The 56,095-nt window shown below is 57.6% G+C and carries 56 protein-coding genes, 1 tRNA gene and 1 pseudogene (2 of these 58 running past the window's edge); 24 read left to right on the top strand and 34 right to left on the bottom strand.

Translation table 11 applies throughout. The features are described 5' to 3' along the window. Positions 1-127: the 3' end of an aminopeptidase N gene (pepN, locus tag AB1E37_RS16310; protein WP_002898220.1), read on the top strand. It extends 2,489 nt beyond the left edge of the window; 127 of the gene's 2,616 nt are visible here — the last part of the coding sequence; its start codon lies off the left edge, out of view; the stop codon is at positions 125-127. A gap of 204 nt (positions 128-331) precedes the next feature. Here the strand turns inward: pepN and ssuB are convergent, their stop codons facing one another. The 5 genes and pseudogenes from ssuB to ssuE all read right to left on the bottom strand — a co-directional run bounded on the left by ssuB (position 332) and on the right by ssuE (position 4,576). Beyond that, positions 332-1,105, bottom strand: coding sequence for an aliphatic sulfonates ABC transporter ATP-binding protein (gene ssuB / locus AB1E37_RS16305; protein WP_004150838.1), 774 nt, complete (start codon positions 1,103-1,105; stop codon positions 332-334). Beyond that, positions 1,102-1,893 (bottom strand): aliphatic sulfonate ABC transporter permease SsuC, encoded by a 792-nt coding sequence (gene ssuC / locus AB1E37_RS16300; RefSeq protein WP_032447459.1) that lies wholly within the window; start codon positions 1,891-1,893, stop codon positions 1,102-1,104. Before ssuC ends, ssuB begins: the two co-directional genes overlap by 4 nt. Before the next feature lie 10 nt (positions 1,894-1,903). Beyond that, positions 1,904-3,049 carry an FMNH2-dependent alkanesulfonate monooxygenase gene (ssuD, locus tag AB1E37_RS16295; protein WP_002898293.1) on the bottom strand — a complete coding sequence of 382 codons (1,146 nt, stop codon included), beginning with the start codon at positions 3,047-3,049 and terminating at the stop codon, positions 1,904-1,906. Further along, positions 3,009-4,008: pseudogene (locus tag AB1E37_RS16290) on the bottom strand (sulfonate ABC transporter substrate-binding protein). The gene ssuD and the pseudogene AB1E37_RS16290 overlap by 41 nt, the downstream one beginning before the upstream one ends. Beyond that, the gene (ssuE, locus tag AB1E37_RS16285) at positions 4,001-4,576 is read right to left on the bottom strand and encodes an NADPH-dependent FMN reductase (RefSeq protein ID WP_002898296.1); all 576 of its coding nucleotides are present in this window, start codon (positions 4,574-4,576) and stop codon (positions 4,001-4,003) included. Before ssuE ends, AB1E37_RS16290 begins: the two are co-directional and overlap by 8 nt. Before the next feature lie 249 nt (positions 4,577-4,825). Between ssuE and pyrD the strand changes: the two genes are divergently transcribed. Beyond that, positions 4,826-5,836, top strand: a complete 1,011-nt coding sequence (gene pyrD, locus AB1E37_RS16280) for a quinone-dependent dihydroorotate dehydrogenase (protein ID WP_002898303.1) — start codon at positions 4,826-4,828, stop codon at positions 5,834-5,836. 169 nt (positions 5,837-6,005) lie between these two features. Further along, positions 6,006-6,548, top strand: a complete 543-nt coding sequence (zapC, locus tag AB1E37_RS16275) for a cell division protein ZapC (protein WP_002898308.1) — start codon at positions 6,006-6,008, stop codon at positions 6,546-6,548. On the opposite strand, the gene AB1E37_RS16270 is transcribed toward zapC, so the two are convergent. Continuing rightward, the gene (locus tag AB1E37_RS16270; protein WP_002898310.1) at positions 6,545-7,654 is read right to left on the bottom strand and encodes a YcbX family protein; all 1,110 of its coding nucleotides are present in this window, start codon (positions 7,652-7,654) and stop codon (positions 6,545-6,547) included. The genes zapC and AB1E37_RS16270 overlap by 4 nt on opposite strands. Before the next feature lie 99 nt (positions 7,655-7,753). On the opposite strand from AB1E37_RS16270, the gene rlmKL reads away from it, so the two are divergent. The 6 genes from rlmKL (at position 7,754) to rmf (ending at position 15,673) form a co-directional block, all read left to right on the top strand. Then, positions 7,754-9,859 carry a bifunctional 23S rRNA (guanine(2069)-N(7))-methyltransferase RlmK/23S rRNA (guanine(2445)-N(2))-methyltransferase RlmL gene (gene rlmKL, locus AB1E37_RS16265; protein WP_032447461.1) on the top strand — a complete coding sequence of 702 codons (2,106 nt, stop codon included), beginning with the start codon at positions 7,754-7,756 and terminating at the stop codon, positions 9,857-9,859. Between the two features lie 12 nt (positions 9,860-9,871). Continuing rightward, positions 9,872-11,779: an ABC transporter ATP-binding protein gene (locus AB1E37_RS16260; RefSeq protein ID WP_004147848.1), complete on the top strand. Its 1,908-nt coding sequence runs from the start codon at positions 9,872-9,874 to the stop codon at positions 11,777-11,779. A 14-nt stretch (positions 11,780-11,793) separates the two neighbouring features. Beyond that, a complete protein-coding gene (gene pqiA, locus AB1E37_RS16255) occupies positions 11,794-13,062 on the top strand; it encodes a membrane integrity-associated transporter subunit PqiA (RefSeq protein ID WP_004147849.1) in 1,269 nt (422 codons plus the stop codon). Next, positions 13,052-14,689 carry an intermembrane transport protein PqiB gene (gene pqiB, locus AB1E37_RS16250; protein ID WP_002898390.1) on the top strand — a complete coding sequence of 546 codons (1,638 nt, stop codon included), beginning with the start codon at positions 13,052-13,054 and terminating at the stop codon, positions 14,687-14,689. Before pqiA ends, pqiB begins: the two co-directional genes overlap by 11 nt. Continuing rightward, positions 14,689-15,252 (top strand): membrane integrity-associated transporter subunit PqiC, encoded by a 564-nt coding sequence (pqiC, locus tag AB1E37_RS16245; RefSeq protein ID WP_002898392.1) that lies wholly within the window; start codon positions 14,689-14,691, stop codon positions 15,250-15,252. Before pqiB ends, pqiC begins: the two co-directional genes overlap by 1 nt. A 253-nt stretch (positions 15,253-15,505) precedes the next feature. Continuing rightward, positions 15,506-15,673, top strand: coding sequence for a ribosome modulation factor (rmf, locus tag AB1E37_RS16240; protein WP_002898396.1), 168 nt, complete (start codon positions 15,506-15,508; stop codon positions 15,671-15,673). Between the two features lie 68 nt (positions 15,674-15,741). Here rmf and fabA read toward each other — a convergent pair whose 3' ends face one another. After that, entirely contained in the window at positions 15,742-16,260 is a 519-nt protein-coding gene (fabA, locus tag AB1E37_RS16235) for a bifunctional 3-hydroxydecanoyl-ACP dehydratase/trans-2-decenoyl-ACP isomerase (protein ID WP_002898398.1), read from the bottom strand. A gap of 69 nt (positions 16,261-16,329) precedes the next feature. Then, positions 16,330-18,087, bottom strand: coding sequence for a Lon protease family protein (locus AB1E37_RS16230; protein ID WP_032414743.1), 1,758 nt, complete (start codon positions 18,085-18,087; stop codon positions 16,330-16,332). A gap of 185 nt (positions 18,088-18,272) precedes the next feature. Here AB1E37_RS16230 and matP point away from each other — a divergent pair, with 185 nt between their 5' ends. Next, positions 18,273-18,725: a macrodomain Ter protein MatP gene (matP, locus tag AB1E37_RS16225; protein WP_002898404.1), complete on the top strand. Its 453-nt coding sequence runs from the start codon at positions 18,273-18,275 to the stop codon at positions 18,723-18,725. Positions 18,726-18,856: 131 nt separating this feature from the next. On the opposite strand, the gene ompA is transcribed toward matP, so the two are convergent. Continuing rightward, positions 18,857-19,927, bottom strand: a complete 1,071-nt coding sequence (gene ompA / locus AB1E37_RS16220) for a porin OmpA (protein ID WP_002898408.1) — start codon at positions 19,925-19,927, stop codon at positions 18,857-18,859. Positions 19,928-20,279: 352 nt separating this feature from the next. After that, positions 20,280-20,789, bottom strand: coding sequence for an SOS-induced cell division inhibitor SulA (gene sulA / locus AB1E37_RS16215; RefSeq protein ID WP_002898418.1), 510 nt, complete (start codon positions 20,787-20,789; stop codon positions 20,280-20,282). 348 nt (positions 20,790-21,137) lie between these two features. On the opposite strand from sulA, the gene AB1E37_RS16210 reads away from it, so the two are divergent. After that, complete coding sequence (locus AB1E37_RS16210) at positions 21,138-21,734, top strand: TfoX/Sxy family DNA transformation protein (RefSeq protein ID WP_004150836.1); 597 nt, start codon at positions 21,138-21,140, stop codon at positions 21,732-21,734. 13 nt (positions 21,735-21,747) lie between these two features. On the opposite strand, the gene yccS is transcribed toward AB1E37_RS16210, so the two are convergent. Both yccS and AB1E37_RS16200 read right to left on the bottom strand, forming a co-directional pair. Next, positions 21,748-23,883, bottom strand: a complete 2,136-nt coding sequence (gene yccS, locus AB1E37_RS16205) for a YccS family putative transporter (RefSeq protein ID WP_002898422.1) — start codon at positions 23,881-23,883, stop codon at positions 21,748-21,750. A 17-nt stretch (positions 23,884-23,900) separates the two neighbouring features. After that, entirely contained in the window at positions 23,901-24,347 is a 447-nt protein-coding gene (locus AB1E37_RS16200) for a YccF domain-containing protein (RefSeq protein ID WP_002898425.1), read from the bottom strand. 124 nt (positions 24,348-24,471) lie between these two features. Here AB1E37_RS16200 and helD point away from each other — a divergent pair, with 124 nt between their 5' ends. Beyond that, positions 24,472-26,526 (top strand): DNA helicase IV, encoded by a 2,055-nt coding sequence (helD, locus tag AB1E37_RS16195; protein WP_032103554.1) that lies wholly within the window; start codon positions 24,472-24,474, stop codon positions 26,524-26,526. 11 nt (positions 26,527-26,537) lie between these two features. On the opposite strand, the gene mgsA is transcribed toward helD, so the two are convergent. Continuing rightward, positions 26,538-26,996 carry a methylglyoxal synthase gene (gene mgsA, locus AB1E37_RS16190; RefSeq protein ID WP_004224034.1) on the bottom strand — a complete coding sequence of 153 codons (459 nt, stop codon included), beginning with the start codon at positions 26,994-26,996 and terminating at the stop codon, positions 26,538-26,540. 154 nt (positions 26,997-27,150) lie between these two features. Between mgsA and AB1E37_RS16185 the strand changes: the two genes are divergently transcribed. Continuing rightward, positions 27,151-27,564 carry a CoA-binding protein gene (locus AB1E37_RS16185; RefSeq protein ID WP_004144085.1) on the top strand — a complete coding sequence of 138 codons (414 nt, stop codon included), beginning with the start codon at positions 27,151-27,153 and terminating at the stop codon, positions 27,562-27,564. 29 nt (positions 27,565-27,593) lie between these two features. Here the strand turns inward: AB1E37_RS16185 and hspQ are convergent, their stop codons facing one another. Together hspQ and rlmI are read right to left on the bottom strand one after the other, a co-directional pair. After that, positions 27,594-27,911 (bottom strand): heat shock protein HspQ, encoded by a 318-nt coding sequence (gene hspQ, locus AB1E37_RS16180; protein ID WP_002898441.1) that lies wholly within the window; start codon positions 27,909-27,911, stop codon positions 27,594-27,596. Positions 27,912-27,970: 59 nt separating this feature from the next. Beyond that, positions 27,971-29,173 carry a 23S rRNA (cytosine(1962)-C(5))-methyltransferase RlmI gene (rlmI, locus tag AB1E37_RS16175; RefSeq protein WP_004176645.1) on the bottom strand — a complete coding sequence of 401 codons (1,203 nt, stop codon included), beginning with the start codon at positions 29,171-29,173 and terminating at the stop codon, positions 27,971-27,973. A gap of 190 nt (positions 29,174-29,363) precedes the next feature. Between rlmI and AB1E37_RS16170 the strand changes: the two genes are divergently transcribed. The 3 genes from AB1E37_RS16170 to yccX are packed head-to-tail and all read left to right on the top strand — an operon-like array spanning position 29,364 to position 31,054. Beyond that, a complete protein-coding gene (locus AB1E37_RS16170) occupies positions 29,364-29,918 on the top strand; it encodes a YbhB/YbcL family Raf kinase inhibitor-like protein (protein WP_020804579.1) in 555 nt (184 codons plus the stop codon). A 17-nt stretch (positions 29,919-29,935) separates the two neighbouring features. Next, positions 29,936-30,724 (top strand): AraC family transcriptional regulator, encoded by a 789-nt coding sequence (locus tag AB1E37_RS16165; protein WP_004183586.1) that lies wholly within the window; start codon positions 29,936-29,938, stop codon positions 30,722-30,724. Between the two features lie 48 nt (positions 30,725-30,772). Next, a complete protein-coding gene (yccX, locus tag AB1E37_RS16160; RefSeq protein WP_004150835.1) occupies positions 30,773-31,054 on the top strand; it encodes an acylphosphatase in 282 nt (93 codons plus the stop codon). On the opposite strand, the gene tusE is transcribed toward yccX, so the two are convergent. Continuing rightward, positions 31,051-31,380, bottom strand: a complete 330-nt coding sequence (gene tusE, locus AB1E37_RS16155) for a sulfurtransferase TusE (protein WP_002898457.1) — start codon at positions 31,378-31,380, stop codon at positions 31,051-31,053. The genes yccX and tusE overlap by 4 nt on opposite strands. Positions 31,381-31,468: 88 nt before the next feature. Continuing rightward, a complete protein-coding gene (gene yccA / locus AB1E37_RS16150) occupies positions 31,469-32,128 on the bottom strand; it encodes an FtsH protease modulator YccA (protein ID WP_002898458.1) in 660 nt (219 codons plus the stop codon). 269 nt (positions 32,129-32,397) lie between these two features. Here yccA and AB1E37_RS16145 point away from each other — a divergent pair, with 269 nt between their 5' ends. Together AB1E37_RS16145 and AB1E37_RS16140 are read left to right on the top strand one after the other, a co-directional pair. Then, the gene (locus tag AB1E37_RS16145; protein ID WP_032414751.1) at positions 32,398-34,050 is read left to right on the top strand and encodes an ABC transporter substrate-binding protein; all 1,653 of its coding nucleotides are present in this window, start codon (positions 32,398-32,400) and stop codon (positions 34,048-34,050) included. Between the two features lie 119 nt (positions 34,051-34,169). Next, positions 34,170-34,257 (top strand) — tRNA-Ser (locus tag AB1E37_RS16140). Between the two features lie 149 nt (positions 34,258-34,406). Here the strand turns inward: AB1E37_RS16140 and AB1E37_RS16135 are convergent. Next, on the bottom strand, positions 34,407-35,027 hold the full coding sequence (locus AB1E37_RS16135) for a cyclic diguanylate phosphodiesterase (RefSeq protein WP_002898466.1): 621 nt from the start codon (positions 35,025-35,027) through the stop codon (positions 34,407-34,409). Beyond that, positions 35,006-35,293: a hypothetical protein gene (locus tag AB1E37_RS16130; protein ID WP_004191035.1), complete on the bottom strand. Its 288-nt coding sequence runs from the start codon at positions 35,291-35,293 to the stop codon at positions 35,006-35,008. Before AB1E37_RS16130 ends, AB1E37_RS16135 begins: the two co-directional genes overlap by 22 nt. Positions 35,294-35,357: 64 nt before the next feature. Between AB1E37_RS16130 and AB1E37_RS16125 the strand changes: the two genes are divergently transcribed. Then, a complete protein-coding gene (locus AB1E37_RS16125) occupies positions 35,358-35,546 on the top strand; it encodes a hypothetical protein (protein WP_020804576.1) in 189 nt (62 codons plus the stop codon). A 169-nt stretch (positions 35,547-35,715) separates the two neighbouring features. On the opposite strand, the gene AB1E37_RS16120 is transcribed toward AB1E37_RS16125, so the two are convergent. The 5 genes from AB1E37_RS16120 to AB1E37_RS16100 all read right to left on the bottom strand — a co-directional run bounded on the left by AB1E37_RS16120 (position 35,716) and on the right by AB1E37_RS16100 (position 42,515). Then, positions 35,716-36,681 carry a PDR/VanB family oxidoreductase gene (locus AB1E37_RS16120; protein WP_021312901.1) on the bottom strand — a complete coding sequence of 322 codons (966 nt, stop codon included), beginning with the start codon at positions 36,679-36,681 and terminating at the stop codon, positions 35,716-35,718. Positions 36,682-36,738: 57 nt separating this feature from the next. Then, positions 36,739-38,187 (bottom strand): NAD-dependent succinate-semialdehyde dehydrogenase, encoded by a 1,449-nt coding sequence (locus AB1E37_RS16115; protein WP_032447463.1) that lies wholly within the window; start codon positions 38,185-38,187, stop codon positions 36,739-36,741. An 18-nt stretch (positions 38,188-38,205) separates the two neighbouring features. Continuing rightward, positions 38,206-39,330: a carnitine monooxygenase, oxygenase subunit YeaW gene (yeaW, locus tag AB1E37_RS16110; RefSeq protein ID WP_002898571.1), complete on the bottom strand. Its 1,125-nt coding sequence runs from the start codon at positions 39,328-39,330 to the stop codon at positions 38,206-38,208. Positions 39,331-39,366: 36 nt separating this feature from the next. Next, positions 39,367-40,974 (bottom strand): BCCT family transporter, encoded by a 1,608-nt coding sequence (locus tag AB1E37_RS16105; protein ID WP_004183615.1) that lies wholly within the window; start codon positions 40,972-40,974, stop codon positions 39,367-39,369. Positions 40,975-41,429: 455 nt separating this feature from the next. Further along, positions 41,430-42,515 (bottom strand): tartrate dehydrogenase, encoded by a 1,086-nt coding sequence (locus AB1E37_RS16100; protein ID WP_004179272.1) that lies wholly within the window; start codon positions 42,513-42,515, stop codon positions 41,430-41,432. A gap of 82 nt (positions 42,516-42,597) precedes the next feature. Between AB1E37_RS16100 and AB1E37_RS16095 the strand changes: the two genes are divergently transcribed. Further along, positions 42,598-43,560 (top strand): LysR substrate-binding domain-containing protein, encoded by a 963-nt coding sequence (locus tag AB1E37_RS16095; protein WP_072200186.1) that lies wholly within the window; start codon positions 42,598-42,600, stop codon positions 43,558-43,560. On the opposite strand, the gene AB1E37_RS16090 is transcribed toward AB1E37_RS16095, so the two are convergent. From AB1E37_RS16090 to puuD, 4 genes are all read right to left on the bottom strand, one after another. Then, positions 43,557-44,837, bottom strand: coding sequence for an FAD-binding oxidoreductase (locus tag AB1E37_RS16090; RefSeq protein ID WP_023316653.1), 1,281 nt, complete (start codon positions 44,835-44,837; stop codon positions 43,557-43,559). The two genes, AB1E37_RS16095 and AB1E37_RS16090, sit on opposite strands and share 4 nt — an antisense overlap. Before the next feature lie 2 nt (positions 44,838-44,839). Continuing rightward, positions 44,840-46,327, bottom strand: coding sequence for an aldehyde dehydrogenase PuuC (gene puuC, locus AB1E37_RS16085; protein ID WP_004214498.1), 1,488 nt, complete (start codon positions 46,325-46,327; stop codon positions 44,840-44,842). 320 nt (positions 46,328-46,647) lie between these two features. Then, positions 46,648-47,205, bottom strand: a complete 558-nt coding sequence (puuR, locus tag AB1E37_RS16080) for an HTH-type transcriptional regulator PuuR (protein WP_002898590.1) — start codon at positions 47,203-47,205, stop codon at positions 46,648-46,650. 25 nt (positions 47,206-47,230) lie between these two features. Next, positions 47,231-47,983, bottom strand: coding sequence for a gamma-glutamyl-gamma-aminobutyrate hydrolase (gene puuD / locus AB1E37_RS16075; protein ID WP_020802183.1), 753 nt, complete (start codon positions 47,981-47,983; stop codon positions 47,231-47,233). Positions 47,984-48,208: 225 nt separating this feature from the next. Here puuD and AB1E37_RS16070 point away from each other — a divergent pair, with 225 nt between their 5' ends. Together AB1E37_RS16070 and AB1E37_RS16065 are read left to right on the top strand one after the other, a co-directional pair. Further along, positions 48,209-49,630 (top strand): glutamine synthetase family protein, encoded by a 1,422-nt coding sequence (locus tag AB1E37_RS16070; protein ID WP_029884000.1) that lies wholly within the window; start codon positions 48,209-48,211, stop codon positions 49,628-49,630. Between the two features lie 353 nt (positions 49,631-49,983). Beyond that, complete coding sequence (locus AB1E37_RS16065) at positions 49,984-51,375, top strand: APC family permease (protein ID WP_004141463.1); 1,392 nt, start codon at positions 49,984-49,986, stop codon at positions 51,373-51,375. Between the two features lie 118 nt (positions 51,376-51,493). Here AB1E37_RS16065 and AB1E37_RS16060 read toward each other — a convergent pair whose 3' ends face one another. Further along, positions 51,494-51,616 carry a small membrane protein gene (locus tag AB1E37_RS16060; protein WP_002898600.1) on the bottom strand — a complete coding sequence of 41 codons (123 nt, stop codon included), beginning with the start codon at positions 51,614-51,616 and terminating at the stop codon, positions 51,494-51,496. A gap of 256 nt (positions 51,617-51,872) precedes the next feature. On the opposite strand from AB1E37_RS16060, the gene AB1E37_RS16055 reads away from it, so the two are divergent. Continuing rightward, entirely contained in the window at positions 51,873-52,094 is a 222-nt protein-coding gene (locus AB1E37_RS16055; protein ID WP_002898602.1) for a hypothetical protein, read from the top strand. A 20-nt stretch (positions 52,095-52,114) separates the two neighbouring features. Here the strand turns inward: AB1E37_RS16055 and AB1E37_RS16050 are convergent, their stop codons facing one another. Further along, positions 52,115-52,903, bottom strand: a complete 789-nt coding sequence (locus AB1E37_RS16050; protein ID WP_004214503.1) for an SDR family oxidoreductase — start codon at positions 52,901-52,903, stop codon at positions 52,115-52,117. 115 nt (positions 52,904-53,018) lie between these two features. Beyond that, entirely contained in the window at positions 53,019-53,468 is a 450-nt protein-coding gene (locus AB1E37_RS16045) for a helix-turn-helix domain-containing protein (RefSeq protein WP_004141456.1), read from the bottom strand. Positions 53,469-53,620: 152 nt separating this feature from the next. Between AB1E37_RS16045 and agp the strand changes: the two genes are divergently transcribed. Then, on the top strand, positions 53,621-54,868 hold the full coding sequence (gene agp / locus AB1E37_RS16040; RefSeq protein WP_032447464.1) for a bifunctional glucose-1-phosphatase/inositol phosphatase: 1,248 nt from the start codon (positions 53,621-53,623) through the stop codon (positions 54,866-54,868). A gap of 68 nt (positions 54,869-54,936) precedes the next feature. Here the strand turns inward: agp and AB1E37_RS16035 are convergent, their stop codons facing one another. The 3 genes from AB1E37_RS16035 to AB1E37_RS16025 form a co-directional block, all read right to left on the bottom strand. Then, complete coding sequence (locus tag AB1E37_RS16035; RefSeq protein WP_002898701.1) at positions 54,937-55,164, bottom strand: YccJ family protein; 228 nt, start codon at positions 55,162-55,164, stop codon at positions 54,937-54,939. A 20-nt stretch (positions 55,165-55,184) separates the two neighbouring features. Beyond that, a complete protein-coding gene (wrbA, locus tag AB1E37_RS16030) occupies positions 55,185-55,781 on the bottom strand; it encodes an NAD(P)H:quinone oxidoreductase (RefSeq protein WP_002898704.1) in 597 nt (198 codons plus the stop codon). 217 nt (positions 55,782-55,998) lie between these two features. Then, positions 55,999-56,095: the 3' portion of a hypothetical protein gene (locus AB1E37_RS16025; RefSeq protein ID WP_020323707.1), read on the bottom strand. 35 nt of this gene lie beyond the right edge of the window; only the last 97 of its 132 coding nucleotides appear in the window; its start codon lies beyond the right edge, outside the window; it ends in the stop codon at positions 55,999-56,001.

The raw sequence follows: 56,095 nt of genomic DNA, 5'->3' as shown, positions 1-56,095 counted from the left end.
GTTGATTCGTCTGAAGCGTTATGATGAGAAGCGACAGGCGCTGATGCGCGCCGCGCTGGAGCAGCTGAAGGGGCTGGAGAATCTCTCTGGCGACCTGTTCGAGAAAATCAGTAAGGCGCTGGCGTAACGGTGCCATAACCCCGGATTGCGGCGCGCCTTGCGCCCTGTCCGGGTTACCCGTTAGCGTGGTGATGTTGTCGGGCGGCGCGATGCTTACCCGACCTGGAATACACGGCTGATTTGGCGTTGGTAGCCCGGCTGTGCAACGCGCGAGCCGGGGACATGTCGGATGACGATATGCCCCCGTTCAGACAGCAGACAGTTACGCCGGTCAGCCATGACTAAACAAACGCGGCGCACGCTCGCTGTCGCCGCGTTTCATCACCCGATCCAGTACTTCAGCCTCCAGCTCGGCCAGCTTCGCCGAACCGGTGCGCCGCGGTCGCGGGATATCCACGCTTAAATCGAGGCCAATCTTCTTCTCTTCAATTAACAGCACCCGATCGGCCATGGCCACCGCTTCACTGACGTCGTGCGTGACCAGCAGGACCGTAAAGCCATGCTCCTGCCACAGGGAGACGATCAGCTCCTGCATCTCCAGACGGGTGAGGGCATCCAGCGCCCCCAGCGGTTCGTCCAGCAGCAGCAGGCGCGGGCGATGGATCAGCGCGCGGGCCAGCGCAACGCGCTGCTTCTGCCCACCCGACAGCGCGGCCGGCCACTCCTGTGCGCGGCTTTCAAGTCCGACGCTGGCCAACGCCTGCAGGGCGGCGTCGCGCCAGGCGCCTTTTAGCCCCAGCCCCACGTTATCAATCACTGTTTTCCACGGCAGCAGGCGCGCATCCTGAAACATCATCCGGGTGTCGTCCTGGATCGCCGCCAGGGGCGTCGCGCCCGCCAGCAGCTCGCCGGCGTTTGGTTTTTCCAGACCTGCCAGCAGGCGCAGCAGGGTACTTTTGCCGCCGCCGCTGCGGCCCACCACCGCCACAAACTGGCCGCTGGGAATATGCAGATCCAGCTCGTTAAGAATGGTGTTGTCGCCATAGCGTTTCGTCACCCCGTTCAGCAGCAGCGGGATACCTGGGTTGAGACGGGCAGTGTTCATGCGTTAGCCTCCTGAAGATGATACGCCGGATTCCAGCACAGCCAGAGCCGTTCCAGCAGCTGGGCGCAGACGTCGGCCAGTTTGCCAAGGATGGCGTAAAGAATGATCGCCACTACCACCACGTCGGTTTGCAGAAATTCACGCGCGTTCATCGCCAGATAACCGATGCCGGCATTCGCCGAGATAGTTTCGGCGACAATAAGCGTCAGCCACATCAGACCAAGGGCAAAACGCACGCCGACCATAACTGAGGGCAGGGCGCCGGGTAATATCACGTGACGGAACAGGGCGAAGCCGGATAAGCCATAGCTGCGCGCCATCTCAACCAGCCCACGGTCAATATTGCGGATCCCGTGCCAGGTGTTGATATAGATCGGGAACAGGGTGCCCAGCGAGACAAGGAAGATCTTGGCGGTCTCATCGATGCCGAACCACAAGATCACCAGCGGGATCAGCGCCAGATGCGGGACATTGCGCAGCATCTGGATCGAGGTATCCAGCAGACGCTCGCCCCAGCGAGACAGGCCGCTGATCAGGCCGAGTATTAGCCCGATCGAGCCGCCGATGGCGAAGCCGACCAGCGCCCGCCATGAGCTGATGGCCAGATGCTGCCACAGCTCACCGCTGGCCGAGAGGGTCCAGAACGCTTTCAATACCCCCTCCGGCGAGGGCAGCACCCGCGTCGACAGCCAGCCGACGGACGAGGCCAGCTGCCAGGCAATGACCGTCCCTACCGGCAGCAGCCAGGGGGCGAGGCGTAACAACAGGGGATGGGTTGATTTTGCCATCACGGTCTCCTCAGCTTTGCGCTACTTTACGCGGAATAAACTCGTTGGCGACCGCTTCCCCCTGCAGGCGCAGGTTTTGCGGCTGCGGGATGGACGGCACCGCGACGTCAAGCAAGGGGAACAGCAGCTCTCCGACCCGGTACGCCTCTTCCAGATGCGGATAGCCGGAAAAGATAAAGCTATCGATACCCAGCGCGGCGTATTCATTGATCCTTTCGGCAACGGTGGCGGCATCGCCCACCAGCGCGGTCCCGGCGCCGCCGCGCGCTAAACCCACGCCAGCCCACAGGTTGGGGCTGATTTCCAGCTTATCGCGTCGCCCGTTGTGCAGGGCCGCCATCCTTTGCTGGCCGACGGAGTCGGTTCTGGCGAAAGCCGCCTGGGCGCGGGCGATCGTCTCGTCGTCAAGATGGGAGATAAGGCTGTCCGCCGCCTGCCACGCTTCCTCGTTGGTTTCCCTGACGATCACGTGCAGACGGATGCCAAAACGCACCTGGCGACCATGCCGGGCGGCTTTCTCTCGCACCTGAGCTATTTTCTCTGCCACCTGGGCCGGCGGTTCTCCCCAGGTAAGATAAAGATCGACCTGCTCAGCGGCCAGCTCCTGCGCCACCTCAGACGAGCCGCCGAAATAGAGCGGTGGACGCGGCTGCTGCAGTGGCGGAAACAGCAGTTTGGCGTCGCGAACGCGCTGATGCTTGCCGTTAAAGGTGACGGTTTCCCCCTCCATCAGCTTGCGCCAGATGTGGGTAAATTCAGCCGAGGCCTCATAGCGCTCGGTGTGGTCGAGGAAGACGCCGTCGCCTGCCAGTTCGGCAGGATCGCTGCCGGTGACCAGATTGAACAGCGCCCGGCCGTTTGACAGCCGGTCCAGGGTCGCCGCCTGACGCGCGGCCACCGTCGGCGATACCACGCTTGGCCTGAGGGCGACAAGGAACTTCAGCCGCTGCGTCACCGGGATCATTGAGGCCGCGACCAGCCACGCATCCTCACAAGAGCGTCCGGTCGGGATCAGCACGCCGGTGAAGCCCAGCCGATCCGCCGTCTGCGCGATTTGCTGCAGATAGCCATAATCGACCGGACGGGCACCCTCTTCGGTACCCAGATAACGACCATCACCATGGGTCGGTAAAAACCAGAACATATTCAGACTCATGATTTCGCTCCTTGTGTGGCGGTGGGCTGCCAGATGCGGGCCCGGATATCAACTTTTTTTGGCACCAGCTTGTTCTCGTAGAACAGGTCTGCCGTCTGCTGCTGGCGAGCGGCGGTTTCGGCGCTCACCGGGGTAACCGCGGTGGGGGGACGATGGTCCAGATAGCTGGCGATCACCGCCTCCGGTAAGCCCATCGTTTTCGCCAGCAGCGTAATGCTTTGCGCGCGTTGGCTGTGGGTCAGGGCATCGGCCTGAGTAAAGGTGTCGAGTACGCCTTCAATGAAAGCGCCATTGCGTTCAGCGTAGGGCCGGGAAGCAAGATAGAAGGATCCCGTCTGTTTCAGATCGGTTCCGTCAGTGAGTACCCGGGCGCCGCCCTGCAGCAGCGCGGCGGAGTAGTACGGATCCCAGATGGCCCATGCGTCGACATTGCCCTGCTGGAAGGCGGCGCGCGCATCGGCGGGAGCAAGGTAAACCGGCTGAATATCGCTAAATTTCAGACCTGCGAGCTGCAGGGCGCGCAGCAGCAGATTGTGGGAGCTGGAGCCTTTCTGGAAAGCGACCTTTTTCCCTTTTAACTCAGCAACGTTATGAATCGGGCTGCCCTGCGCCACCAGGATCACCTCCGCCTTGGGCTTGGGCGGCTCCGCGCCGATATAGGCCAAATCGGCGCCTGCCGCCTGGGCAAAGATAGGCGGAATATCGCCGGTACTGCCGATATCAATGCTGCCGACGTTCAGCGCCTCCAGCATCTGCGGACCGGCCGGGAACTCAATCCACGAGATATGGGTTTGCGGATAGCGCTGCTCCAGCAGCTGATGGCTCTTCGCCAGCACCATGCTGACGCTGCCTTTCTGGTAGCCGATGCGCAGAGCGTCAGGCGCCGCCGGGGCGGCGTGACCCAGCGTAGAGAATAGCAGCAGTCCGCCCAGAGTCAGGGCGCGGAGAGGATTAAGCATGCTCCACCCCACGCAGAGATGTTAACGACGGCGCACGGCTGCTGGGGCGATGCAGCGCCTGCCAGAAGGTCTCCAGGGCGTCATCAAGGCGCCGCTGCAGATTCGCGGTAAACTGCGGCTTATGCTGGTAATCGGTCACCTGGCTGTCATCAGCGAAGACGCCATGGAGGATCTCCTGGGCCTTGAGGGCATTCAGCACTGGCTTCAGCGCGTAGTCCACCGCCAGCATGTGGGCGATGGTCCCGCCGGTGGCCAGCGGCAGCACAATTTTGCCCTCCAGCGCTCGCTCAGGCAGCAGGTCGAGCAGCGTTTTCAGCGCGCCGGAGAACGAGGCTTTATACACCGGCGTGGCGATGATCAGGCCATCAGCCCCGGCCAGCTGTTCATTGAGCGTCTGCAGCGCCGGGTTGTCAAAACGAGCGTACAGGAGGTCTTCCGGGGCAAAGTTCTGCAGATGCCAGTGGCAGACTTCGATATCGGCGGCGGTGAGCGTCTCTCTGGCGTATTCCAGCAAGGCGCTGGAACGGGAAGGGTAACGCGGGCTGCCCGCAAGCGTAATGACGCGCATCTCTCTCTCCTTATAACTAAATGTTTGCATTTATCTATAATTGATAACATTTATAGTGAGTGTGACAGAGGGCCATTATTTCCCTAAATGATTTATCCGCGGTTAGATAGCCGAAAAGCGCATAATGGCGCGCGGGGTAGGTAATCGTTTGCGCTGATGGGGGATTTTTTGTCGCAGGTCAATTCCCTTTCCGCAACAGATCGCACATAATACGCCCCCGGTTTGCACACCGGGAATCCAGGAGAGTTCATGTACTACCCCTTCGTTCGTAAAGCCCTTTTTCAGCTCGATCCTGAGCGCGCTCATGAAGTTACCTTTCAACAATTACGCCGTGTCACCGGGACGCCGCTGGAAATGCTGGTTCGCCAGAAGGTACCGGCCAGGCCTGTCACCTGCATGGGGCTAACCTTTAAAAACCCGCTGGGTCTGGCGGCCGGGCTGGATAAAAATGGGGAATGCATTGACGCGCTGGGCGCGATGGGGTTTGGTTCGATTGAGATCGGCACCGTGACGCCGCGTCCGCAGCCGGGCAACGATAAGCCAAGGATCTTCCGTCTGGTTGATGCCGAGGGATTGATCAACCGCATGGGCTTTAATAACCATGGCGTCGATAACCTGGTTGAGAACGTGAAAAAGGCGCATTTTGACGGCGTGCTGGGTATCAATATCGGCAAAAATAAAGATACGCCGGTTGAGCACGGGAAAGATGATTACCTGATTTGTATGGAAAAAGTCTATCCGTACGCCGGGTATATCGCCATTAATATCTCCTCGCCGAATACCCCAGGGCTGCGCACGCTGCAATACGGCGAAGCGCTGGATGATTTACTCTCCGGTATTAAAAATAAGCAGCTCGAGCTGCAGCAGAAGCATCAAAAATATGTCCCGGTCGCCGTAAAGATCGCGCCGGATCTTTTGCCTGAGGAATTGATCCAGGTTGCCGATAGCCTTGTGCGTCATAATATTGATGGCGTGATTGCAACCAATACCACCCTCGATCGTTCCCTGGTTCAGGGAATGAAACATTGCGATGAGACCGGCGGGCTTAGCGGTCGTCCATTACAATTAAAAAGCACTGAAATTATCCGTATGCTCTCCGCTGAGCTGAATGGCCGTTTGCCTATCATCGGCGTGGGCGGCATTGATTCGGTGATTGCCGCGCGGGAAAAGATTGCCGCCGGGGCATCGCTGGTGCAGATCTATTCTGGATTTATTTTTAAAGGTCCGCCGCTGATTAAAGAAATTGTTACCCACATCTAATCTTTTCCTCCTCTGAATCCCACCCAGGGCTTTATTTCCGGCCCTGGTTGTTTTATATTCCCTCACTGTTGCTTATTTAAACATTTTAGACTTTTCTTAATTTTAGAAAATATTCTGCGGTAAGTCGCAACAACTTTGCAGAGGCGTATGAAAGGGGACAGGGGGAAAAATGCGGATTAAACCTGACGATAACTGGCGTTGGTATTACGATGAAGAGCACGACCGCATGATGCTCGATCTGGCCAATGGCATGTTATTTCGCTCGCGCTTCGCCCGGCGCATGCTGACTCCGGATGCCTTTGCCCCTTCGGGATTTTGCGTTGATGACGCCGCGCTCTATTTCTCTTTTGAAGAAAAATGTCGCGATCTCGAGCTATCGAAAGAGCAGCGGGCGGAATTAGTCCTTAACGCGCTCACCGCCATCCGTTTTCTCAAACCGCAGATGCCGAAAAGCTGGCACTTTATCGCCCATACCCATCACTGGCAGCCGAGCGGCGGCGACGCCGCCTGCGTTTGGCTGAGCGATACCGGCGAGCAGGTGAATTTACTGGTGGTGGAGCCGGGCGATAACGCCGCGCTCTGTCTGTTGGCTCAGCCGGGTCTCACCCTTGCCGGCCGCGTCATGCAGCTGGGCGATGTCATAAAAATCATGAATGACAGACTGCAGCCGGCGCAGAGCGCGGTCAGCTACAGTCTGGGGCAGGCGGTTTAAGGCGCCAAGCGTAGCGCTGTTTTCGGTACACAGCTGCAGGCGAGAATAGTGCCATCTCCGGCAACCGCGTTTTTCTTTAACGGACTCACTTCTCCTTCTTCCAGCCGGATGCGGCAGCTGCCGCAGATCCCCGCCCGACACGAATAGGGTACGCGAATGCCCTGTTGTTCCAGTTGCTCCAGCAGCACCTGCTGGTTATTGCCGGTAAACTGTTGACCCTGCCATTCGATGGCAACCGTAGCCTGCTGCTGCGCCTCGGGAGCCGGGGTATCGTCGCTTTCACCTGCCCCGTAGGCTTTCGCCGGGCCGCGGGTAAGGATTTCCACTTCATCTCCCACCCGGATCACCCCGCTGTTGCGGGCAATCAGGTTCTGGCCAAAATCGACATCGCCATTGTCCAGCGCGGTACGAAAACGCTTTAAGGTTTCCAGCGGCTCCCCGGCGGGATGCTTCTGACCGCGCTCCGGGCTGACGGTGGTAAAAATGCAGCGGCTGCACGGCTTAGCGACATCAAACACCACCTCGCCGATGCGGATCACTTTCCAGCTATCTTCATCCCAGGCCGCCGCGCCGGTGACCACAAGGTTAGGGCGAAACTGTTCTATGCTTACGCTGGCCGGGCAGCGCTGTTGCAGATCGCGCAGGGAGGCCTCGTTAGCCAGCAGGTAAGGGTAGCCGTCGGCGAAGGAGAGCGGCACCGCATCATGGCGCTTTACCCGGCGGGTTAGCTGCGGCCCCAGCCAGCGCAGCTGGACATCGCGCTTGAAAAAGCCGCTGAGCCACTGGTTAACGGCGGCGGGCGCGATGAGGGCGGTAAAATGGTTGCCCCAGACTTCGGTCGGCTCGGCCTGCGTGGCGAAATCGCTAAAACGCACCACGGCGCTGCTGCCGTCCGGTGCGGTCAGGTGAAGGCCATCATGCAGCGGCGCCGGAATAAATTTCACCATTTGCGGAAACTGGCGAGCGGTAATAAAGGTCCCGTCGGTTTCGGTGACCATAAACAGGCGATCGAAGGCCAGGCCGCTGATATCAGCAAAGGCGTGGGTCAGGCCTATGCCGCGCATGGATTTAACAGGATGAATAAAAAGTCGCGATAGCGTTACCATACGCTGCCTCCGGGTTCCAAAAATAAGCCTTTAACTTTATGACATAGGGCACATATTGGCTATAATGCGCACCAATTTTCTTTAAGTAAAAGTGACGATATGAATTCTCTGTTTGCCAGTACGGCTCGTGGGCTGGAAGAGCTGTTAAAAACTGAACTGGAAGGGCTTGGCGCGACGGACTGCCAGGTAGTCCAGGGCGGGGTCCATTTTCAGGGGGATACGCGCCTGCTGTATCAAAGCCTGATGTGGAGCCGGCTGGCTTCGCGCATCATGCTGCCGCTGGGCGAATGTCGCGTATACAGCGATCTGGATCTGTACCTCGGCGTACAGGCCATTCCGTGGACGGAGATGTTCAACCCTGGCGCCACCTTCGCGGTGCATTTTAGCGGCGTCAATGACGAGATCCGTAACAGCCAGTACGGCGCGCTGAAGGTTAAAGACGCCATTGTCGACAGCTTCACCCGTAAGAATCTACCGCGCCCGAACGTCGATCGTGAGTCGCCCGATCTGCGGATCAACGTCTGGCTGAACAAAGAGACGGCGCACATCTCGCTGGATCTGAGCGGCGAAGGCCTGCACCTGCGCGGCTATCGCGATGGTACCGGAATGGCGCCGATCAAAGAAAACCTCGCGGCGGCGATCGTCATGCGCTCTGGCTGGGTACCAGGTACGCCGCTGCTCGATCCGATGTGCGGCTCCGGTACCCTGCTGATTGAAGCGGCGATGCTGGCGACCGACCGCGCGCCGGGCCTGCACCGCGGCCACTGGGGCTTTGGCGGCTGGGCGCAGCACGATGACGCCATCTGGAAAGAGGTGAAGGCGGAAGCGCAAACACGCGCTCGTCAGGGATTGGCAGCGTATGAGTCACGCTTCTACGGCTCAGACGTCGACGCGCGCGTAATCGAGCGCGCGCGCCGCAACGCCCGCCGCGCCGGCATTGGCGAGCTGATCGATTTTGACGTGAAAGACGTCGCCCAACTGAACAACCCGCTGCCGAAAGGCCCGTACGGGACGGTGATCAGTAACCCGCCGTACGGCGAACGTCTGGAAAGCGAGCCAGCGCTGATCGCTCTGCACAGCCTGCTTGGCCGGATAATGAAAAGTCAGTTCGGCGGCTGGAACCTGTCGGTATTCAGCGCTTCGCCGGAGCTGCTGAGTTGCCTGCAGCTGCGTGCCGACAAGCAGTTTAAAGCCAAGAACGGCCCGCTGGACTGCGTGCAGAAGAATTATCACCTGGCGGAGAGCGAAGGCGGCAAGCCGGCGATGCTGGCGGAGGATTTTGCTAACCGTCTGCGTAAGAACTTGAAGAAGTTTGAAAAATGGGCCCGCCAGGAAGGAATCGAATGCTATCGCCTGTACGATGCTGATCTACCGGAATACAACGTGGCCATTGACCGCTATGCCGACTGGGTGGTGGTCCAGGAGTATGCCCCGCCGAAAACCGTCGACGCGCATAAGGCGCGCCAGCGTCTGTTCGACATCATCGCTGCGACTATCGCCGTACTGGACATGGCGCCTAACAAGCTGGTGCTGAAAACCCGTGAACGGCAGAAGGGGAAAAACCAGTATCAGAAGATGGCGGAGAAGGGCGACTTTATTGAGGTACAGGAGTATAACGCGCGCCTGTGGGTCAACCTCACCGACTACCTGGATACCGGTCTGTTCCTCGACCACCGTATCGCCCGTCGCATGCTCGGCCAGATGAGTAAAGGTAAGGACTTCCTGAACCTGTTCTCCTATACCGGCAGCGCCAGCGTCCACGCAGGCCTCGGCGGTGCACGATCCACCACCACGGTGGATATGTCACGCACCTACCTGGAGTGGGCGGAACGCAACCTGCGTCTCAATGGCCTGACCGGCCGCGCGCATCGCCTGATGCAGGCGGACGTGCTGGGTTGGCTGCGGGAGAGCACCGAGCAGTTCGATCTGATCTTTATCGATCCGCCGACCTTTTCCAACTCCAAACGAATGGAAGATGCGTTTGACGTCCAGCGCGATCACATTCGCCTGATGACCGATCTAAAACGTCTGCTGCGTAAAGGCGGCACCATTATGTTCTCGAATAACAAACGCGGTTTCCGTATGGATCATGACGGGCTGGCGGCGCTTGGCCTGAAGGCGCAAGAGATTTCGCAAAAAACGCTGTCGCAGGATTTTGCCCGCAACCGTCAGATCCACAACTGCTGGCTGATTACCGCAGCCTGAAAGGAATAAATAATGTCACTGATTAGTATGCACGGCGCCTGGCTTTCCTTCAGCGATGCGCCGCTGCTGGATAATGCCGAGCTGCATATTGAAGATAACGAACGCGTCTGCCTCGTCGGACGCAACGGCGCCGGTAAATCTACCCTGATGAAGATCCTCAACCGCGAGCAGGGGCTGGATGACGGACGCATCATTTATGAACAGGACCTGATCGTGGCGCGTCTGCAGCAGGATCCGCCGCGGAACGTTGCTGGTACGGTGTACGATTTTGTCGCCGAAGGGATCGCCGAGCAGGCGGCTTATCTGAAAGCCTACCATGACGTGTCGCATCAGGTGATGACCGATCCGAGCGACAAAAATTTAAATGAACTGGCGCGCCTGCAGGAGCAGCTCGATAACCTGGGACTATGGCAGCTGGACAGCCGCATTAACGAAGTGATTGAGCAGCTGGGCCTTGACGCCAATGCGCAGCTGGCGTCGCTGTCCGGCGGCTGGCTACGTAAAGCGGCGCTGGGCCGCGCCCTGGTCAGTGGGCCGCGCGTGCTGCTGCTGGATGAGCCCACTAACCACCTCGATATCGAAACCATCGACTGGCTGGAAGGTTTCCTGAAAACCTTTAAAGGCACGATTATCTTTATTTCGCATGACCGTTCCTTTATCCGCAATATGGCGACGCGCATTGTCGACCTCGATCGTGGCAAGCTGGTGACCTATCCGGGAAATTACGATCAGTATCTCCTCGATAAAGAAGAAGCCCTGCGGGTCGAAGAACTGCAGAATGCGGAATTTGACCGCAAGCTGGCCCAGGAAGAGGTGTGGATCCGTCAGGGTATCAAAGCGCGCCGGACCCGTAACGAAGGCCGAGTCCGCGCGCTGAAGGCGATGCGCCGCGAGCGCGGTGAGCGTCGGGAAGTGATGGGCAGCGCGAAGATGCAGGTTGAGGAGGCTTCCCGTTCCGGCAAAATCGTCTTTGAGATGGAAAACGTCAACTATCAGGTTGACGGCAAAGTGCTGGTGAAGGATTTCTCCGCACAGATCCAGCGCGGCGACAAGATCGCCCTGATCGGCCCCAACGGCTGCGGGAAAACCACGTTGCTGAAGCTGATGCTCGGCCAGCTGCAGGCCGACAGCGGGCGGATCCATGTTGGCACCAAGCTGGAGGTCGCCTACTTCGACCAGCACCGCGCGGAGTTGGATCCGGATAAAACGGTGATGGACAACCTGGCGGAAGGCAAACAGGAGGTAATGGTTAACGGTAAGCCACGTCATGTGCTGGGTTATCTACAGGACTTCCTGTTCCATCCAAAACGAGCGATGACCCCGGTACGTGCGCTTTCCGGAGGGGAACGTAACCGCCTGCTGCTGGCCCGGCTGTTCCTGAAACCCAGCAATCTGCTGATCCTTGATGAACCGACTAACGACCTCGATGTTGAAACGCTGGAGCTGCTGGAAGAGCTGATCGATGGCTATCAGGGGACCGTGATGCTGGTGAGCCACGATCGTCAGTTTGTCGACAATACCGTGACCGAGTGCTGGATCTTCGAAGGCGGCGGTCGTATTGGCCAGTACGTCGGCGGCTATCACGACGCCCGCGGTCAGCAGGCCCAGTCTTTGGCGCAAAAGCAGACGGTCGTTAAAAAAACGACGGAAGTCGCTCAGCCAAAAGCAGAAACTGTCAAACGCGGCGGGAACAAACTAAGCTATAACCTGCAGCGCGAGCTGGAACAACTGCCGCAGAAGCTGGAGGCTCTCGAGGCCGAACTGCAGACGCTGCAGGATCAGGTTGCCGATCCCGATTTCTTCGGGCAACCGCACGATCGCACGCAGCAGGTGCTGGCGCAGCTGGCCGAAGCGGAGCAGGCGCTGGAAGCGGCCTTTGAACGCTGGGAATATCTCGAAGGATTAAAGAACGGCGCCTGAGCCGAGGAGTTGTCATGTGCGATCATCATCATGCTGCGCGACATATTCTATGTCCCCAATGTGATTTGCTGGTGGCTTTGCCGCAGCTTGAGCATCGCCAGAAAGCCGCCTGCCCGCGCTGCGGTACAACGTTAACCACCACGTGGGACGCGCCTCGCCAGCGTCCCACGGCGTATGCGCTGGTCGCGCTGTTTATGCTGCTGCTGGCCAACCTGTTCCCTTTTATCTATATGAAAGTGGGCGGCATCAGTAGCGAAATAGAGCTGCTGGAAATTCCCAACGTACTGTTTACCGAGGATTACGCCAGTCTCGGGACTTTCTTTTTACTCTTTGTTCAATTAGTGCCGGCGTTTTGCCTGGTCACCATTTTGCTGCTGGTTAATCGGGTCAGAATGCCTGCCGGCCTGAAGACGTTCCTTGCGCGAATTCTCTTTCAACTGAAAACCTGGGGCATGGCGGAGATCTTTCTTGCCGGCGTACTGGTGAGCTTCGTCAAGCTGATGGCCTACGGTGATATCGGCATCGGTCTGAGCTTTGTTCCCTGGTGTATGTTTTGCCTGCTGCAGTTACGTACTTTTCAGTGCGTCGACCGCCGCTGGCTATGGGATGATATTGCCCCCATGCCGGCCATTACCCAGCCGCTGAAGGTCGGGGTGACCGGTATCCGTCAGGGGCTGCGCTCCTGTGCCTGCTGTACGGCGGTGTTGCCGGTCGATCAGACCGTCTGCCCGCGCTGTAACAGTAAAGGAACGGCGCGGCGCAAAAATAGCCTGCAGTGGACGCTGGCGCTGCTGGTGACGTCATTTATCCTTTATCTCCCTGCCAACATTATGCCGATCATGATCACCGATCTGCTGGGCGATAAAATGCCATCGACCATTATGGCCGGGGTGATTTTACTGTGGAGCGAAGGTTCTTATCCGGTGGCGCTGGTGATCTTTATCGCCAGTATTATGGTGCCGACGCTGAAGATGATCGCTATCGCCTGGTTGTGCTGGAACGCCAACGGCAACGGCGCACGAGATTCGGAGCGCATGCATCTGATCTATGAGGTGGTGGAATTTGTTGGCCGCTGGTCAATGATTGACGTTTTTGTCATCGCCGTGCTCTCTGCGCTGGTCCGCATGGGAGGGTTAATGAATATCTATCCAGCCATCGGCGCGGTCATGTTTGCGCTGGTGGTGGTGATGACCATGTTTTCAGCCATGACATTTGATCCCCGTTTACTGTGGGATCGTGAGCCAGATTCAAGCCATGAGGAAATACAACAACATGGAAAATAAGAGCGGAGAAGCGAAAGTGCAGAAGGTGAAGAACTGGTCACCGGTGTGGATCTTCCCTATCGTCACTGCGCTGATCGGGGCATGGATCCTGTTTTATCATTACAGCCATCAGGGGCCTGAGGTCACGCTGATCACCACCAATGCGGAAGGGATTGAAGGGGGAAAAACCCGGATCAAGAGCCGCAGCGTAGACGTTGGGGTGGTGGAGAGCGCGACGCTGACCGACGATCTCACCCACGTGGAAATCAAAGCCCGCCTCAATTCCGGGATGCAGAAGCTGCTGCACAACGATTCCGTCTTCTGGGTGGTAAAGCCGCAGGTTGGGCGCGAGGGGATCAGCGGTCTTGGGACATTGTTGTCCGGGGCCTATATTGAACTGCAGCCGGGAACGAAAGGTTCGGTGCCAGCGCAGTATCCGCTACTGGATTCTCCGCCGCTGGCCTCGCCGGATGCCAAGGGGATCCGTATTCTGCTGGAAAGCAGCAAGGCGGGCCAGCTGTCGCCGGGCGATCCGGTGTTGTTCCGCGGCTATCGCGTGGGGTCAGTGGAAACCAGCACCTTCGACACGCAGAAACGTCGTATAACTTACCAGCTGTTCATCAATGCGCCGAACGATCGCCTGGTGACCACCAACGTTCGTTTCTGGAAAGACAGCGGGATCGCTGTAGATTTGACCTCGGCGGGGATGCGCGTCGAGATGGGCTCGCTGTCGACGCTGTTTGGCGGCGGGGTGAGCTTCGATATTCCTGAAGGACTGGACCTCGGCGAGCCGGTGGCGAATAAAACGGAATACCATCTGTTTGACGATCAAAAGAGCATTCAGGATTCAGTCTTTACCGAGCATATCGATTACGTCATGTTCTTCAAAGACTCGGTTCGCGGCCTGCAGCCGGGCGCGCCGGTGGAGTTCCGCGGTATCCGTCTGGGCACCGTCGGCAAAGTGCCGTTCTTTATTCCGGGGCTGAAGCAGCGTTTGAACGATGACTATCGTATTCCAGTGGAAGTGCGGGTTGAACCGCAACGGCTGATTAATCAGCTTGGCGGTGATCCGAATATTCGCGCCCACATTGACGATCTGATCAACCGCGGACTGCGCGGCTCGCTGAAAACCGGTAACCTGGTGACCGGCGCGCTGTATATCGATCTCGACTTCTATCCGAAGGCGCCCCCGCGCGGGAAAATACAGGAGTTTAACGGCTATCCGATTATCCCGACCATCAGCGGTGGACTGGCACAGATCCAGCAGCGTCTGATGGATGCGCTGGATAAGATTAATAACCTGCCGATTAATCCGCTGCTGGAGCAGGCGACCAGCACCCTGGCGCAGAGCGAGAAGACGATGCAGCACGTGCAGACCACGCTGGATAATCTGAATAAGATCACCTCCAGCCAGTCAATGCAGCAGCTGCCCGCCGATATGCAGACGACGCTGCGTGAACTGAACCGTAGCATGCAGGGCTTCCAGCCGGGCTCTGCGGCCTACAATAAGATGGTGGCCGATATGCAGCGTCTGGATCAGGTGCTGCGTGAGCTGCAGCCGGTTCTGAAAACGCTAAATGATAAGAGCAATGCGCTGGTATTTGAGGCGAAGGATAAAAAAGATCCACAGCCGAAGGGAGCGAAATAATGAAAAAATGGTTACTGGCGGCAGCCGTATGCGTACTGACGGCGTGCAGTAGCGGCGGGGAAAGCAAGACATACTATCAGCTACCGGTTGTGCAGGGCGGCGCGCAGAGCGCCGCCAGTCAGGGGGCACGTCTGCTGTGGGTAGAGCAGGTCAGCATCCCGGATTATCTGGCGGGTAACGGGGTGGTCTATCAGACCACCGACGTGCAGTATGTGATCGCCAATAATAATCTGTGGGCCAGTCCGCTGGATCAGCAGCTGCGCACTACGCTGGTGGCAAATCTCAGCCAGCAGTTGCCCGGCTGGGTAGTGTCGTCCCAGCCGCTGGGGAGCGAGCAGGATACCCTCAACGTTGCGGTCAATGGCTTTCATGGTCGCTATGACGGGCGGGTTATCGTTAGCGGTGAGTGGCTGCTGAAGCATCAGGGACAGCTGATTAAGCGCCCGTTTAACATCGTCCTCAGGCAGGAACAGGATGGTTATGACGCGATGGTCAAGACCCTGGCGCAGGCGTGGAGCCAGGAGGCGGCTGCCATTGCCAGCGAGCTTAATCGTCTGCCATAAGTAAAATTCATCATAATGACCTGCCGCGCGGTTCACCTGGGCCGCGCGGCATTTTTTTTGCCAGGTCAGTTCGTTACCGGCGGCTACGCCGAGCGAACAAAAAATGAACTCTTATATAGGTCACAAATATGACACTGGCGTGAATTTTGCGCATTGACGTTGCCTTCTTTTCGCGGTATTCGTAACCCGTGGCTGCACAATTTGCGACCACTGTTTTCTTTTCCACCAGATCAAAGAATGAGGGAAACGAGGCATGAAGAGACAAAAACGAGATCGCCTGGAACGGGCACACCAACGCGGATATCAGGCGGGTATCGCGGGAAGATCGAAAGAAATGTGTCCATACCAGAGCCTGAATCAACGCTCATGGTGGCTGGGAGGCTGGCGAGAAGCCATGGAGGACAGGGTACTAACGGCCTGACACTGTCTCTTTAAAAAAGAAGCCTCCGCATAGCGGGGGCTTCGCCTTTTAATCGCTGCTGAATGTTATCAGAAAGCGGAAGTATCCTGGAACAGACCCACTTTCAGATCGTTCGCGGTGTAGATCAGACGATCGTCAACCAGCACTTCACCATCCGCAAGTCCCATAATCAGACGACGGTTAACAATGCGCTTGAAGTGGATACGGTAGGTGACTTTTTTCGCGGTCGGCAGAACCTGACCGGTAAATTTCACTTCGCCAACGCCCAGCGCGCGGCCTTTGCCTTCGCCGCCCAGCCAGCCAAGATAGAACCCGACCAGCTGCCACATAGCATCCAGGCCCAGGCAGCCCGGCATCACCGGATCGCCGATAAAGTGGCAACCGAAGAACCACAGGTCAGGATTGATGTCGAGTTCTGCCTCAACATAACCTTTATCGTAGTTACCACCGGTTTCGGTCATTTTGATGACGCGGTCCATCATCAGCATGTTTGGTGCCGGTAACTGCGGGCCTTTCGCGCCGAACAGTTCACCACGACCAGAGGCAAGAAGATCTTCTTTTGTATAGGATTCGCGTTTATCTACCATGTTTTCAGTAAGCCTTATTTTAAGTTCGGGACGCAGGATAGCTAACACGTGTAAGCTGAACAAGTCCGATCAGTTAGAACTTGTCCCACCTAACCAGCGTAGCGGCCACGGAAAACGATGGCGAGTCTCTTGCTGGGTCGCCTGCGCTATCCGCTCCTGAATGGTTTGTCGCAGCGTCTGTCCTTCACCGTCCCACATCAGCTGGGTCAACATCGGCAGCGCTTCGGTAATATCGTCAATGGCCCAGATAGCAAACTGGTTGTCGGCAACGGCCTGACGTAGCTCGTGGCTCAGGCTGAGATGACGAACGTTGGCGGCAGGGATAATCACTCCCTGTTTGCCGGTTAAACCGCGCTGCTGACAGATAGTGAAGAAGCCTTCAATTTTCTCGTTCAGGCCGCCGACCGGCTGCACGCGACCAAACTGGTCGACGGAGCCGGTGATCGCGATGCTCTGATTTATCGGTACATTGGCCAGGGCGCTGATTAAGGCGCAGAGTTCCGCCATGGAGGCACTGTCGCCATCCACTTCACTGTAAGACTGCTCAAAGGTCAGCGAAGCAGTGAAGGGAAGCTGCTGCTCCAGCTCCAGCTCGGACATCAGAAAAGCCTGCATGATCATCATGCCTTTCGCATGAATGTTACCGCCCAGCTCGGCTTTACGTTCGACGTCGATAAATTCGCCATCGCCAATGTGCACGACGCAGCTGATGCGTGAAGGTTCACCGAACGCGCGTGGATGACCGGGGAATTCGATCACCGACAGGGCGTTGATCTGCCCGACGCATTCGCCTTCGGTTTCAATCAGGATCTGTTCCTGCAGGATTTCATCCTGCATACGCTCCGCCAGGTAGCCTTCACGCCATACCCGGCGCGCCAGCATGGTCTGCATCGCTTCGCCGGTAATCTCCTCTCCTTCGCAGAAGGCGGCAGCCTCCCGCAGCTGGCGGGTTATCCATAGCGGACTGAGCGGCAGGGTCTCCTGGTCGCCGGTATAGCGCGTTCCCTCATCGATCAGCAGAGGCCAGGCATCGGCTGCCGGGCCCGGCAGCGCCAGCTGCTGCGCATTCTGCCATACCCACTGGCACCAGGCCTTTAGCGTGTCGGCGTCAGCAAACTGCAGAGTGTCTTCATACTCGCTATAGATCGCCTGCGCAGCCAGCTCCGGCTCCATTTCCTGGAAATCGGCCAGCGATTCGCGTTCGCCCACCAGGATGATTTTCAGACTCAGCGGCATAGAGGGAATGCTGACCGGCAGCGGACGCGATTCATCCATAGAAAGCCAGTCAAAGCGCTGACGAGTCACCATATTTTTCAGACGCACCCACAGCAGCGGTTGCGCCAGCAGTGTACGTAGCGAAAGCACAAGCACGCCGCCGTTGGCCTGATGGACCAGCCCAGGCTGGAGGGTGATTGCACCGTTAAACTGGCGTACGCAGCCAAACAGCTGTTCCGCTTCTACCCAATCGGCCATCACGACCGGGGCAGTGCTGGCGAAATTATCCTCAGCGCCCTGCGCCGGTGCGAGCGTCACCTGAGCGTCGGTTACCTCATAGCGGACGCCGTAAAGCGGTGCGGCAGGCTCGTGCAGAGTCCGGGTTTCAGCCGCCAGCCATTGCAGATATTCCGGCTCTTCAGGGGCTTTCACCAGCATGATGGAGGAGACTGCCGGCGTGTACAGCAGCTGCTCAAGCCCATAGAACAAACGCGGCTGCAGATCGCCCGAGAGGGAGGGGGCCGGATGGGAAAGTTCAGCTTGAGCAAACAGCGCCTGGTAAGCTTCCAGATCAGGCGCAAGGTCGGTTCGGGTCAGTTTCGTAATGGTCAAAGTCGCTGTTTTTTAGTTAGATGTAAAGCGCGCAATTATACCTGATGCCGCGACCGAGCACACGGAGGATTATGGTTACCCTGATGATTACCCGGTCGCAGACTTCACGAATAATGATTTATATTCAGCACATCAGAAAAAAACTGATATCCTGAAATGAGTTACACGGTCACATTGAGATCGCAATGAAATATCAACAACTGGAAAATCTTGAAAGCGGCTGGAAATGGAAATATCTGGTAAAGAAGCACCGGGAAGGTGAGCTGATTACCCGCTACATTGAGGCCAGCGCTGCGCAAGCTGCGGTAGATGACTTGCTGACGCTCGAGAATGAACCTGTGCTGGTGCATGCCTGGATTGAGCAGCATATGAATCCGGCGCTGATGAACCGCATGAAGCAGACTATCCGCGCGCGACGGAAACGCCATTTTAACGCTGAGCATCAGCATACGCGTAAGAAGTCTATCGACCTTGAGTTTGTCGTTTGGCAGCGTCTTGCTGGCCTGGCGCAGCGGCGGGGCAAAACCTTGTCTGAAACCATCGTCCAGCTGATTGAAGATGCCGAGCACAAAGAGAAATATGCCAGCAAAATGTCGAGCCTGAAGCACGATCTGCAGGTACTGTTAGGGAAAGAATAGCCAGGTAGGATCGTCGATCCGCCTGCTGGTGGTTGCCCTGGCCGGGGGCTGCTTCACAGCTCTCAGCCGCTAAAGTGGGCGAGAGGGCATAAAAAAAACCCGCCGAAGCGGGTTTTTTTATCGGTTATAACTTAAGCCGCCGGCTGAGTTACAACTTCTTTGTAGCCTTTAACTTCGATCTCTACACGACGATCCGGAGCCAGGCAATCGATCAGGGCAGCGCGAGCTTTCACGTTGTCACAGGTGTTGCCAGTAACCGGGTTGGATTCACCCATGCCGCGAGCGGAGATTTTGCCAGCCGGGATGCCTTTAGCAACCAGGTAGTCAACAACGGACTGAGCACGTTTCTCAGACAGCTGCTGGTTGTAAGCTTCGGAACCGATGCGGTCGGTGTAGCCCAGAACAACAGCGGAACCGTCTTTCGGATCCATGTTGCTCAGCTGAGTGTACAGCTGATCCAGAGCCTGCTGACCTTCCGGTTTCAGGGTAGCTTTGTTGAAGTTGAACAGAACGTCAGACTTCAGGGTGAAGTGCTTGGTAGCCACTTCCGGAGCCGGAGCCGGAGCCGGAGCAACAACCGGTGCAGCATCTTCCTGACCGAAGCGGTAGGAAACGCCCAGGCTCAGCATGCCGTTATCAGGACGGGTACCCACAGTGCCCGCGTCGCCGATGTTGTTAACCCACTGGTATTCCAGACGGGTAGCGATGTCACGAGTAACAGCCCACTCTACGCCGCCAGCAAATACTGGGGAAACGCCAGTGTCGTGTTCGCTACGGGAAACGCCGGTAGAAGCGTAGTTGCCTTTGGAGTCAGCGCGCCAAACCATGCCGCCCAGACGGGTGTAGATGTCCAGATCGTCAGTGATTGGGTAACCCAGTTTAGCGGTCAGCTGAACGCCCTGAGCTTTGAAAGCACCGTTGTCAACGCTGCCTTTATATGCCATACGGCCCAGCCAGTCATAACCCATTTCGAAACCGAGGTACGGGTTAACCTGGTAACCACCGAACGCGCCAGCACCAAGCTGATCGTTACGGGTCGGACCGTTGTTGTTCTGGAAACCGTTACCGTAGAAACCGGTGTCGTGATACTGGGACCAACCCAGTTTACCACCTGCATACCAGGTGTTATCTTTCGGAGCGGCCTGCGCTACGGTAGCGAAGCCAGCCAGTGCCACTGCAATCGCGATAGCTGTCTTTTTCATTTTTTGCGCCTCATTATCATCCAAAATTCGCCATGAAGTTACAAAAGACCTCACGGTTAAATCCTTCACCGGGGGCGTGACTTGTTGTTAACTATGCTGATACATGCAGCGTAAGCCGATCACCCCTGGCGATGTAAAGTCTACAACTTAGTTCGAAACTTACAAGTGTGAACTCTGTCAGGCATATGAAAAAAAAGGGTTGTGTACACAATATTTAACAAATATGGTTGATTTTCGTACACGAAAAAAAGACAGAAATCCCCGTGTGGCAGGCATTCCGCGAAAAAGACCATAAAAAACGCTGTACCTTTCCCAGCGGTAAAAAAAATTCCAGGAATAATCCTAATTTCACTCAATGATACAAATTTGAGTGAATTTTTAGCCCGCTGAGTTGTCTGCCGAGCGTGCCCTGATTTCGCACCGGGCGCATGATGAATCCCATCGCGGACCCTACCTGGGCAGCGTTAACGAGACGTTCGTGTTCGTCAGCGGTTAACTCCTCCGCCAGCCAGCAGATAACCACACTATAATTACCCGTGCGCAGGGCACGGATCATTGAGTCTATGGTATGGCTGGGAGAGAGCTGGCTAATTTGCATGACCTTGGACAGCGGCAGACCGGCGGACTGAACCCATTCGCGGCTGAGCTTTTGTTGCGGCGTGAGCCACAGCTGCCAGCGCGACTGTTGACCCAGCTGCTGTAATAAAGGTAGCAGCAATAACTGCGTCATCATGGGTTGATCTTCACGATAGACAATTTCACTGATCAGCCCATTGGTGTTCTGTTCGCCAGAACGATGAGCGTAGTGGCCTGCCGGAGCAGAAGCCTGTGCTGAACGGTTTGCGTGAGCTGAAGTAAACATAGTCTATCCCGCCTTTAGTTACTGTATGCATATACAGTATCTTCGCCAGGGGAAAAGATCAACCGCAATTTGCCATTTTGCTGCCGGGAATTTAATCGCTTCTCGTGGTTCCGTATCTGTCAAGAGAAGCCCCTGCATTATCCAATCCTTAACGCGCGCTAATGGTTTCATTTCTCCCTGTCGATTGCTGCAACGCTTGCGATTTTCTGAAAGCGTCTCGCAAAACCGCATTCTGGTGAAAAAGTCGGCGAAAATCATCTTGCTGCTGCCCGGGAAGTCCCTTATGTTTTCTCTTAGCGGATCCGTTAACAACTTAAGTTTAATTACATGATTAACAAAGGAATGATCATGAGAAAACTAGTTTGTCCGCGGCTCCCGCAATTTCAGGCCTGCGTCTCACCGCTGGGTCAACTGCATACTCGTCCGCTCTTTGGCGGCTACAGCCTGGCTATTGATGATACGGTGTTTGCGATGGTGGCCGAGGGGAACATTTATCTGAAGGCCTGCGAGCAGAGCGCTGCTTATCGGGTGGAACATCGTAATCCTCTGTTAACGCTGCGCCGACACGGCCGCATAGTGCCGCTGAAGTATTATCAAATTGACGACACTTTATGGCGCGATGAGCAGCAGCTTTTTCGGCTATCGCTACTGTCGTGGCAGAGTGCGCAGCGCGAAAAGAACTACCGACGGGCGTCGGGCCGCCTGAAGGATTTACCTAATATCAGCTTTCATATGGAATTGCAGCTGATTCACGCGGGCATACCGGACGTTAGGACGTTGCGGGAAGTTGGTGCGCAGGAGGCATGGTTGAGGCTACGCGTAAATAATGCTTCTTTATCGCTGAGCGTATTGCTGGCGCTGGAGGGGGCGATTGCCGGGGTACATGCCGCCGCGCTCCCGACGCCACGGCGTCAGGAGCTTCTCGAATGGGCGGCTACCCGGTAGCGGAAAAGCCTTGTTATTCGGTTTGGGCGTGGACCCGTTGCTGCAGGCGGCAGATTTCAGGCAGCAGCGCCAGCAGCAGGCCAATCTGCTGTAAGACCAAGGGTTCCTTACTGTCCGCGCGCGGTTCCAGATGATGGATCCGGCTTTGCAGGCTGTTCAAAGCCTGTTGCACCCGCTGTTCATCCGCGGGGGTATGATGCAAGGCATCATCCACATAACAGACTGCATCATCCAGCAGGGCGAGGATTTCCGGCGTGGACAGTTTTTCCCGATGCGCGCCAAGAGCGGAGATATAGCTGGTGAACGTGTGGTTGAGGCATAGCAGACGAAAGGCGGTTTCTCGCTGGGTGGCATCCGCGCGTGGTTCAGTCGATAAGTTCGAGACGACGGAGGCCAGCTCAGCATCACGGTTGTAGGCGTCACGACGCGCGACACGGTAGGCCAGCCGGTTGTCGCGGCCCTGATGATACTGCTCCAGAATCGCGTCCAGATAGCGGCAGTTCGCGTTCATTGCCCGGTCCAGCACCCGCGGCAGGTTGCGGAATTTCCAGTCCGGCCAGATGAAGCTGACCGCTGCCCAGGCGATGGCGCAGCCGATCAGCGTATCAATGATACGCGGCAGCGCGACTTCAAAGCCCTCGCCAAGCAGGTTAAAGCACAGCAGCACCAGCAGCGTAATAAACATCGTGGCATGGGCGTACTGCACGTTACGGAAGGCAAAAAACAGCACGCCGGTCAGGACGATCAACAGCAGTTGCCCTTCAACAGAGGGAACCAGCAGCAGGACCGGCAGGCCGATCGCCACCCCAACCAGCGTGCCGATAATCCTTAGCGCCAGGCGATGGCGGGTGGCGTTATAGTTCGGCTGACAGACGAACAGGCTGGTTAGCAGGATCCAGTAGCCATGCTGGAGCCCGGTAAACTGGATAAAGGCATAGCCGGCGCAGAGCACCAACGACATACGTACTGCGTGGCGGAAAAGGGCCGACTCTGGCGACATATTGCGCTGCAGGCGCAGCCAGATATCGCTCAGACCGCCGAGTCTGTCGTCGGCCAGCAGCGTCTCGGTATTACTCCCGGCAGGCGCGGTGGTTTGCACCGATTCAATGGTGGCCAGCTGAGCATCGATAGCGCGCAGGTTATTCAGTAAATACCCGAGGGCGTTGAGCTGCTCGTCGGATGCGCCGCCGGCGCGCACGCGCTCAAGTGCCGCATCGAGATGCATGAACGCCCGTTCAAAATGGGCATCATGCTGATAGGGTTCGCGTAACAGAATCGCCCGCGACAGTTTCTGGCAGGCCTGCGCCTGCATCGAAAGCATACGCTGGAAACGGAACATCACATCGCTATAGCGAAATTGATCGCGTAGGGTTTGATACTGAATATGCGATGAGCTGGCGCGTTCATGAATATCCTGGGCCACAAAGTAGTACTGCAGGGTGCGGCGGGTGCCGCGCTGACCCCGATCGCCTCGCAGTCGGGTTAGCAGCGAGACCTTGGTTTGGTTAAGCGTAGCTACCAGCTGGCCATTAGCGAGCGCCAGATCGTACAGCGGCGCCTGGCTCTCATCCTCAAGGTCAGGATCAAACAGCCGGGATTTGAGCTCAAGATAGCGGGCCAGCTGCTCATAGCTACGCGCCAGGTTGTCCTGCAATGGACGAATCGGAAAGATCAGGTGCCCGGACAGCGTCAGCAGGTTGTACCACACGGCCCCCGCCAGCAGGAACAACGGCTGCAGATACCAATGATCGTACAGCGTGACGCCGAGCATGGTGTAGATGGCGATAAGCAGGGCGCCGAAGGCAATGGTCGCATAGCGCTGACCGAGGCCGCCAAGCAAAATAAAGCCGATGGTAGACACGGTCAAACCAAGGGCAAACAGCGGCGGCCACGGAAACAGCAGCTCCACGGAGGCGGAGGCGATAAAAAAGCAAACCAGAGTAATGGCAAGATTACGCAGACGGCCGGCCAGACGGTCGTCAAGGTCGGTCAGAGCCGCAGCCACGACGCCGAGGGTGAGGGGGATGGTCAGTTTGACTTCGCCGATCCACCAGGGAAACAGCGTTGTGCCGCAGAGCGCGATAAAAATTCGTACGTTATAAAGCCAGGCGCTGTTCCAGGTGTAGCGGCGTAGCAGGGGGCTAATCATGTCCGTGTTCCGTTCGGTTACTGAAAGCGACGACGCGCATTGGCTTCACGCGCAGCACGCGCGGTTTCCACAGAAACGACCCGGCGACCCACCGGCCAGAGGGCGATGGCGGCGATTTTGAAATTCGCGATCCCCACCGGGATGCCTATGATAGTCAGGCACTGAGCTATACCGCTGAAAATGTGCATCAGGCAGAGCCACCAGCCGAAAAAAATGAACCACAGAATGTTCAGAACGGTACCGCCGGCGTTCAGTAGACCGTTTTTGCGCCCCGGCTCGAGCTCGTCAACATGAATCGCCTCGTTACCGTAGGGAAATAACGAAAGGCGAGTGATTTCCCAGCAGGAACGAGTCAGCGGCAGCGTGACAATCAGAATGATGCTGACCAGGGTGGCGAGTAGCCAGCCTAGAGTGGTGGCGAAACCGCCAAGGATAAAGTTCAAAATATTCAGAATGGTACGCATAAAGCCTCGGTTTTGCCCGGTGGATAATAAGACCTGATGATTGTAACGTTTTTTTGCGCTGGAGCACCTGGTCCGGGGCGGTTAAACTGAAAAACAATCCACCCTGATTGAAAATCGACATTATATGGAACTTAAAGCGACAACATTGGGCAAACGCATGGCTCAGCACCCTTATGATCGGGTGCAGCTACTGAACGCCGGGGTAAAAGTTTCCGGCGATCGTCATGAGTATCTTATCCCTTTCAATCAGTTATTGTCAGTGCATTGTAAGCGCGGTCTGGTCTGGGGCGAACTGGAGTTTGTGCTACCGGACGGGAAAGTCGTGCGTTTGCACGGTACCGAGTGGAGTGAAACGCAGCGCTTTTATCATCATTTACACACACTCTGGCAGCAGTGGAGCACGGAGATGAGCAATATCGCCGCCGGCGTGCTGAAGCAGCAGCTGGCGACGATCGAGCACACTCGCGCAGAAGGCAAGTGGCTAACCCGTCAGCAGGTGGCGGATGTTCAGGATAATATACGCCATGCGTTGACTGGTTTGCCGATGCCCACCAGTCGGCTTGATGCCTTTGATAACTGCCGGGAGCTGTGGCGGGAGTGTCAGCGCTGGTTAGGCGATATTGAAGCGACGCGTCTGGCCCATAACCAGGCCTTTACCGAGGCGATGCTGGAGCAATATCGCGAATTTTTTGATAGCGTTGAGTCGTCCCCGCTCAATGCGTCACAAGCGCGTGCGGTAGTGAACGGCGAGCGCTCCCTGCTGGTGCTGGCGGGAGCGGGCAGCGGTAAAACCTCGGTACTGGTGGCGCGAGCGGGCTGGCTGCTGGCGCGGGGAGAAGCCGCGGCAGATCAAATTTTGCTGCTGGCATTCGGCCGCCAGGCGGCGCAGGAAATGGATGAGCGGATCCGCGAGCGTCTGGCATCAGATGATATTACCGCGCGTACTTTCCATTCGCTGGCGTTGCATATTATTCAGCAGGGCAGCAAAAAAGTGCCCACTATCAGTAAGCTGGAAAGCGATACTGCGGCCCGCCACGCATTGCTGCTGAAAAGCTGGCAAAAGCAGTGCCAGGAGAAAAAAGCGCAGGCGAAAGGTTGGCGCCTGTGGCTGGAAGAAGAGATGGGCTGGCAACTGCCGGAGGGGGACTTCTGGCAGGACAAAAAGGTGCAGCGGCGGATGGCCAGCCGGCTTGACCACTGGGTGAGCCTGATGCGCATGCACGGCGGCTCCCAGGCGGAGATGATTGCCGGGGCGCCGGAAGCGGTACGCGACCTGTTCAGTAAACGGGTGAAGCTGATGTCGCCTCTGATGAAAGACTGGAAGGCGGCGCTCAAGGCCGAGAATGCGGTCGATTTTTCCGGCCTGATCCATCAGGCGGTCAATATTCTCGATAAAGGCCGCTTCGTCAGCCCATGGAAACACATTCTGGTGGATGAATTTCAAGATATTTCGCCGCAGCGAGCCTCGCTGTTGGCCGCGTTACGCCGGCAGAATAGCCAAACCACGCTCTTTGCCGTCGGGGATGACTGGCAGGCGATCTACCGGTTCAGCGGGGCGCAGCTTTCTCTGACCACCGCATTCAACCACTACTTTGGCGAAGGGGATTGCTGTGCGCTGGATACCACCTATCGCTTTAACGGGCGTATCGGCGAAATAGCCAATGGCTTTATCCAGCAAAATCCGCATCAGTTAAGCAAACCGCTGAACAGCCTTATGGCAGGTGATAAAAAGGCCGTCACGCTGTTAGCCGACGACAAGCTGGACGATCTTCTGGATAAGCTGAGCGGTTACGTTAAGCCCGAGCAGCGCATCCTGCTGCTTGCCCGTTATCACCATCTGAAGCCTGAGGCGCTCAACAAAGCGGCGACGCGCTGGCCGCACCTGCAGCTTGATTTTATGACGATTCATGCCAGCAAAGGTCAGCAGGCTGACTTTGTCATTGTGTTGGGACTACAGGATGGGGAGGATGCGTTTCCGGCCCCGGCGCGCGAGTCGATTATGGAGCAGGCGCTCCTGCCGCAGCCGGAAGATTTTCCGGATGCGGAGGAGCGTAGACTGTTGTACGTGGCGCTCACCCGCGCTCGTCACCGGGTATGGCTGTTATTTAACAAGGCGCAACCTTCGCCGTTTGTCGAGATCCTGCAGGCGCTGGGTGTGCCCGTGGCCAGGAAGCCGTAATCGCGGCTCGATTATTTCAGGCGATCGGCAAGATAGCGTGGATAATCCGGGATCAGAATATCGAGCGGTTGACCGAAGTGCGGCGACTGGATAATAAAGTCAGCGGTGGAGACGTTAGTGGCGACCGGAATGTTCCAGACGGTGGCCAGGCGCAGCAACGCTTTGACATCCGGGTCGTGGGGAACGGCGTTCAGCGGATCCCAGAAGAAGATCAGCACGTCGATTTTGCCTTCTGAAATGAGGGCACCCACCTGCTGGTCGCCGCCCATCGGACCGCTCAGCATGGCATTAACCTCCAGGCCGGTAGCCCGGGAGACGAGATTACCGGTAGTGCCGGTAGCATACAAAATATGTTGCGCCAGCAGCGCCTGATGGCGAGCAACCCATTTCATCAGCATATCTTTGCAGTGATCGTGAGCCACCAGCGCGATATGTTTTTGCGCAGGCAGGGTACGTGTTGTCAGTTCCATATTTTCATTCCACATTTTGACCTGCAAACAGATTACTGAATGTGGCTGTCGCTGCAAGCATCGGGGATGAAAATTTTGCTGAATCTGTGGGTTAGGCTGGATGGCCCCCTGCTGCGGATTAGCATACACTTAGGTGAAATAGCAGGAGGAAACCATGAAAGAGAATGATATTGCTGGCATCCTGACCTCGACACGGACGATTGCGCTGGTCGGAGCCAGCGACAAGCCTGACCGTCCGAGCTACCGGGTCATGAAGTATCTGCTGGATCAGGGGTATCACGTTATCCCGGTTTCGCCGAAGGTGGCGGGCAAGACGCTGCTGGGACAACAGGGGTATGCGACGCTCGCCGACGTTCCGGAAAAGGTCGACATGGTTGATGTCTTCCGTAATTCAGAAGCGGCGTGGGGCGTAGCGCAGGAGGCGATAGCCATCGGCGCGAAAACGCTATGGCTGCAGCTGGGGGTGATCAATGAGCAGGCTGCGGTGCTGGCCAGGGAAGCCGGATTGAGCGTAGTGATGGATCGCTGCCCGGCCATTGAACTACCGCGACTGGGATTAGCAAAATAACAAAAAACCCCGCCTGGCGGGGTTTTGTTTTAGTTGCGAAGGCGCGGAGCCTGCAGCTGCTGACGAATCGTTTTGGCCAGTTCGTCAAGGGACGGCTGTTCCGGGTGTTCGTCGCGGGTTTCGCTGCTCAGCTGCGCTTCTGCCAGATAGGTGTGAATCGGCTGGCCATCATCATCTTCCATCACCACATGGTACCAGGGCGCCGCGCGCAGTTCGTCATTGGCGGCAATTTCATCCTCTTCCGGCTCCGCGAGCGAATACTCGGGATCGACATCGACGATGACGCCCAGGTAGCCCAAGAGCGTATGGCGGACCTGTTGGCCGATACCGAATTTGCTGGCTATCATAGGCACCTCCTGGGAAACATGAATACTCCCTATATGAGGCTCATGTTTCGTTTTTCAAGTTACATGACGCGACAGGCAAACCCCTTCAGATACAGCCCTTCCGGGTAGGTTGCGATCACCGGGTGGTCGGCAGCCTGACGGAACTGTTCTATAAATTGTACATCACGCCCGGCATCAATTGCGGCATCGGCGATGATTTTCTGAAATAAATCGGTGGTCATCAGCCCGGAGCAGGAGAATGTCAGCAGCACGCCGCCGGGGTTCAGCAGCTGGATCGCCAGCATATTGATATCTTTATAGCCGCGGCAGGCGCCCATCAGCTGGCTTTTATTTTCCACGAACTTCGGCGGATCCATCACGATCACGTCGAATTTCTCTCCCCGATCGCGGTATTTGCGCAGCAGTTTGAACACGTCGTCGCGCACAAATTCCGCTTTGGACAGATCCAGTCCGTTGATCTCCACGTTCTGGCGGGCAACGTCGAGCGCCTCCTGCGAGGTATCCACGCTGGTGACCTGGCGGCAGCCGCCCATCAGCGCCGACACCGCAAAGCCGCCGGTGTAGGAGAAGCAGTTCAGCACCCGTTTATCCGCGACATAGCGGCGGGTGGCCAGGCGGCTGTCACGCTGGTCGAGGTAGTAGCCGGTCTTGTGCCCGCCCTGGATATCGACCAACAGCTTCATGCCGTGCTCGGTGATCGGCAGCAGCGCCGGGGGCAGTTCGCCCACCACCGGCCCCTGGGCCAGCTCCAGTCCCTCTTTTTTACGCACGGCGACATCGCTGCGATCGTAAATGGCGCAGTCCGGGAACAGGTTCTGCAGGGCGCTGATGATGGCGGCGCGCTGGTATTCGGCGCCTGCGCTGAGCAGCTGCAGCACGAAAAAGTTGCCAAAGCGGTCGATAGTGACGCCCGGCAGGCCATCGGACTCGCCGGCGATCAGGCGGTAGCTGTCGAGGCCATCGCGCTCGGCCAGCCAGGCACGCCAGGTTTGCGCCTGCTTCAGACGGCGTTCAAAGAAGGCGCTATCGATGGCTTCATTGCGGTCGAAGGTCCACACGCGGGCGCGGATCTGCGACGACGGCGAGTAAGCGCCGCGGGCCAGCCATTTTCCCTGATGGTCAACGATATCGATGGTTTCACCGCTGCGGGCTTTACCTTCCATGCGGGCGACGCCGCCGGAGAATATCCACGGATGGCGACGCAGCAGGGATTTCTCGCGTCCTTTGGCTAACACTAAGCGGGGGAATAGGGAATCTGTCATGGGGCTACCTTTAAGCAACGGGAATGTCGGCACCGAAAAATGGCGCGTAGATTAGCACACCTGGCGCACGCAAGCATCTTTCGCCCGGCAGGCACAGGTGAGCGTTTCGGCACAAAATGCAGGCGCTTCGGCACATTCAGCTGGTGCGGACTCTCATACCCTGTTTTCTCACCCCAACGAGGAGCAGACGATGAAAACAGGTATCCGCATGGCTGTGGCGATGGTAACGGCTGTGAGCAGCGGCGCGATGGCCGCGCCGTTTAGCGTAAGCAGCAATGATATGCGTGACGGGCAGCCGCTGGCCCAGCAGCACTGGTTTGCCGGTTTCGGCTGTACCGGAGGCAATGTCTCTCCGCAGCTGGCATGGAAAAACGCCCCGGCGGGTACGCGCAGCTTCGCGGTCACCGTCCGGGATCCCGATGCGCCTTCCGGCAGCGGCTGGTGGCACTGGACGGTGGTCAATATCGCCAGCAGCGTCTTTTCGCTGCCCGCTGGCGCGGGAGATAAAAACAGCGCTACACTGCCGGGCGGAGCGGTCCAGGGCCGCAACGATTTTGGCTATGCCGGCTTCGGCGGCGCCTGTCCGCCGGCGGGAGATAAACCGCACCGCTATCGCTTTACGGTATGGGCGCTGGATGTCCCCACGCTGCCGGTGGATGCCGGGGCCAGCGGGGCGCTGGTCGGCTATCTGTTACATAGCCATGCTCTCGCCAGCGCACAGTTGACGGCGATGGCCGGGCGTTAAAATAAAAGGTCGGTCTGATGGAGAGTATCCACTTTCAGCATAACGCCTTAACCGCGGCGGAGATCACCACCCGACGGCTATGCAGACTGCATCGCGTGCGGCTGTTCTCCCCGGCGCTCTGTCGGGTGAAACGCGGCAGCAAAGTGATTGTGCAAGGGGAGAGCCGGGTGCTGGCGACTCCGCAACAGCTGATTGTTTTGCCAGCTGACGTGGAACTGGAGGTGATTAACCAGCCGGAGAATGGCCTATTTTGCTCCGATCTGCTATCGCTGACGCCCGAGCTGCTGACGAGGTTTAAGACTCGTTATCTCAGCGAACCACCGCCAGGGCGCCTGACCTCGCTCTGCGCACCGGTGACGACAGAGCTGGCGTTTATGTGGCAAAGCGTTCTGCAGGCGGTGCGGGAGGGATTGTCCGTCGCGCTGCAGCAGCACCAGACCATGGGGCTGCTGCTGGCCCTGCATGAGGCTGGCTATGCGGGCCCGCTGCTCGTCGAGCGGCAGCAGGATCTGTCGGCGCAGGTGCGGCAGCTGATTATGCTGTCGCCGGCGCAGGCATGGAGCGTGTCGCGGGTGGCGAAAATGCTCTTTCTCGGCGAGTCCACGCTGCGCCGTCGGCTGCAGCAGGAATCGCAGAGTTTTCGCCAGATCGTCGAGGAGGTGCGGATGGCCCACGCCCTGGGGCAGCTGCAGACCACCTCGCGGCCAATAGGCGAAATTGCGCAGAACAGCGGATATCAGTCGGGATCGCGCTTTACCGCGCGCTTCCGTCAGCATTATGGTTTACTGCCGAAGCATGTACGCTGAACGAATTTGCTATCCTCAGCGTATAGCGTGAGCGAAAAGGAGATGATTATGGCCAGTATCTGCACAATGGCATGGGTTTACGGTTCGGTTCAGGGCGTGGGATTTCGCTATTCCACGCAGCGGGAAGCGCTGCAGCTGGGGGTGACCGGTTATGCCCGTAATCTGGATGACGGCGGGGTGGAAGTGCTTGCCTGCGGCGAGGCGGAGCAGGTGGAAAAACTCATCGCCTGGCTGAAAGCCGGGGGGCCGCGCAGCGCGCGGGTTGACCGAGTGTTAACCGAGCCCCATCAACCCACCCGCAGCTGGGACAAATTCGCGATCCTCTATTAGATGCACTTCACCGGCTTCGGCAAGCCGGCGATTTTAGTCGCCTGTTTGGCGGGTCCTTTCGGGAACAGGCGATAGAGATAGCGGCTGTTGCCTTTCTCTTCGCCAAACTTGTTGGCCATCGCCTTGACCAGCATACGGATCGCCGGGGAGGTGTTAAATTCAAGGTAAAACTCGCGCACAAAGCGCACTACTTCCCAGTGTTCAACGGCGAGCGTTATCCCTTCCTGCGCGGCAATGACTTCCGCCATCGCCTCGCTCCACTGGGTGGTATCTTTCAGATAGCCTTCGCTATCCGTTTCAATTTCGTTGCCTTCAAAAATAAACATGATTTTTCACATACCGCCTGAAACTGGCCGCAGTGTAGCAAAAAAAAAGGCCCCGCATAAGCGAGGCCTCTGTTAAGCAGGGGAGCGGTTAGTCCCGGCTGGCGAAGCCCAGGATGCTCAGCAGGCTGACAAAGATGTTGTACAGCGAAACATACAGACTGACCGTCGCGCGGATATAGTTGGTTTCACCGCCGCGGATAATGTTGCTGGTCTCGAACAGGATGGCACCCGAAGAGATCAGGATGAACACCGCGCTAATCGCCAGGTGCAGCGCCGGCAGCTGCAGGAACAGGTTAGCGACCATACCAATCAGGACGACCACCACGCCGGCCATCAGCATCCCGCCAAGGAATGACATGTCTTTACGCGTCGTCAGCACATAGGCCGAGCAGCAGAAGAAGACCAGCGCCGTGCCGCCCAGCGCCAGGCCGATTAAATCGCCCATGCCGGCAGAAAGATACGCGTTCAGCATCGGCCCAAGGATATAGCCGAGGAACCCGGTGAAGGCGAAGGCGGAAATAATCCCGGTGGGTTTATTCGCCGTTTTGTAGGTCAGGAACATCAGACCGTACATCCCCACGAGGGTCAAAATGAGACCCGGCGAAGGGAGCATCAGCACTGTGCTGGCGGTGGCGGTGATAGCGGAAAACGCCAGCGTCAGGCTGAGCAGGAAGTAGGTGTTACGCAGAACCTTGTGCGTGCTGAGCAGCGAGGAACGGTCACGCGATGATGTAATTATGCGATCCATGAGTCACTCTCTTATGACAGATGTAATTAGGGATAAAGAATAAGAAAAACAAGCGTGAAGCCCTAATGCTTTTACCCATCTTTACTTAGTTTTTACCGCTTTTGCCAGGCATAAAATTCTATATAGATAGGGAAAAGCGATATATTTTCGCTTTTCGCGTCGCTGAGCCGATCGAAATCTTATAGGTCACTGAAAAATATTGCCTTATGGCACTTCTGCGACTAAGTGTGGAAGAGGGGGATTACCCCGTACGTCAAAGGCAAAGGGAAATGACATTACACAAAAAAAATCACATCACCCGAACACTCCTGGCTGTCAGTATGCTGGCTATGAGCGGCGGGGCGCTGGCGGCGCAGGTGCCGCCGGGCACCCAGCTGGCGGAAAAGCAGGAGCTGGTCAGAAATAACGGCAGTGAACCGGCGTCACTCGATCCGCATAAAGTCGAGAGCGATGTTGAATTTAATATCATTAGCGATCTCTTTGAAGGGCTGGTTAACGTGTCGCCAGCGGGAGCGATCCAGCCGCGACTGGCGGAACGCTGGGAAAACAAAGACAACCTGTTATGGACCTTTCATTTACGCCCCGGTCTGACCTGGTCTGACGGCACGGCCATTACAGCGCAGGATATCGTCTGGAGCTGGCAACGGCTGGTCTCGCCGGCAACAGCCTCCCCCTACGCGAGCTACCCTGGCAATATGCATATCGCCAACGCCCGCGAGATTGCCCTCGGGCAAAAGGGACCCGAGACGTTGGGGGTGAAAGCGCTGAACGACACCACGCTGCAGGTCACTCTGACCCAGCCGAATGCCGCCTTCCTGGCGATGCTGGCGCACCCTTCGCTGGTACCGATCGACAAAGTGCTGGTGGAGCGGTATGCCGATAAATGGACCCGACCAGAGCATATCGTCACCAGCGGCCCGTATAAGCTGTCCCAATGGGTGGTGAATGAGCGGCTGGTGGCTGAACGTAATGCAAAGTACTGGGATAATGCGCATACCGTTATTAATAAAGTGACTTACCTGCCAATCTCTTCGGAGGCCGCCGATGTCAACCGCTACAAAACAGGGGAGATTGATATTGTCTATACGGTGCCGATCAATCAGTTTGCGCAGTTGCAGAAAACCATGGGCGACCAGCTGGACGTTTCGCCGCAGCTGGCGACCTATTACTACGAATTCAATACTACCCGGCCGCCGTTTAACGACGCCCATGTGCGTCGCGCGCTGAATATGGCGCTTGATAAAGATATCATTGCCGGAAAAGTGCTTGGCCAGGGCCAGCGCCCGGCCTGGCTGATCGGTCAGCCGGATATCGGCGGCGTGACGCTGCATAACCCGGACTACGCCAGCTGGCCGCGTGAGAAACGGATTGCCGAGGCGAAAAAACTGCTGGCGCAGGCGGGGTATGATGAAAGCCATCCGCTGGTCTTTACCCTGCTCTATAACACCTCTGAGTCGCACCAGCGTATCGCCATTGCCGCCAGCTCTATGTGGAAGAAAAACCTCGGCGTCGAGGCGAAGCTACAGAACCAGGAGTGGAAGACGATGCTGGATACCATGCATACGCATAACTTCGACGCCGTCCGCTACGCGTGGATTGCCGACTACGACGATGCCGCCACCTTCCTCAATACTTTCCGTACCGGGGATAGCGAGAACACCAGTCAGTACAGCAACCCTGCTTACGATGAGGCCCTGCGCAATGCGGCGAAAGCCTCCGACGTGGCGACCCGGGGCAAATACTATCAGCAGGCGGAAGATCTGCTGGCGCAGGATGTTCCCGCCATTCCGGTCTATCACTATGTACGTACCCATCTGGTGAAACCTTGGGTAGGGGGCTTCACGCCGGATAAGCTGGGGTATTACTACACCAAAGACATGTACATTAAAAAACACCCATCCGCCAGCGGCGATGGGCGTTGATTTTCTGTGCAAACTGCCTGAAATTCAGACGAATAACACAAAATTGTTTGTTTTTAAGGCAGTTGATCAAAATGATGCTTTACAGCATCCGCCGAGGTGTTTATAGTGCGCCTCACACCGGAAGTGTGGCCGAGCGGTTGAAGGCACCGGTCTTGAAAACCGGCGACCCGAAAGGGTTCCAGAGTTCGAATCTCTGCGCTTCCGCCATATAAAAGAAGGGGTTACCGAAAGGTAACCCCTTCTTGCTTTGTCCGGTCGGTCGTGCATGACCCGGACAGCGACCGACGACGTTTTCATTCCCACAGCGCTGATGGATATATAGCCCGTCGCATGGCAGGACTTTTCACAACGCCCGCTTATTCTTCGACAATCCGCGCCTTCGGTTTGCTCAGCAGGAGCATGACCAGCGCGACGTAGGGCATCGGCTTCCAGAAATAGTAGCCCTGCAGCAGATGAATATTCTGGCGATTAAGATAATCCCGTTGGGCCTCGGTTTCGACGCCCTCGGCAATGATGCGCAGTGACAGCGTCCGCGCCATCTCTATCACGCAGTCCAGCAGCTTGCTTGCCGGCGCCTCCCCAGTTACCCGGCCGACAAAACTCTGATCGATTTTGATATAGTCGAAAATCAGCTCGTGGAGACAGGAAAGCCCGGAATAGCCGGTGCCAAAGTCGTCCAGCGCGATGGAAAACCCGCGGGAGTGTAACGTATTGAGCTTGTCCACAACCGCCCCGTTGAGCAACAGCGGCTCCTGCTCCGTGATCTCCAGCATCAGCTTCACCGCTTTACCCTCAAAGCCGCGCTGATAGTGCAGGCAGTCATCGATAAACGTCGGCGCGTTAATATGTGACACGCTGATATTCAGGCCAATATGAAACCCATCCGGTAGTTTACTAAAGAGTGGTCTCATCTGCGCGTTGACCTGCGCCATCAGGCTGCGGGTTAGGGGAATAATTAAGCCGGTACGTTCGGCCAACGGAATAAATTCCGCGGGCGAGCGCGCTGGCGTCGTGCTGTTTTGCCAGCGGGCGAGGTAAATACCTCCTGGTGTGGGTCCGCAGCCAGCGGCTTAACATCGCCATATCTGGCAATCATTTGGTTCTGCACCCAGAGTGCCAGCCCGTTGTTATCGGTATCGCTATATAGCGCATCGCGCAGATGGATGTCACTGATCGTGACAATCACCCTGATCGGCGCTAAGCGCGTCTGATAGATCAGCACCGGCCGCTTATTGACCATCATTCTGGCCGGGAGCAGTAACAGAGGGTCATCAGGCAAAGACTCAGGGCTAAGTGTCAGGACCCGGTTGCCAGTTAATGACGAACACGCCAGCAAGAAATACTATCAGCGCCAGGGAAAAGGCAATCACTCGCAGCCGGTGGATGAAGAGACGGCGTTGTTTCTTGGCGATCGCACCGTCAGCCAGGCCGCGTGGCAGCCCGGCGCGATGGTGCGACTGACGGTCAGCGGCAAGGCGCGGGTATTTAGCGGCTAAACCCTGAGCAGGCGGCGCTGGCTATCGCCGGTGCCGCACAGAAAGCTAATCAGGCGGAGGATGAAGCCGATAGTATCCGCGCCACTGACCTCGTCGCCATGGAGTGGTAGTACGTTGGAACAATTCCGCGGGGTCAGTCCATCTCACCGCCGTTTTGCCGGTGTGCGCTTTACAAATCCAGCACTAACCGGCCGCCTTTAGCGCGTGAGCAGCAGATCAGCATACTCTGCTGGCTGGCTTTCTCTTCCTCGCTGTAATACTGATCGCGGTGGTCGGCTTCCCCCTCCAGAATCATCGTTTCGCAGGTGCCGCACACCCCTTCTCGGCACAGGCATTCGACCTTTGCCGCTTTGTTATTCTCGATCACCTGCAAAATGGTCATATCCTGCGGCACGGTAAATTCGCGTCCGGAACGCGCCAGCACCAGGGTAAATGCCTCTCCGCTTTTATCCTCAAGGATAAACTGCTCAAAGTGCAGCTGGCTGGCGGGCACCTGATGGCGTTCGGCGGCGGCTTTCACCGCCTCGTTAAGCGCCGCTGGGCCGCAGGTATACACGTGGGTTCCTGGCTCGAGGTCGGCGAACAGGCGCGGTAGGTCGAGACGGCTGCCGAGCGCTGATACATGAACATTGACCCGATCGCGCCATGGCGCAGCGCGAAGCGTATCGACGAAAGCATTACTGTCGGCGTCGTGAAAACAGTAATGCAGCTGCCAGTCGGCCTGTCGCTGTTCCAGTTCCGGAATATGCGATAAGAATGGCGTAATGCCGATGCCGCCGGCGATCAGCAGATGTTTTCGCGCCTGTGGGTCGATGGCGAACAGATTGTTGGGCGTGGACACCGTCAGGGTATCGCCCGGGCGCACCCGCTGGTGCATAAAACGCGAGCCGCCTTTGGAAGGCGACTCAAGACGCACCGCAATCTGCCAGCTGGTGGTATCCAGCGGCGAGCTCATTAGCGAATAGGCGTTACTGTAGCGCTGCTCGCCATCCTGCATCTGGACGATAATATGGCTGCCGCCGCTGAATGCCGGCAGCGGGGCGCCGGTCGGCGACACCAGCGTAAAACGCTTCACAAGAGGGGTGATCTGTTCAACATCGCGAACGACCGCCTCAAACATTTGATAATCAGACATCGCTGAACTCCATCAAAAAATCCCGGCGTGGCTAGCGCCATCGCCGGGAGAGCACATTTACAACCCCTGGCAGAGATACTTCATCTCCAGGTAATCTTCGATTCCGTGTTCCGACCCTTCGCGGCCAAGACCGGACTGCTTTACCCCGCCAAATGGCGCGACCTCGTTGGAAATTAGCCCGGTATTGATACCGACCATGCCGTATTCCAGCTGCTCGGAGACGCGCCAGATACGGGCGGCATCGTTGCTGTAAAAATAGGAGGCGAGACCGTAGATGGTGTTATTCGCCTGCTCGATGACCTGCTGCTCATCGTCAAATTTCACCAGCGCCGCCACCGGGCCGAAAATCTCTTCCTGCAGCAGCAGTGACCCCGGCTGTACGTCGCCGATCACCGTAGGGGTGAAGAAATTACCGCCCAGCGGATGCGCTTTACCGCCAGTTAACAGCGTGGCGCCGCGGCTCAGGGCGTCGTCGAGCAGGGACTGCACTTTGCGCCCGGCCTCGGCGTTGATCAGCGGGCCAATCTGTACATCGGACTCGCTGCCATCGCCCACTTTCAGGGCGGCGACACGGGCGACGAACTTATCGCAGAATTGGTCGTAGACGGCGCGATGAATATAGAAGCGGTTGACACAGACGCAGGTTTGCCCGGCGTTACGGAACTTGGCGATCAGCGCGCCCTCGACCGCTTTATCGATATCGGCGTCGTCAAAGACGATAAACGGCGCGTTACCGCCGAGCTCTAAAGAGAGCTTTTTGATGGATTCCGCGCACTGGCGCATCAGCACGCGGCCAACTTCGGTCGAACCGGTAAAGGAGAGCTTACGCACCCGCTCATCGCCGGTGAACACCGCGCCAATCTCTCGCGACTGGCCGGTAACGACGTTAATGACGCCCTGCGGGATCCCGGCCTGATTCGCCAGCTCCGCCATCGCCAGCGCGGTAAACGGCGTTTCGTTAGCCGGCTTAATCACCATCGTACAACCCGCGGCCAGCGCCGGGCCGGCCTTCCGGGTGATCATCGCCGCCGGGAAGTTCCACGGGGTGATCGCCGCGCAGACGCCTACCCCCTGGCGGATCACCATCAGGCGTTTATCGGCGCCGGGGGAGGGGATTATCTCGCCGTTGGCGCGTTTCCCTTGTTCGGCAAACCACTCGATAAACGAGGCGACATAGGCGATTTCGCCTTCCGCTTCCGCCAGCGGCTTGCCCTGCTCGGCGGTCATTATCTGCGCCAGCGCGGTTTTGTTTTCGAGGATCAGGCGGTGCCAGTTTTTCAATAGCGCGGCGCGCTGAGCGGCGGTTAATGCGCGCCAGTCCGGCAGCGCGGCCGCGGCGGCATCCACTGCCTGTTGCGCTTCCGCACGCCCCATATTGGGGATCTGGCCGAGCGTCGCGCCGGTGGAAGGATTGCTGACGGCAAGCGTCGTGCCGTCGGCGGCGTCGCGCCAGCTTCCGGCAATCAGCGCCTGCTGGCGAAACAGATCTGAGTGAAACACAGACATAGCAAGCTCCTTCAACGATTACGGCTGGAACACCTGGGCGACCAGATTGTGGAAATGCGCGATCCCGTGCTCGGAGATACCGCTGCCGCTGTTATCCGCCATAATGCGCCCCTGGCCGCGATAGCCGCGGGACTTCAGCCCCTTCTGCACGCTTTCCACCAGGCGTAAATCTTCCGGGCGGAACACGTCGCGATACCACTCAATCAGCGCTTTCTGATCGTCAGTCAGCTCTTCGTTGGTGAAATAGATGTCGTAATTCTGCAGAGTGGTCTCTTCATCCACCGGGAATTCATAGATAACGGTCATCATGCCCTTGATCGGCGTGACGTTGAACATGGTGCACGGCCACAGCCAGAAACCGTGAAACGCGGCGTCGGTACCCTCTTCGAATTTAAACGACTGCTCGGACGGTTTGGCGAAGCCATACTGCAGCGTCCATTTGCCGTGCATGGTGTGCCAGTAGCGGTCAACCTGGACGGAATCCGAGAAGCCCGGGTGCGCCGGACCGCAGTGGTAACATTCCAGATAGTTATCGACGATATTTTTCCAGTTCGCCGGGGTGAGGGTGGTAAAGCGCGCCGCCAGTTTCAGATCATGCACGTCCGGACAGGCTTCCAGCACTTTGTCCTGCAGCCCCGGTAGCTGCGTTTCCACACTCTCCGCTTCCGGATTCATATTGATAAACACAAAGCCGGCATACTCTTCCAGGCGAACCGGCACTAGCGTTGCCTTTTCGCTATCGAAATTCGCCACGTTTTCGCAGTTGCGGGCGTGGGCGAGATTGCCGTCCAGCTTGAAGGCCCAGGCGTGATAGGGGCAGGTAATCACGTTTTTGGCTTTGCCTTCGCCGCTCAGTAGCTGGTGGCCGCGGTGCGGGCAGACGTTATAGAAGGCGCGCAGAATGTTGTCGCGGCCGCGGACGATAACGATATTTTCGCCGATGATCTCCCGGGTAATGTAATCGTTCGGCCGGGCGACCTCGCTGCCGTGGGCGACGCAAATCCAGCTATTGGCGAAGATGCGCTCTTTCTCGTGCTCAAACGCCTGGCTGTCGGTATAAAAACGGGCCGGAATGGTCCAGGCATCCTGCGGATTAGCGCAAAAGTTAATCGGCAGGGTGAAGTCAGGGCTCAAATTGCTCATGTAGGGTCTCCTTGTGATTATTGTCAGTAAGAGGTTTTACAGCGACTGGCCGTCGCCTTTGAGTACCGCGCCAACCGGCAGCGTCTCGGCTTTAATAATGGGCTCGGGGGTATGGGTTTCTATCTGATGGACCGGAACGTGGGCGTAGTCCTGTTTTAACCAGCGCACGAAGCCGCCGGTTTTAATCAGTAAAATGGCCAGGAACGGTAGGGCGGTCAGCACCACGGTGGTTTTCATGGTCTCAAGCGAAGCGCCGGTAAACAGAATCGACAGCGGGATAAGGGTTATCACCACGCACCAGAACAGGCGCATGCCGCGATCCGGATCCTCGCCTTCGCGCAGGTTGCGGGTACTGGTCGCCGCCATGGTGTAGGCCACCGCATCCATGTGCGAGGCGAGGAATACAATCATCACGAACAGATAGGCGGCGAGGAACAGCTTACCTGCCGGCAGCGACATCAGGACCTGCTGGACGGCGGTTTCGCCGCCGAGAGTCTGCATCACCTGTGGTACGTTAATCACGCCGTTGACGAACTGGTGCATGGCGTAGCTTTCCATCACCCCGAAGAAAAACCAGCAGCCGGCGGTGCTACCGAGGAGCAGTCCCCAGATCACCTCTTTGATTTTGCGCCCGCGGGAGACGCGGGTGACGAACATCGCCACGCCTGGGGTATAGGAGATCCACCACAGCCAGTAGAAGACGGTCCAGTTGCGGGTAAAGGCGCCGTCGCCGAGCGGGTCGGTAAACAGGCTCATCTGCAGGAAGTTTTGGGTCGTCAGGCCGACGGCGTTAATGACGTTATTGGTGATGAATTCGGTCGGGCCAACCAGTAATACCACCAACGGCAGCAGAAACGCCCCCCAGCCGACCATTTTGCTCAGGCGCTGCAGGCCGTTGTTGATGCCAATCCACGAACTCATGCAGAAAATACCGCCGGAGAGCAGGATCACAAATGCCTGCACGGTGAAGTTATCCGGCAGTCCGGTCAGCGCTGACAGGCCGCGGGTGAAGGTGGCGGCGGTGACTACCAGCGAAATGGTTAACGCGCCGACGGTAGCGATCAGGAACATCAGATCGACCAGACGGCCCCAGAAACCTTGCGGATTAACGCCGGTGATCGCCGAAACGATCCCGGAGAGGCTGAGGCCTTTATTTTTCCGCACGTGGAAGTGATAGGCCATGATCAGCGAGGCGAGGGTATAGGTTGCCCAGGCGCTTACGCCCCAGTGGAAGAAAGAGTAAGGGATGCTGTATTCCAGCGCTTTCGGCGATTGCGGGGCAATGTTCAGGCCCGGGGTCTGGTAGTAATAAGCCCATTCGGCAACGCCCCAGTACAGCGTGGAGGAGCCGAGACCGGCGCAGATAAACATAAACAGCCATGAGAGGGTACTGTATTCGACTTTACCTTCGCCGAGCCGGATATTGCCGTATTTGCTGGTGGCCAGATACAACACCAGTCCCAGCGCCAGCAGCACCAGTACCTGTACCGTGGAACCCAGCAGGCGGGTCACGCCGTTAAAAATCGAATCAGCCGCCTGCGCGGTTTGCTGGGGGAAGAGACTTAATGTAGCGGCGATGAAAACAATGGCCGCCAGGCTGATGGCAATCAGCGGCACATCTTTTTTCTTTACGTTGCTCAACATGAGTGATCTCCTGGGCATGATTGCCCGTCGGTGGCTTTAGCCTGTCGTTGTTATCACGCTGTAGGGTCAGGGTTCGTAGCAAGATGCTATTAACAATTGGATTATTTCTTCGTTACATGAATTAAACAATTGGCCGTTTCGTGAAGCAATAAAACACGAAACGGAAATAATAAAAGGTGAATTGGCGCAGGTTCTGTCCTTTCAGGAATTAATAAAGTTCACCGCTGTGATGCGGTTCACTTGTCAATCGTGGGGGATTCTGCATAGCGAAAAGAGAGGGGAGTTGGCGGACCAGGCGCGCGGGTTTTCCCGGGTAGCGGCTACGCCTTACCCGGGCTACTCGCGGTGCCGTTTTTTTTGCCGGGTGGCGGCTGTGCCTTACCCGGCCTACACACTACATTATCGCGCGATTGTAGCCCCGGTAAGCGCAGCGCCACCGGGGAGCGGCGGGGTAATTACGCCAAAATGGCCTTGCAGATAGCCTCGCCAACCTGCTGCGTTGAGGCACTGCCTTTCATGTCCGGAGTTTTCGGTCCGCAGGCGATCGTCTGCTCAATCGCCGCCAGAATGCCATCGTGAGCGGCGTGGTAGCGCTCATCGCCGTTGCCGAGGAAATCGAGCATCATCGCCCCGGCCCAAACGGTGGCGATCGGGTTGGCGATATTTTTACCGTAAATATCCGGCGCCGACCCGTGAACCGGTTCGAACAGCGACGGGAAATTGCGCTCCGGATTGAGATTGGCCGACGGCGCAATGCCGATAGTGCCGGTACAGGCCGGGCCGAGATCGGAGAGAATATCGCCGAACAGGTTGGAGCCGACCACCACGTCAAAACGCTCCGGCTGCAGCACGAAGCGGGCACACAGGATATCGATATGCTGCTTGTCCCAGCGAATTTCGGGATAGTTTTTGGCCATCTCTTCCACCCGCTCATCCCAGTAGGGCATGCTGATCGCCAGACCGTTGGATTTGGTTGCGGAGGTCAGCGTTTTGCGTGGGCGGCTTTTCGCCAGTTCGAAGGCGTAGCGCAGGATCCGGTCCACGCCGCGGCGGGTAAAGACCGACTCCTGAATCACCACTTCATGCTCGGTGCCTTCATTGGCGCGGCCGCCAAGGGCGGAATATTCGCCTTCGGTATTTTCGCGCACCACGTAAAAATCAATATCGCCGGCCTTTTTACCCGCCAGCGGGCAGGGGACGCCGGGGAACAGGCGCACCGGGCGCAGGTTGACGTATTGATCGAACTCGCGGCGGAACTTCAGCAGCGACCCCCACAGCGAAATGTGGTCGGGAACGGTATCCGGCCAGCCGACGGCGCCGAAGTAGATAGCATCGAAGCCCTGCAGCTGCTCGCGCCAGTCGTCCGGCATCATCTTGCCATGATGGGCGTAATATTCGCAGCTTGCCCACTCCATCTGCTCGAAGCTCAGCGACAGATCCCAACGCTGTGCGGCGGCTTGCAGCACGCGAATCCCTTCAGGCAGAACTTCTTTGCCAATTCCGTCACCCGGGATGGCGGCAATACGACAGGTTTTTTTCATTCCGGTTCTCACTTTTTAACGATGATGTTTGACCACCTGCCTATCCTATAATTGACTGGTTCATAATTAATCACGCTAACTGGTGAAACATAAAACACAGATCATGAATAATCTGCCGCTGCTAAATGATTTACGCGTCTTTATGCTGGTCGCTCGCCGGGCCGGGTTCGCCGCCGCCGCCGAGGAGCTTGGCGTATCGCCGGCGTTCGTCAGCAAGCGGGTTTCGCTGCTGGAGCAAACCCTGAATGTGATGTTGCTGCACCGGACTACCCGCCGGGTCACCATTACCGAAGAGGGGGAGCGGATCTATGAATGGGCGCAGCGCATTTTGCAGGATGTCGATGAGATGATGGATGAGCTTTCCGACGTGCGCCAGGTGCCGCAGGGAACGCTGCGTATTATCAGTAGCTTCGGCTTTGGTCGTCGGGTTGTCGCCCCGGCGCTGTCGGCGCTGGCTCTCCAGTACCCGCAGCTGGAGCTGCGTTTCGATGTCCAGGACCGGCTGGTGGATTTAGTCAATGAAGGGGTGGATCTCGATATTCGCGTCGGCGACGATATTGCACCGAATCTGATTGCCCGCCAGCTGGCGGCCAATCACCGCGTACTCTGCGCCTCGCCGCAGTTCCTTGCCCGCCATGCGTCGCCGAAACAGCTGAGCGATCTGGCCGCGTTACCCTGCCTGGTGATTAAAGAGCGCGATCACCCGTTCGGCGTCTGGCAATTGCATAGCAAAGAGGGCCAGCACGCCATCAAGGTAACCGGGCCTCTCTCCTCCAACCATGGTGAAATTGTGCATCAGTGGTGTCTGGACGGGCAGGGGATTGCGCTCCGTTCGTGGTGGGACGTCCGGGAGAATATCGCCAGCGGACATCTGGTGCAGGTGCTGCCGGACTACTGGCAGCCGGCCAACGTCTGGGCGGTTTATGTCTCCCGGCTGGCGACGTCGGCTAAAATTCGCACCACCGTGGAGTTTCTGCGCCACTACTTTCAGCAGCACTATCCGCAGCATGAGCCGACGGCCAGCGCCGTCGGCAGAGGCGATTAAACCCCAAGGCGGTCGCGCAGGCTGTAGTAGGCGGCGCCCATGGCGGTAAAAGGAATGCGCAGGCTGCGGCCGCCCGGGAACGGGTAGTGCGGCAGTTTGGCGAAGGCGTCGAAACGCTCGGCGTCGCCGCGCAGCAGCTCTGAAATCAAGCGTCCGGCAAGGTGGGTACAGGTCACGCCGTGGCCGCTGTAGCCCTGCATGTAGTAAATATTGTTATCGAGACGCCCGAACTGCGGCATCCGCGACAGGGTTAGCAGGAAGTTGCCCGTCCAGCGGTAGTCAATCTTCACCCCCTGCAGCTGCGGGAAGGTTTTCAGCAGCTTCGGCATAATCAGCCGCTCCACGTCGTCCGGATCGCGCGCGCCGTAGACCACGCCGCCGCCGTACAGCAGACGGTTGTCGCCGGTCAGACGGTAGTAGTCCAGCAGGTAGTTACAGTCTTCCACACAGTAGTTTTTCGGGATCAGCGAGCGGGCGACCTCTTCCGACAGCGGAGCGGTAGTGACCACCTGGGTGCCGCACGGCATGCTGCGTTTCGCCAGCTCCGGCTCCAGTTTATCGCCGAGATAGGCGTTGCCGGCGACGATCACGTAGCGCGCGGTGACCTGGCCGCGCGCGGTGCTGACCACCGCGGGGCTGGTGTGCTGGATGCGGGTGACCGGCGACTGCTCATACACCCGGCCGCCGTTCAGGCGAATGGCATCCGCTTCGCCGATGGCAAGGTTCAGCGGGTGAATATGGCCGCCGCTGTGGTCGAGCAGGGCGCCGACGTAGCGGTCGCTGTCCACTTCGCGACGAATGGCCTCTCTGTCCAGCAGCTCCAGCTGGGTGTTGCCGTAGCGCTCCCAGTTGGTTTTCTGCTCTTCCAGGGTTTCCAGCTGTTTATGGTTCATCGCCACGAACAGGCCGCCCGGGCGGTAATCGCACTGGATCTGATACCGCTGGATGCGTTCGCGGATGATATCGCCACCTTCGAACATCATGCTGCCGAGCATTTTTGCCGCATCCGGGCCGTAGTTCTTTTCAATGACGTCGATATCGCGGCTATAGGAGTTGACCAGCTGCCCGCCGTTGCGGCCGCTGGCGCCGAAGCCGATGCGCGCCCCTTCCAGCACCACCACGTCGTAGCCCATTTCGGCCAGATGCAGGGCAGACGAGAGGCCGGTGTAGCCGCCGCCGACGACGCAGACGTCACAGTTGATGGATCCCTCCAGCGTCGGGAACGGTTCATACTTGTTGGCGCTGGCGGCATAGTAGCTAGTGGTATGTTCAGTCATGATCAAGACTCCAGGGCAATCCAGATGGTTTTCAGTTCGGTGAATTTTTCCAGTGCGTGCAGCGATTTATCGCGCCCGTTGCCGCTCTGCTTGTAGCCGCCGAACGGAACGGTCATATCACCATCGTTATAGTTGTTGACGAAGACCGAGCCGGCCTTCAGGCGGCGGCTCATGCGGTGGGCGCGGGAGAGATCGCGGGTCCACACCGCGGCGCCCAAGCCGTAGTCGCTGTCATTGGCGAGCTTTAGCGCCTCTTCTTCACTTTTGAAGCGGGTCACCACCAGCACCGGGCCGAAGATCTCTTCCCGGCTGAGGGTTGATGCCGGGTCGACGTCAACGAAAATGGTCGGGCCAACGGCGGCAGGCCACGGGTTTTTCCGTCCGTCGAGGAACAGGGTGCTTTGGCTTTCGCCGCCGCGAATAAAGCTATGCACGTTGTCGGCATGGGTATTGTCAATCAGCATGCCCATGGTGGTGTCCGGATCGAGCGGGTTACCCGGCTGCCAGTGTTGCGCCTCAGCTTTCAGCCGCGCCAGGAACTCGTCAGCGATGCTCTCCTCGAGCAGCAGACGGGTCCCGGCGATGCACACCTGTCCCTGGTTGTAGAAGATGCCGCCGGCGGTGGCGCGAACCGCTTGTTGCAGATCCGGGCAATCGGCGAAGACAATGTTGGCGCTCTTGCCGCCCGCTTCCAGCCACACGCGCTTCATATTGCTGTCGCCGGCGTCTTTCAGCAGCTGCTTGCCGGTGCGGGTGGAGCCGGTGAAGGTGATGACTTCAACATCAGGATGCAGGGCCAGCGCCTGCCCGGCCTCGTGGCCAAAGCCGCTGACCACGTTCAACACGCCGTCCGGCAGGCCGGCCTCTTTCGCCAGCCCGGCCAGACGCAGGGCGGTGAGCGGCGATTTTTCCGAGGGTTTGAGGATTACGCTATTGCCCGCCGCCAGCGCCGGGCCGAGTTTCCAGCAGGCCAGCAGCAGCGGGAAGTTCCACGGCACCACCGCGGCGATCACGCCAATTGGTTCGCGAACGATCATCGCCAGCTCGTTGCTGCCGGTGGGGGCCACTTCGCCATAGACTTTATCCAGCGCTTCGGCATACCAGCGAATGGCGCGGGCGGCGCCGGGAATATCGTCGCGCAGGCTGTGGCGAATCGGTTTGCCGGTATCCAGCGTTTCCAGCAGCGCCAGCTCTTCACGATGGGCCTCCATCAGATCAGCAAAGCGAGTGAGGATCGCTTTACGCTGTGCGGGGGAGGCCTGCGACCAGTCGCCGTTATCAAAAGCCTGGCGCGCGGCTTTCACCGCCCGTTCGACGTCGGCTTTTTTACCGCGGGCGACCTGGGCTAATGTCTGCTGCGCGGCAGGGTCGATAGTCTCAAAGGTGGTATTATCGGCCGCGGCGCAATATTCGCCGTTAATAAATAAGCGTGTTTCAATGGCCAGGTTTTTCGCTTTTTCCTGCCAGTAAGCCAGGTGCTGAAAATTCATCATGACTCCTTAAAAACATTATCGGCAAAATAATCAGTGCGGCGTTTTCAGGCTGCACGGGGGCACTGCGCCGGGCGCAGGGCATAGCGTATCCCCGGAGTTGAATACCGTTTTATTCTCCTGAGTTTTGACGGGTTGTTTGCAACCCGAATTATTCAGGAGCGAGTCGCCATTCACTGGCGTTAATTATTTCAGGGCCAACAGGAAATAATATTCCGTACGGCGCAGACGTTATTACTACGAGTTCTTCGCCGCGACGAAAATAGATTTTCCGTCGCGACAGGCCTGAAGTAAGCCTGAACCTCGTTCAGGCGAAATAATCAGAATGTGGTGGGGGTGTGGGCACTGATGATGCGGCAGATGCCTGCCGAGGTGTTGCTGAAGCTGTGCGGAATGCCGGTATTAATGGCATAGCTCTGTCCAGCCACCAGGTGGTACGACTGACCGTTAATGGTCAGCACGATCTCACCTTCCAGTATGGTGCCTATCTCCTCACCCTGATGCTTAATCCTCTCCCCGGTCGTGGTTCCAGGCTGGTAAGTTTCAAAAATCATCGCCAGCGTACGGTTCGGATTTCCGTTATGAACCAGCTTCATGGAAACGCCCTGACTTCCCATCTCAATCAGGTCATCCTGATTAATGACCACCTGGGGTTCGTCCGGCTTTTCGGGTTCAGAAAAGAATTCCGAGAGCGACAGCCCATAGACTTTCAGCAGCTTTTGCAGCGTACTGATGGCAGGACTGACTTTATCCTGCTCTATGGTGCTGATGGCACTATGTGTTAACCCAGACAGTTCGGCGGCACGACGCTGTGAGAGACCCAGCTGTTGGCGGATCTCTGACAGACGTTTCCCTGGCGCCAGTCCGTCATCGCTCATATTTGCATTTCCTTAACGGTAGTGGTCAGCGCCGCCGCTTTTCAGCATGATGGCCCTGACAGGCGGTGATAAAACCATCAAACAACATACGCGACAGGGCGTATTCGCTACTGTTCCATTCTGGATGCCACTGTACGCCCAGCGCGAAAGGATGATCGTTCACGCTGACCGCTTCCACCAGTCCATCCGGCGCTCGCGCCTCCACGCGCAGCTGCGGACTGAGGGTTTTTGCCCCTTGCCCATGTAGCGAGTTTACCCAAAACGTGTTGCAGCCCGGTATCAATTGCGACAGCAATCCTCCTTCCTGAACCTCAACCTGATGGGACGGCGCATACTGCTGCTCGACGGGCAGTTCAGGATCTTCGCGATGTTCAAGGAGCTCAGGCTGCTCGAACAGACGACGATACAGAGTCCCGCCGGTGGCGACAACCAGTTCCTGCAGTCCACGACAGATGGCGAAAATGGGGATGCGCCTTTCGAGCGCGGCGTTAATCAGCGCCATGCTCAGAAGATCACGCCCGGGGTCGGCGTCAGGCTCATCGCCGTTTTCACCATAAAGGTGCGGCTGCACATTGCTGGGGCTGCCTGGCAGGTAGATCCCGTCCAGTTTATCAACGACCGCGTTCAGTAGCTCCGGCTCCGCCAGCGCATGCGGCAGGGCAATCGGCAGTCCGCCGGCGTTCACAATTGCATTCAGGTACTTTTCTTGCAAGGTCTGGGTCTGGTGACCCTTAAGCCTGTTTCTACACATCACGACGCCAATAACTGGCTTGTACATTATATTTTCCATGATCGCCCTCACAAAGTGGACTAAATTATGACCGCTATAGCGGGTTTAACGGCCATATCGTTCAATATTTTCTCAATCTAGCAGTGGAAATAGCCCTTTGCAAACTTAATTTAACATTTGACAAACAATTTATTTGCATACACAGTCGATTGGGTGGACATTATATTTAACGGTCTGAGTACAGGACCGAAACCCAACCAACGGCGGTGAATCATGGAAACCAATATCGTAGAAGTTGAGAATTTTGTTCAGCAAACGGAAGAGAGACGGGTTAGCGCGTTCGCGAAAGAAGTGAAGCGCTACCTCGAAACCTACCCTGATACCCAGTATGTCGATGTCCTCCTCACTGACCTGAACGGCTGCTTCCGCGGCAAGCGCATCCCGGTTGCCGGCCTGAGCAAACTGGAGAAAGGCTGTTATTTCCCGGCCTCGGTGTTTGCGATGGATATTCTCGGCAATGTGGTGGAAGAGGCCGGTCTGGGCCAGGAGATGGGCGAGCCGGATCGCAGCTGCATCCCGGTACCCGGCACCTTAACCCCTTCGGCGGCTGACCCACAATCGATAGCCCAGGTACAGCTAACCATGGTTGATGAAGATGGCGCTCCCTTTGACGTTGAGCCGCGGAACGTACTCAACCGCCTCTGGCAGCAGTTGCGCCAGCGCGGGCTGTTCCCCGTGGTAGCGGTAGAGCTGGAGTTCTATTTACTGGACCGCAAACGCGATGCCGAAGGCTACCTGCAGCCGCCGTGTGCGCCGGGCACCGACGATCGCAACACCCAAAGCCAGGTCTACTCGGTCGATAACCTTAACCACTTCGCCGACGTGCTCAACGACATCGACGAGCTGGCCAAACTGCAGCTGATCCCCGCCGATGGCGCGGTGGCGGAAGCCTCGCCGGGCCAGTTTGAAATCAACCTTCACCATACCGATAACGTGCTGGACGCCTGCGATGATGCGCTGGCGTTAAAACGTCTCGTGCGTTTGATGGCGGAGAAGCATAAGATGCACGCCACTTTTATGGCGAAGCCTTATGAAGAGCATGCCGGCAGTGGGATGCATATCCACATCAGCATGCTGAACAATAAAGGGGAAAACGTGCTGGTGGACGGCGATGGGGAAGACTCTGCGCTCCTCAAACGCGCGCTGACCGGGATGATCGATCTGATGCCGGCCTCGATGGCGCTGCTGGCGCCGAACGTGAACTCGTATCGCCGCTTCCAGCCGGGGATGTACGTCCCGACGCAGGCTTCGTGGGGGCATAACAACCGCACCGTCGCGCTGCGTATTCCGTGCGGCGAGCGGCAGAACCACCGCGTGGAGTATCGCGTCGCGGGGGCGGACGCCAACCCGTATCTGGTGATGGCGGCGATTTTTGCCGGCATTCTGCACGGGCTGGATAACCCCCAGCTGCCTTTACAGGAAGAGGTGGAAGGTAACGGTCTGGAACAAGAGGGCCTGCCGTTCCCGATCCGCCAGAGCGATGCGCTGTGGGAGTTTATGCAGAACGATCACTTGCGTGAGCGCCTCGGCGAGCGTTTCTGCCATGTTTTCCATGCCTGTAAGCATGATGAATTACTGCAGTTTGAGCGTCTTATCACAGAAACCGAAATTGAGTGGATGTTGAAAAACGCCTGATGGTCGCCCCGCGAGGGGCCCATAAGTTTGGTAATCAGTAGCATCATACGGCCTGAGCGGAGCCTGGCCGACGTTTTTGCTGGGAGCCCAGCCATTTCCCGGATGTCGCGTTAAGGAGCGCAGGCGGCAACGGGGCTTCAGTTAACGACACAGTGTGTGACGAGGAAATGAGATGATGCAGATGTTCAAATATCCGCAGGGAGAGGGAGGCCGCTCAGGCCGCATTGGATGCCAGCCAGCTACCGCTTACCGGTCCGTCTTACCCTTTTATCTACGCCTTACCCCTTTGCTAAGCAGGTTTGTCACGCGGACGTTGGGCCCGCAAACTGTTAACAGCAAGGGGGGGATGGGCGATGGCTATTAATCCTCCGGCGCATAACGCCGCTCAGGCGGGCAGACCGCGTCTGCGTAAATCCCTCAAACTCTGGCAAGTGGTGATGATGGGGCTGGCCTATCTGACGCCAATGACGGTGTTTGATACCTTCGGCATCGTCTCCGGCATCAGCAATGGCCACGTTCCGGCGTCTTATCTGCTGGCGCTGGCTGGCGTGCTGTTCACCGCCATCAGCTACGGCAAACTGGTGCGTCAGTTTCCGGAAGCCGGTTCCGCCTATACCTACGCGCAAAAATCCATCAGTCCGCACGTCGGCTTTATGGTTGGCTGGTCGTCGCTGCTGGATTATCTGTTTCTGCCGATGATCAACGTCCTGCTGGCGAAGATCTATCTCTCGGCCTTGTTCCCCGAAGTGCCGCCGTGGGTGTGGGTAGTGACCTTTGTCGCTATTCTGACCGCCGCGAACCTGAAAAGCGTTAACCTGGTGGCCAACTTCAATACCCTGTTCGTGCTGGTGCAGATTTCGATCATGGTGGTGTTTGTCATTCTGGTGGTGCAGGGGCTGCATAAAGGCGAGGGGGTGGGTACCGTCTGGTCGCTGCAGCCGTTTATCAGCCAGAATGCGCATCTGATCCCGATTATTACCGGCGCGACCATTGTCTGCTTCTCGTTTCTCGGCTTCGACGCGGTGACCACCCTGTCGGAAGAGACCCCTGACGCCGCGCGAGTGATCCCGAAGGCAATTTTTCTCACCGCGATGTACGGCGGCATTATCTTTATCGTCGCGTCGTTCTTTATGCAGCTGTTCTTCCCGGATATTCATCGCTTTAAAGACCCCGATGCCGCGCTGCCGGAGATTGCGCTGTACGTGGGCGGCAAGCTGTTCCAGTCGATTTTCCTGTGCACCACCTTTGTTAACACCCTGGCGTCCGGCCTGGCCTCCCATGCCAGCGTCTCCCGTCTGCTGTACGTGATGGGCCGCGACAACGTCTTCCCGGAGCGCATTTTTGGCTATGTGCATCCGAAATGGCGTACCCCGGCGCTGAACGTGATTATGGTGGGCATCGTTGCGCTGTCGGCGCTGTTCTTCGACCTGGTGACCGCCACCGCGTTGATTAATTTCGGCGCGCTGGTGGCCTTCACCTTCGTTAACCTGTCGGTGTTCAACCACTTCTGGCGGCGCAAGGGGTACAACAAAACCTGGAAGGATCGACTGCATTATCTGCTGCTGCCGATGGTCGGGGCGTTGACGGTCGGGGTATTGTGGATCAATCTCGAGGCCACCTCCCTGACGCTCGGCCTGGTGTGGGCGGCGCTTGGTCTGCTGTACCTGACTTATCTGACCCGACGCTTCCGCAAACCGCCGCCGCAGTTTGATGCCGCTAAAGCGGAGCAGGCCTGGGAGTCATAGGTTCTGAGGCATAAACTGAACGAAGGCAGGCCCGCAGGCCTGCCTTCGTTTTGGCTTCGGTAAGGGACAGTACAGGACGGTAAAGAAATCAGCAGAAAACGGTGGGGAACGGAAGGTATTATTTCTTCTTTTTATGGACAGGTAACTGACTGGCGCGCCGCTCTTTGAGGTACGACACCAGGCTGTAGATGGCGACGCCCAGCAGCGCCACCGCGACGATAAAGAGAATAAGACCCGACATAGACCAACCTAATATTCTGTTTGGAAAGGGAAAAAGATACAGGGCTCTGTGTGAAGATAACATCGGGATATGTCTGAAAGATGACGCCTCATCGCGAGAATATCCGGCGGCGGGGTTGTGATAAAATATTTCCCGCAGGGATGTGACCGCCTGGGTTTCACCTGAAATGGCGTAACACTCCGTTAAGTGATTTTACAGAAGTGCGGCCTACAGCGAGTTACGCTGACCGCGAATAAGAACGATCTGAGAGTCAGTCATGTATAAGAAAACCCTCAGCCTGCTGGGCGTAGCGTTGGCGCTGTCTGCCTTCGCCAGTCAGGCTGAAAGTGAACGTCAGGCGAGCCGCGAGCGGATCGTGGAGCAGGTCCTCAAGCCGTGTGAAGGCAAAAAGGCGGGCGATAAGGTGGTGATTACCGATCGCCGCGGCGGCGAGCACGAGGCGATCTGTACCCTGACGGCGGTTCCGCTACCGGAGTAGCGCCTGCCGCACGGTGCCGCTTATCGATACCGCGGCGCAGGCTGTCCGGTTCGCGCGCTGGTAAACAGCGCCACTCTGGACTGCTCAAAAGTCTCCCACAGTCCCAGGTCATGAACCGGTGGTAAGGTGACCTGTTCCCCCATCTCCAGCCCCCTGAGAGCGGCGTCAACCAGATCCTCGGTGGTCATTACCGTGCCGCTGGGCAGAGCGTCCAGCGCCACGCCGGAGGTCGGCCACAGATCGGTAGCGGTCGCCGCCGGCAATACCGCCTGAATACGCACGCCGCTGTCGGCAAACTCCTCCTGCAGGCCGCGGGTGAAGCTCAACACCCAGGCTTTGCTGGCGCTGTAGACTGCGCTGCCCGGCAGCGTATGCAGCGCGAGGATAGAGGCAATATTGATCAGCGTCCCCCGGCGTCGTGGGGTGAAAGCGGCCAGCGCGGCATAGCTCAGACGCAGCAGCGCGGTGGTGTTGAGCGTATGAATCGCCTGGTGCTCGCGTGGCGTACTGGCGAGAAAACCCGCCAATTTCGCGGTGCCGGCGTTGTTAATGAACAGGTCGATGGCGGGATCCTGCTGCAGACGCTGCTCTACGGCGGCAATCCCGTGCTCTTCGCTAAGATCGGCTTTGAGGATGCTTGCCTGGATGGCGTAGCGCGCCTGCAGCTGGTCGGCGAGCGCCTGCAGACGGTCTTCACGACGGGCGGCGAGGATCAGGTTGTAGCCGCGGGCGGCGAGTCGTTCGGCATAGATCGCGCCGATACCTGAGGACGCGCCGGTGATAAAAGCTGTGTGCGATGGTTGGGTCATGAGAAATGCCTCGTAAAAGGTTGCATTATTAAACCAAATTCAGCATGAGATATTAGGTTTAATAATGCAACCATTTTGCCAGGACTTTTTCATTTTTGCCTGTCGCGGGCAGCGTTTAGTCGTTCAGCGGGATAGCGATGGTGATGTCCGCCGGGGCCAGCTCACGGCCATCTGCCGCCTGCAGGACCAGCTTACGCAGGGGCTGGCGCTGCTGGCGGTCAATGAGCCGGGTCGCCGGTTCGTCAGGATCGAACAGATAGTCGTCTGCCCACTGGGAGAGGGCGACCAGCACCGTCTGCAGGGCACGGCCCTTATCGGTCAGGACATACTCCTGCCAGGCGCTGCCGTCGGAGGCCGGCTGCAGGCGCAGGATGCCTTCATCCACCAGCATTTTCAGCCGCCCGGCGAGCATGTTTTTGGCGATACCGAGGTTTTTCTGGAATTCGCTAAAACGGCGCACCCCGCGCAGAGCATCGCGGACGATCAGCAGCGACCACCAGTCGCCGATAACGTCGAGGGAGCGGGCGATAGGGCAACAGCTGTTTTCCAGACGGGTACGTTTCACGAAAGCCTCCAGGTTAATTGTTTCATTATAAAACTCTTTGCCCAGCAGGGGAAATTTTCGGCTACGGTCTAAGTTTGCGAGCGATTACCAGGAAAAATGTCATAAATCCGGCACAATTAACGCGATGATAATAAATGACTAAGGATGAAGGGATGAAAAAACGTCTACTTGCCGCCGCCGTTACCGGCGCGGTGATGTTATCCGCTGGCGCTCAGGCGCAGGACACGGCCGCCCCGGAGGGGTATCAGCTGCAGCAGGTGCTGATCATGAGCCGTCACAACCTGCGTGCGCCGTTGGCCAATAACGGCAGCGTGCTGGAGCAGTCCACCGCCAAGGCCTGGCCGCAGTGGGATGTGCCGGGCGGCCAGCTGACCACCAAAGGCGGTGTGCTGGAGGTGTATATGGGCCACTATATGCGCGAATGGCTGGCGCAGCAGAAGCTGGTGACCAGCGGCGAGTGCCCGCCGGAAAACGCGGTTTATGCCTACGCAAACAGCCTGCAGCGCACCGTCGCCACCGCGCAGTTCTTTATCACCGGCGCGTTCCCGGGCTGCGGCATCCCGGTGCATCACCAGCCGCAGATGGGCACCATGGACCCGACCTTCAACCCGGTTATTACCGACGACTCCCCGGCGTTTCGCGAGAAAGCGCTGCAGGCGATGGAAAAAGAGCGCCAGGGAATGCAGTTGACCGAGAGCTACAAGCTGCTGGAGACGATGATCGATTACCGCAACTCGCCCTCCTGCAAAGAGAAGAAGGTCTGTTCCCTGAGCGAGGGTAAAGATACCTTTAGCGCCGGTTATCAGCAGGAGCCGGGAGTGTCCGGACCGTTGAAGGTGGGCAACTCGCTGGTAGACGCCTTCACCCTGCAATATTATGAAGGCTTCCCGAAAGATCAGGTGGCGTGGGGGGAGATCGCCAGCGATAAGCAGTGGCAAGTGCTGTCGAAGCTGAAAAATGGCTATCAGGATAGTCTGTTTACCTCGGTGGCGGTGGCGCAAAACGTCGCCAAACCGCTGGTTAAATATATCGATAACGCGCTGGTGGGCGAGGGAGCCAGCAAGGCGAAAGTCACGCTGCTGGTGGGACACGACTCGAATATCGCTTCGCTGCTCACCGCCCTGGACTTTAAGCCCTATCAACTGCCCGGCCAGTATGAGCGCACTCCTATCGGCGGCAAACTGCTGTTTCAGCGCTGGCATGACAGCGCCGGCAATCGCGATCTGATGAAGATTGAGTATGTCTATCAAAGTACCGAGCAACTGCGTAACGCCGACGCGTTAACCCTGCAGACCCCGCCGCAGCGGGTCACTCTGGCGCTTAACGGCTGTCCGGTTGATGACCAGGGATTCTGCCCGCTGGAGACCTTTAAAAAGGTGATCAACGAGGCGGCGAAATAACGAAAAAAACCCGGAGCACTCCGGGTTTTTTTAGCAGGTTAGGGTGGGCCCAGGTGGGGATAAACCTCCTAGACGTTTTTACGCTCAATCGTCTGTTCGCCCCAGAACAGGCTGTCTTTATCGGTTTTGGCAAAGGCCAGCGCCAGCACTTCGTCGCTGCCTTCCTCCCAGATTTGCTCCGCCAGTTTCTCATCGTAGTGGGCGACTTCGAAAATCGCCTCGGCAATTTCCGGTGAGGTGTTACGTAAACTTGCCCATTCGCCGACGCGATGTGCTTTTGCTTCTTGAGTTGGCATAGTGCTCCTCCTGCAGAAGATTAGCCGTGCAGTTTAACGGCCAGTTTGGCGACATGTTCACCCTGATAGCGGGCGATGGCTAACTCTTCCTCGCTCGGCTGCCGCGAGCCGTCGCCGCCGGCGATGGTGGTTGCGCCATAAGGGGTACCGCCGCGTACCTGGGAGATATCGAATAGCTCCTGGGCGCCATAGCCGATCGGGACGATGATCATGCCGTGGTGGGCCAGCGTCGTCCAGGTCGAGGTAATGGTTTGTTCCTGGCCGCCGCCGGTACCGGTTGAGCTAAATACGCTGGCGATTTTGCCATACAGAGCGCCGGACGCCCACAGACCGCCGGTTTGATCGAGGAAAGTACGCATCTGACCGGACATGTTGCCGAAGCGCGTCGGGGTACCAAAGATGATGGCGTCATACTCTGCCAGCTCCTGCGGCGTGGCGACGGGCGCGTTTTGCGTTTTCCCGCCTGCTTTGGCGAATGCTTCAGCCTGCATGGTTTCCGGCACGCGCTTCACAACCACCTCAACGCCGTCCACCCGGTTCGCCCCATCGGCGACGGCGTGAGCCATGGTTTCAATGTGTCCATACATGGAATAATAAAGCACCAGAATTTTAGCCATTTCCATCACTCCTCGGTTGCATTATAAGCCAGCAAAATAGCTGGTACCTTTAAAGATAAAGCCTCCGCCGGAGAGTGCAAATCCAACGGGCATTTGTTTGATTTATAACAAAATGACAAAGCGTTATTTACTTTTCCTTGCACCGCGCGGCCTGAAAGGGAATTGAAGGAGGAAGCGTTGCGTCTACTATTTTGGCCGCTGCGGCGAGGATGTAGCATTAGGATACATTTTTGCTGACTATTTTTTCTTCGCCAGCAGAGTCGGTTAGGAGCTGTTGGCGGCGCGAGGAAGCTTTTTTCGCCCGGCTTTGTTTC

It is taken from the genome of Klebsiella sp. Shm-1, from assembly GCF_040804525.1.
GTDB classification, from domain to species: Bacteria; Pseudomonadota; Gammaproteobacteria; order Enterobacterales; family Enterobacteriaceae; genus Klebsiella; species Klebsiella pneumoniae.
This window is presented reverse-complemented; position numbering and strand designations above follow the sequence as displayed.

Coding starts and splice junctions, on each gene's coding strand:
- ssuB (WP_004150838.1), bottom strand. CDS start 1,105: ATGAACACTGCCCGTCTCAACCCAGGTATCCCGCTGCTGCTGAACGGG.
- ssuC (WP_032447459.1), bottom strand. CDS start 1,893: ATGGCAAAATCAACCCATCCCCTGTTGTTACGCCTCGCCCCCTGGCTG.
- ssuD (WP_002898293.1), bottom strand. CDS start 3,049: ATGAGTCTGAATATGTTCTGGTTTTTACCGACCCATGGTGATGGTCGT.
- ssuE (WP_002898296.1), bottom strand. CDS start 4,576: ATGCGCGTCATTACGCTTGCGGGCAGCCCGCGTTACCCTTCCCGTTCC.
- pyrD (WP_002898303.1), top strand. CDS start 4,826: ATGTACTACCCCTTCGTTCGTAAAGCCCTTTTTCAGCTCGATCCTGAG.
- zapC (WP_002898308.1), top strand. CDS start 6,006: ATGCGGATTAAACCTGACGATAACTGGCGTTGGTATTACGATGAAGAG.
- AB1E37_RS16270 (WP_002898310.1), bottom strand. CDS start 7,654: ATGGTAACGCTATCGCGACTTTTTATTCATCCTGTTAAATCCATGCGC.
- rlmKL (WP_032447461.1), top strand. CDS start 7,754: ATGAATTCTCTGTTTGCCAGTACGGCTCGTGGGCTGGAAGAGCTGTTA.
- AB1E37_RS16260 (WP_004147848.1), top strand. CDS start 9,872: ATGTCACTGATTAGTATGCACGGCGCCTGGCTTTCCTTCAGCGATGCG.
- pqiA (WP_004147849.1), top strand. CDS start 11,794: ATGTGCGATCATCATCATGCTGCGCGACATATTCTATGTCCCCAATGT.
- pqiB (WP_002898390.1), top strand. CDS start 13,052: ATGGAAAATAAGAGCGGAGAAGCGAAAGTGCAGAAGGTGAAGAACTGG.
- pqiC (WP_002898392.1), top strand. CDS start 14,689: ATGAAAAAATGGTTACTGGCGGCAGCCGTATGCGTACTGACGGCGTGC.
- rmf (WP_002898396.1), top strand. CDS start 15,506: ATGAAGAGACAAAAACGAGATCGCCTGGAACGGGCACACCAACGCGGA.
- fabA (WP_002898398.1), bottom strand. CDS start 16,260: ATGGTAGATAAACGCGAATCCTATACAAAAGAAGATCTTCTTGCCTCT.
- matP (WP_002898404.1), top strand. CDS start 18,273: ATGAAATATCAACAACTGGAAAATCTTGAAAGCGGCTGGAAATGGAAA.
- ompA (WP_002898408.1), bottom strand. CDS start 19,927: ATGAAAAAGACAGCTATCGCGATTGCAGTGGCACTGGCTGGCTTCGCT.
- sulA (WP_002898418.1), bottom strand. CDS start 20,789: ATGTTTACTTCAGCTCACGCAAACCGTTCAGCACAGGCTTCTGCTCCG.
- AB1E37_RS16210 (WP_004150836.1), top strand. CDS start 21,138: ATGAGAAAACTAGTTTGTCCGCGGCTCCCGCAATTTCAGGCCTGCGTC.
- yccS (WP_002898422.1), bottom strand. CDS start 23,883: ATGATTAGCCCCCTGCTACGCCGCTACACCTGGAACAGCGCCTGGCTT.
- AB1E37_RS16200 (WP_002898425.1), bottom strand. CDS start 24,347: ATGCGTACCATTCTGAATATTTTGAACTTTATCCTTGGCGGTTTCGCC.
- helD (WP_032103554.1), top strand. CDS start 24,472: ATGGAACTTAAAGCGACAACATTGGGCAAACGCATGGCTCAGCACCCT.
- mgsA (WP_004224034.1), bottom strand. CDS start 26,996: ATGGAACTGACAACACGTACCCTGCCTGCGCAAAAACATATCGCGCTG.
- AB1E37_RS16185 (WP_004144085.1), top strand. CDS start 27,151: ATGAAAGAGAATGATATTGCTGGCATCCTGACCTCGACACGGACGATT.
- hspQ (WP_002898441.1), bottom strand. CDS start 27,911: ATGATAGCCAGCAAATTCGGTATCGGCCAACAGGTCCGCCATACGCTC.
- rlmI (WP_004176645.1), bottom strand. CDS start 29,173: ATGACAGATTCCCTATTCCCCCGCTTAGTGTTAGCCAAAGGACGCGAG.
- AB1E37_RS16170 (WP_020804579.1), top strand. CDS start 29,364: ATGAAAACAGGTATCCGCATGGCTGTGGCGATGGTAACGGCTGTGAGC.
- AB1E37_RS16165 (WP_004183586.1), top strand. CDS start 29,936: ATGGAGAGTATCCACTTTCAGCATAACGCCTTAACCGCGGCGGAGATC.
- yccX (WP_004150835.1), top strand. CDS start 30,773: ATGGCCAGTATCTGCACAATGGCATGGGTTTACGGTTCGGTTCAGGGC.
- tusE (WP_002898457.1), bottom strand. CDS start 31,380: ATGTTTATTTTTGAAGGCAACGAAATTGAAACGGATAGCGAAGGCTAT.
- yccA (WP_002898458.1), bottom strand. CDS start 32,128: ATGGATCGCATAATTACATCATCGCGTGACCGTTCCTCGCTGCTCAGC.
- AB1E37_RS16145 (WP_032414751.1), top strand. CDS start 32,398: ATGACATTACACAAAAAAAATCACATCACCCGAACACTCCTGGCTGTC.
- AB1E37_RS16130 (WP_004191035.1), bottom strand. CDS start 35,293: ATGATGGTCAATAAGCGGCCGGTGCTGATCTATCAGACGCGCTTAGCG.
- AB1E37_RS16120 (WP_021312901.1), bottom strand. CDS start 36,681: ATGTCTGATTATCAAATGTTTGAGGCGGTCGTTCGCGATGTTGAACAG.
- AB1E37_RS16115 (WP_032447463.1), bottom strand. CDS start 38,187: ATGTCTGTGTTTCACTCAGATCTGTTTCGCCAGCAGGCGCTGATTGCC.
- yeaW (WP_002898571.1), bottom strand. CDS start 39,330: ATGAGCAATTTGAGCCCTGACTTCACCCTGCCGATTAACTTTTGCGCT.
- AB1E37_RS16105 (WP_004183615.1), bottom strand. CDS start 40,974: ATGTTGAGCAACGTAAAGAAAAAAGATGTGCCGCTGATTGCCATCAGC.
- AB1E37_RS16100 (WP_004179272.1), bottom strand. CDS start 42,515: ATGAAAAAAACCTGTCGTATTGCCGCCATCCCGGGTGACGGAATTGGC.
- AB1E37_RS16090 (WP_023316653.1), bottom strand. CDS start 44,837: ATGACTGAACATACCACTAGCTACTATGCCGCCAGCGCCAACAAGTAT.
- puuC (WP_004214498.1), bottom strand. CDS start 46,327: ATGAATTTTCAGCACCTGGCTTACTGGCAGGAAAAAGCGAAAAACCTG.
- puuR (WP_002898590.1), bottom strand. CDS start 47,205: ATGAGCGATGACGGACTGGCGCCAGGGAAACGTCTGTCAGAGATCCGC.
- puuD (WP_020802183.1), bottom strand. CDS start 47,983: ATGTACAAGCCAGTTATTGGCGTCGTGATGTGTAGAAACAGGCTTAAG.
- AB1E37_RS16070 (WP_029884000.1), top strand. CDS start 48,209: ATGGAAACCAATATCGTAGAAGTTGAGAATTTTGTTCAGCAAACGGAA.
- AB1E37_RS16065 (WP_004141463.1), top strand. CDS start 49,984: ATGGCTATTAATCCTCCGGCGCATAACGCCGCTCAGGCGGGCAGACCG.
- AB1E37_RS16060 (WP_002898600.1), bottom strand. CDS start 51,616: ATGTCGGGTCTTATTCTCTTTATCGTCGCGGTGGCGCTGCTGGGCGTC.
- AB1E37_RS16055 (WP_002898602.1), top strand. CDS start 51,873: ATGTATAAGAAAACCCTCAGCCTGCTGGGCGTAGCGTTGGCGCTGTCT.
- AB1E37_RS16050 (WP_004214503.1), bottom strand. CDS start 52,903: ATGACCCAACCATCGCACACAGCTTTTATCACCGGCGCGTCCTCAGGT.
- agp (WP_032447464.1), top strand. CDS start 53,621: ATGAAAAAACGTCTACTTGCCGCCGCCGTTACCGGCGCGGTGATGTTA.
- AB1E37_RS16035 (WP_002898701.1), bottom strand. CDS start 55,164: ATGCCAACTCAAGAAGCAAAAGCACATCGCGTCGGCGAATGGGCAAGT.
- wrbA (WP_002898704.1), bottom strand. CDS start 55,781: ATGGCTAAAATTCTGGTGCTTTATTATTCCATGTATGGACACATTGAA.